Source organism: Micromonospora sp. RL09-050-HVF-A, assembly GCF_019374995.1.
Classification (GTDB): domain Bacteria; phylum Actinomycetota; class Actinomycetes; order Mycobacteriales; family Micromonosporaceae; genus Micromonospora; species Micromonospora antibiotica.
The window spans coordinates 6000007-6057677 of record NZ_JAGKQP010000002.1; the positions used below are offsets into that span (position 1 = coordinate 6000007).

General features: G+C 72.2%; 38 protein-coding genes and 3 pseudogenes (2 of these 41 only partly in view). 29 read left to right on the forward strand and 12 right to left on the reverse strand.

The window, feature by feature from the left end; genetic code table 11:
* The 5 genes and pseudogenes from J7462_RS26625 to J7462_RS26645 form a co-directional block, all read left to right on the forward strand.
* On the forward strand, nucleotides 1-688 hold the final stretch of the coding sequence (locus tag J7462_RS26625) for a bifunctional diguanylate cyclase/phosphodiesterase (RefSeq protein ID WP_219468024.1). It extends 1685 nt beyond the left edge of the window; the window shows 688 of its 2373 coding nt (coding positions 1686-2373); its start codon lies beyond the left edge, outside the window; the stop codon is at nucleotides 686-688.
* A gap of 189 nt (nucleotides 689-877) precedes the next feature.
* Nucleotides 878-1183: an Asp-tRNA(Asn)/Glu-tRNA(Gln) amidotransferase subunit GatC gene (gene gatC / locus J7462_RS26630; protein WP_088641698.1), complete on the forward strand. Its 306-nt coding sequence runs from the start codon at nucleotides 878-880 to the stop codon at nucleotides 1181-1183.
* A gap of 112 nt (nucleotides 1184-1295) precedes the next feature.
* A pseudogene (gene gatA / locus J7462_RS26635) lies at nucleotides 1296-2770 on the forward strand (Asp-tRNA(Asn)/Glu-tRNA(Gln) amidotransferase subunit GatA).
* Between the two features lie 13 nt (nucleotides 2771-2783).
* Nucleotides 2784-4283, forward strand: coding sequence for an Asp-tRNA(Asn)/Glu-tRNA(Gln) amidotransferase subunit GatB (gene gatB / locus J7462_RS26640; RefSeq protein WP_219468026.1), 1500 nt, complete (start codon nucleotides 2784-2786; stop codon nucleotides 4281-4283).
* A 154-nt stretch (nucleotides 4284-4437) separates the two neighbouring features.
* Complete coding sequence (locus J7462_RS26645; protein WP_219468029.1) at nucleotides 4438-6795, forward strand: transketolase C-terminal domain-containing protein; 2358 nt, start codon at nucleotides 4438-4440, stop codon at nucleotides 6793-6795.
* A 618-nt stretch (nucleotides 6796-7413) separates the two neighbouring features.
* Here the strand turns inward: J7462_RS26645 and J7462_RS26650 are convergent.
* From J7462_RS26650 to J7462_RS26660, 3 genes are all read right to left on the reverse strand, one after another.
* Nucleotides 7414-9048, reverse strand: a complete 1635-nt coding sequence (locus tag J7462_RS26650) for a metallophosphoesterase (RefSeq protein WP_219468032.1) — start codon at nucleotides 9046-9048, stop codon at nucleotides 7414-7416.
* Nucleotides 9049-9149: 101 nt separating this feature from the next.
* Nucleotides 9150-10313 carry a sorbosone dehydrogenase family protein gene (locus tag J7462_RS26655; protein ID WP_219468035.1) on the reverse strand — a complete coding sequence of 388 codons (1164 nt, stop codon included), beginning with the start codon at nucleotides 10311-10313 and terminating at the stop codon, nucleotides 9150-9152.
* Between the two features lie 70 nt (nucleotides 10314-10383).
* Nucleotides 10384-12189, reverse strand: coding sequence for a GAF domain-containing SpoIIE family protein phosphatase (locus tag J7462_RS26660; protein ID WP_219468038.1), 1806 nt, complete (start codon nucleotides 12187-12189; stop codon nucleotides 10384-10386).
* Nucleotides 12190-12354: 165 nt separating this feature from the next.
* On the opposite strand from J7462_RS26660, the gene J7462_RS26665 reads away from it, so the two are divergent.
* The gene (locus tag J7462_RS26665) at nucleotides 12355-13281 is read left to right on the forward strand and encodes a 2-hydroxyacid dehydrogenase (protein WP_219468040.1); all 927 of its coding nucleotides are present in this window, start codon (nucleotides 12355-12357) and stop codon (nucleotides 13279-13281) included.
* A gap of 136 nt (nucleotides 13282-13417) precedes the next feature.
* On the opposite strand, the gene J7462_RS26670 is transcribed toward J7462_RS26665, so the two are convergent.
* On the reverse strand, nucleotides 13418-13792 hold the full coding sequence (locus J7462_RS26670; protein WP_219468043.1) for a PH domain-containing protein: 375 nt from the start codon (nucleotides 13790-13792) through the stop codon (nucleotides 13418-13420).
* A gap of 178 nt (nucleotides 13793-13970) precedes the next feature.
* On the opposite strand from J7462_RS26670, the gene J7462_RS26675 reads away from it, so the two are divergent.
* Complete coding sequence (locus J7462_RS26675; RefSeq protein ID WP_308291042.1) at nucleotides 13971-16532, forward strand: EAL domain-containing protein; 2562 nt, start codon at nucleotides 13971-13973, stop codon at nucleotides 16530-16532.
* A 30-nt stretch (nucleotides 16533-16562) separates the two neighbouring features.
* On the opposite strand, the gene J7462_RS26680 is transcribed toward J7462_RS26675, so the two are convergent.
* Nucleotides 16563-17582, reverse strand: a complete 1020-nt coding sequence (locus J7462_RS26680; RefSeq protein ID WP_219468045.1) for a LacI family DNA-binding transcriptional regulator — start codon at nucleotides 17580-17582, stop codon at nucleotides 16563-16565.
* 386 nt (nucleotides 17583-17968) lie between these two features.
* Here J7462_RS26680 and J7462_RS26685 point away from each other — a divergent pair, with 386 nt between their 5' ends.
* The 8 genes and pseudogenes from J7462_RS26685 to J7462_RS26720 all read left to right on the forward strand — a co-directional run bounded on the left by J7462_RS26685 (nucleotide 17969) and on the right by J7462_RS26720 (nucleotide 29461).
* Nucleotides 17969-19249: an ABC transporter substrate-binding protein gene (locus J7462_RS26685; RefSeq protein WP_219468048.1), complete on the forward strand. Its 1281-nt coding sequence runs from the start codon at nucleotides 17969-17971 to the stop codon at nucleotides 19247-19249.
* Nucleotides 19250-19290: 41 nt separating this feature from the next.
* The gene (locus tag J7462_RS26690) at nucleotides 19291-20298 is read left to right on the forward strand and encodes a carbohydrate ABC transporter permease (RefSeq protein ID WP_374197550.1); all 1008 of its coding nucleotides are present in this window, start codon (nucleotides 19291-19293) and stop codon (nucleotides 20296-20298) included.
* Nucleotides 20299-20428: 130 nt separating this feature from the next.
* Nucleotides 20429-21289: a carbohydrate ABC transporter permease gene (locus J7462_RS26695; RefSeq protein WP_219470743.1), complete on the forward strand. Its 861-nt coding sequence runs from the start codon at nucleotides 20429-20431 to the stop codon at nucleotides 21287-21289.
* The gene (locus tag J7462_RS26700; RefSeq protein ID WP_219468051.1) at nucleotides 21286-23757 is read left to right on the forward strand and encodes a glycoside hydrolase family 2 protein; all 2472 of its coding nucleotides are present in this window, start codon (nucleotides 21286-21288) and stop codon (nucleotides 23755-23757) included. Before J7462_RS26695 ends, J7462_RS26700 begins: the two co-directional genes overlap by 4 nt.
* Nucleotides 23758-23951: 194 nt before the next feature.
* A complete protein-coding gene (locus tag J7462_RS26705) occupies nucleotides 23952-25994 on the forward strand; it encodes an FAD-dependent oxidoreductase (protein WP_219468054.1) in 2043 nt (680 codons plus the stop codon).
* 240 nt (nucleotides 25995-26234) lie between these two features.
* Nucleotides 26235-27164 (forward strand): acetyltransferase, encoded by a 930-nt coding sequence (locus J7462_RS26710; protein WP_219468057.1) that lies wholly within the window; start codon nucleotides 26235-26237, stop codon nucleotides 27162-27164.
* A 186-nt stretch (nucleotides 27165-27350) separates the two neighbouring features.
* Nucleotides 27351-27683: pseudogene (locus J7462_RS26715) on the forward strand (ArsR/SmtB family transcription factor); the annotation flags it as partial.
* Between the two features lie 113 nt (nucleotides 27684-27796).
* On the forward strand, nucleotides 27797-29461 hold the full coding sequence (locus J7462_RS26720) for a SulP family inorganic anion transporter (RefSeq protein WP_219468060.1): 1665 nt from the start codon (nucleotides 27797-27799) through the stop codon (nucleotides 29459-29461).
* A gap of 124 nt (nucleotides 29462-29585) precedes the next feature.
* On the opposite strand, the gene J7462_RS26725 is transcribed toward J7462_RS26720, so the two are convergent.
* A complete protein-coding gene (locus tag J7462_RS26725) occupies nucleotides 29586-30056 on the reverse strand; it encodes a DUF2690 domain-containing protein (RefSeq protein WP_219468063.1) in 471 nt (156 codons plus the stop codon).
* 140 nt (nucleotides 30057-30196) lie between these two features.
* On the opposite strand from J7462_RS26725, the gene J7462_RS33450 reads away from it, so the two are divergent.
* The 5 genes from J7462_RS33450 (at nucleotide 30197) to J7462_RS26750 (ending at nucleotide 38602) form a co-directional block, all read left to right on the forward strand.
* On the forward strand, nucleotides 30197-31258 hold the full coding sequence (locus J7462_RS33450; RefSeq protein ID WP_219468068.1) for a helix-turn-helix domain-containing protein: 1062 nt from the start codon (nucleotides 30197-30199) through the stop codon (nucleotides 31256-31258).
* Nucleotides 31259-31513: 255 nt separating this feature from the next.
* Nucleotides 31514-33016, forward strand: coding sequence for a class I SAM-dependent DNA methyltransferase (locus J7462_RS26735; RefSeq protein ID WP_255597913.1), 1503 nt, complete (start codon nucleotides 31514-31516; stop codon nucleotides 33014-33016).
* The gene (locus tag J7462_RS26740; protein WP_219468075.1) at nucleotides 33013-34506 is read left to right on the forward strand and encodes a class I SAM-dependent DNA methyltransferase; all 1494 of its coding nucleotides are present in this window, start codon (nucleotides 33013-33015) and stop codon (nucleotides 34504-34506) included. Before J7462_RS26735 ends, J7462_RS26740 begins: the two co-directional genes overlap by 4 nt.
* Nucleotides 34503-35675, forward strand: a complete 1173-nt coding sequence (locus J7462_RS26745) for a restriction endonuclease subunit S (RefSeq protein WP_219468078.1) — start codon at nucleotides 34503-34505, stop codon at nucleotides 35673-35675. The genes J7462_RS26740 and J7462_RS26745 overlap by 4 nt, the downstream gene beginning before the upstream one ends.
* Nucleotides 35676-35743: 68 nt before the next feature.
* The gene (locus tag J7462_RS26750; protein WP_308291044.1) at nucleotides 35744-38602 is read left to right on the forward strand and encodes a type I restriction endonuclease subunit R; all 2859 of its coding nucleotides are present in this window, start codon (nucleotides 35744-35746) and stop codon (nucleotides 38600-38602) included.
* A 177-nt stretch (nucleotides 38603-38779) separates the two neighbouring features.
* Here J7462_RS26750 and J7462_RS26755 read toward each other — a convergent pair whose 3' ends face one another.
* Both J7462_RS26755 and J7462_RS26760 read right to left on the reverse strand, forming a co-directional pair.
* Nucleotides 38780-38974, reverse strand: a complete 195-nt coding sequence (locus J7462_RS26755; RefSeq protein WP_219468084.1) for a DUF397 domain-containing protein — start codon at nucleotides 38972-38974, stop codon at nucleotides 38780-38782.
* Nucleotides 38967-39851 (reverse strand): helix-turn-helix transcriptional regulator, encoded by an 885-nt coding sequence (locus tag J7462_RS26760; protein ID WP_219468087.1) that lies wholly within the window; start codon nucleotides 39849-39851, stop codon nucleotides 38967-38969. Before J7462_RS26760 ends, J7462_RS26755 begins: the two co-directional genes overlap by 8 nt.
* Before the next feature lie 264 nt (nucleotides 39852-40115).
* On the opposite strand from J7462_RS26760, the gene J7462_RS26765 reads away from it, so the two are divergent.
* Both J7462_RS26765 and J7462_RS26770 read left to right on the forward strand, forming a co-directional pair.
* Nucleotides 40116-40367 (forward strand): hypothetical protein, encoded by a 252-nt coding sequence (locus J7462_RS26765; RefSeq protein WP_219468089.1) that lies wholly within the window; start codon nucleotides 40116-40118, stop codon nucleotides 40365-40367.
* Complete coding sequence (locus tag J7462_RS26770; protein WP_219468093.1) at nucleotides 40364-42295, forward strand: hypothetical protein; 1932 nt, start codon at nucleotides 40364-40366, stop codon at nucleotides 42293-42295. Before J7462_RS26765 ends, J7462_RS26770 begins: the two co-directional genes overlap by 4 nt.
* Nucleotides 42296-42487: 192 nt before the next feature.
* Here the strand turns inward: J7462_RS26770 and ilvD are convergent, their stop codons facing one another.
* A complete protein-coding gene (gene ilvD / locus J7462_RS26775) occupies nucleotides 42488-44335 on the reverse strand; it encodes a dihydroxy-acid dehydratase (RefSeq protein WP_219468095.1) in 1848 nt (615 codons plus the stop codon).
* Between the two features lie 110 nt (nucleotides 44336-44445).
* On the opposite strand from ilvD, the pseudogene J7462_RS26780 reads away from it, so the two are divergent.
* The 5 genes and pseudogenes from J7462_RS26780 to serA form a co-directional block, all read left to right on the forward strand.
* Nucleotides 44446-46725 (forward strand): annotated as a pseudogene (locus J7462_RS26780) (putative bifunctional diguanylate cyclase/phosphodiesterase); the annotation flags it as partial.
* A 370-nt stretch (nucleotides 46726-47095) separates the two neighbouring features.
* Nucleotides 47096-48982 carry an acetolactate synthase large subunit gene (locus J7462_RS26785; protein ID WP_219468102.1) on the forward strand — a complete coding sequence of 629 codons (1887 nt, stop codon included), beginning with the start codon at nucleotides 47096-47098 and terminating at the stop codon, nucleotides 48980-48982.
* A 66-nt stretch (nucleotides 48983-49048) separates the two neighbouring features.
* Nucleotides 49049-49564, forward strand: coding sequence for an acetolactate synthase small subunit (gene ilvN / locus J7462_RS26790; protein ID WP_208567278.1), 516 nt, complete (start codon nucleotides 49049-49051; stop codon nucleotides 49562-49564).
* A 70-nt stretch (nucleotides 49565-49634) separates the two neighbouring features.
* Nucleotides 49635-50648 (forward strand): ketol-acid reductoisomerase, encoded by a 1014-nt coding sequence (gene ilvC / locus J7462_RS26795; RefSeq protein ID WP_219468105.1) that lies wholly within the window; start codon nucleotides 49635-49637, stop codon nucleotides 50646-50648.
* A gap of 796 nt (nucleotides 50649-51444) precedes the next feature.
* On the forward strand, nucleotides 51445-53043 hold the full coding sequence (serA, locus tag J7462_RS26800) for a phosphoglycerate dehydrogenase (protein ID WP_208567276.1): 1599 nt from the start codon (nucleotides 51445-51447) through the stop codon (nucleotides 53041-53043).
* Nucleotides 53044-53170: 127 nt separating this feature from the next.
* On the opposite strand, the gene J7462_RS26805 is transcribed toward serA, so the two are convergent.
* Together J7462_RS26805 and J7462_RS26810 are read right to left on the reverse strand one after the other, a co-directional pair.
* Nucleotides 53171-53527 (reverse strand): hypothetical protein, encoded by a 357-nt coding sequence (locus J7462_RS26805; protein WP_219468109.1) that lies wholly within the window; start codon nucleotides 53525-53527, stop codon nucleotides 53171-53173.
* Nucleotides 53528-53883: 356 nt separating this feature from the next.
* Nucleotides 53884-54759 (reverse strand): FAD:protein FMN transferase, encoded by an 876-nt coding sequence (locus tag J7462_RS26810; RefSeq protein WP_219468113.1) that lies wholly within the window; start codon nucleotides 54757-54759, stop codon nucleotides 53884-53886.
* Nucleotides 54760-54979: 220 nt separating this feature from the next.
* Between J7462_RS26810 and J7462_RS26815 the strand changes: the two genes are divergently transcribed.
* Nucleotides 54980-56011 (forward strand): 3-isopropylmalate dehydrogenase, encoded by a 1032-nt coding sequence (locus J7462_RS26815; RefSeq protein ID WP_219468116.1) that lies wholly within the window; start codon nucleotides 54980-54982, stop codon nucleotides 56009-56011.
* Nucleotides 56012-56120: 109 nt separating this feature from the next.
* Nucleotides 56121-57218, forward strand: coding sequence for a branched-chain amino acid aminotransferase (locus J7462_RS26820; RefSeq protein ID WP_219468119.1), 1098 nt, complete (start codon nucleotides 56121-56123; stop codon nucleotides 57216-57218).
* Between the two features lie 20 nt (nucleotides 57219-57238).
* Here J7462_RS26820 and J7462_RS26825 read toward each other — a convergent pair whose 3' ends face one another.
* Nucleotides 57239-57671, reverse strand: the 3' portion of a protein-coding gene (locus J7462_RS26825) for a tyrosine-protein phosphatase (protein WP_219468122.1). The gene runs 323 nt beyond the window's last position; 433 of the gene's 756 nt are visible here — the last part of the coding sequence; the start codon falls outside the window, past its right edge; it ends in the stop codon at nucleotides 57239-57241.

Here is a 57671-nt window from a genome sequence, read left to right on the forward strand (position 1 = left end):
GCGCCGGGGGATGGTCGACCCGGAGGAGCTGATCCGGGTCGCCGAGCAGAGCGCCGTGATGCGCCTGCTCACCTACCGGGTGATCGACGACGTGGTGGCGCAGCTCGCGACGTGGTCGGCGGCCGGGATCACCCTGCGGGCGGCGGTCAACGTCAGCGTGCGGGACCTGCACACCGGGGAGATCGTCGACCGGATCGCCGACCGGCTCGCCGGTGCCGGGGTACGCCCGGAACGGCTGCAGCTGGAGATCACCGAGGGGGCGCTGATGGCCGACCCCCGACGGGTGCTGGCCACCATCACCCGGCTGCACCAGCTGGGGGTCGCCATCTCGCTGGACGACTTCGGCACCGGCTACTCGTCGTTGCAGCACCTGCGCCGGCTGCCGCTGTCCGAGGTGAAGGTGGACCGGTCGTTCGTGCTGGGGATGGCCGAGGACGCCGACGACGCGGCGATCGTCAAGTCGACGATCGAGCTGGCCGGTGCGCTCGGCCTGCGGGTGGTCGCCGAGGGGGTCGAGGACGAACGGACCTGGCGGCTGCTGCACGCGGCCGGTTGCGACGCCGCGCAGGGCTGGTTCTACGCCCGCCCGATGCCCGCCGACGAGTTGACCGCCTGGCTGGCCCGCTACCGCCCGCTGAGCCCCGTCCCCAGCCCGGACGCCGAGATCCCCCGCCGGCACGCCCGCTGACGGTCGCCGGCACATCCACGGGGGTGGGCGGGCGGCCCCCGGACCGGCCGGCGGCCCGGACGCAGGGGGAGTCGGAGGTGTCGGGGTGAGCGCAGGACAATAGACTCGCTCCGGTCACCGCGCGTCAATCCCGTCGACGGCGCGGCCGGCACACCGAGACGCAGCAGCACAGCCACGAAGGGGGCACCGATGGCCGCCATCTCCCGCGAGGAGGTCGCGCACCTCGCGCGACTGTCGCGGCTCGCCGTCACCGAGGAGGAGCTGGACACCTTCGCCGGCCAACTGGACGTGATCCTCCAGTCGGTCGCGCAGGTCGGCGAGGTCACGGCGGCGGACATCCCGCCGACCTCCCACTCGGTGCCGCTGACCAACGTGCTCCGCGACGACGTGGTGGTGCCCGGGTTGACCCCGCAGGAGGCGCTGTCGGGTGCCCCCGACGTCGCCGAGCAGCGGTTCCGCGTCCCGCGCATCCTGGACGAGGACGTGGCGTCGTGAGCGGGTGTGAACGTGACACCGGGTGTGATCCGGTGAGCGGGCGGGGCGAGCGAACCATCGAGCACAGTGCGCCGGGTGTCCGGGGCGCCGGTGAGCGGAGCGAGGCGACGGCATGACCGACCTGACCAGAATGACCGCGACCGACCTGGCCGGCCTGGTGGCCTCGGGGGAGACCTCCGCGGTCGAGGTGACCCGGGCCCACCTGGACCGGATCGCCGCCGTCGACGACCGGGTGCACGCGTTCCTGCACGTCGACACCGAGGGGGCGCTGGCCGCCGCCCGCGCGGTCGACGAGCGGCGGGCCGCCGGTGAGCAGCTCGGACCGCTGGCCGGGGTGCCGGTGGCGGTGAAGGACGTGCTCACCACGAAGGGCGTACCGACCACCGTCGGCTCCAAGATCCTGGAAGGCTGGCGTCCGCCGTACGACGCGACGATCGTGCAGCGGCTGCGCGCGGCCGGCACGGTGATGCTCGGCAAGACCAACATGGACGAGTTCGCGATGGGTTCCTCCACCGAATACTCGGCGTACGGCCCGACGCACAACCCGTGGGACACCGACCGGATCCCGGGCGGCTCCGGCGGGGCAGCGCCGCCGCGCTGGCCGCGTACGAGGCCCCGCTGGCCATCGGCTCCGACACGGGTGGCTCGATCCGCCAGCCCGGCGCGGTCACCGGCACCGTCGGCGCGAAGCCCACCTACGGCGGCACCTCCCGGTACGGCCTCGTCGCGTTCTCCTCCTCGCTGGACACCCCGGGCCCGTGTGCCCGTACGGTGCTCGACGCGGCCCTGCTGCACCAGGTCATCGGCGGGCACGACCCGCGCGACTCCACCTCCATCCCGCAGCCGGTGCCGGACGTGGTCGCCGCCGCGAAGCTCGGTGCGACGGGCGACCTGACCGGGGTGAAGCTCGGCATCGTCAAGGAGTTCACCGGTGAGGGCGCGGAGCCGGGCGTGATGGCCGCGTTCCGCGAGTCGGTGGACACCCTGGCCAAGCTGGGCGCCGAGATCGTCGAGGTGTCCTGCCCGCACTTCCGGTACGCGCTGCCGGCGTACTACCTGATCGCGCCGAGCGAGTGCTCCTCCAACCTGGCCCGGTTCGACGGGGTCCGGTTCGGGTTGCGGGTCGGTGACGACGGCAACCGGTCGCTGGAGGAGGTCATGTCGCTGACCCGGGAGGCCGGGTTCGGCGCCGAGGTCAAGCGGCGGATCATGGTCGGCACGTACGCGCTGTCGTCGGGCTACTACGACGCCTACTACGGGCAGGCGCAGAAGGTCCGTACCCTGATCACCCGGGACTTCACCTCGGCGTTCGAGCAGGTCGACGCGCTGATCTCGCCCACCACGCCGTTCGTGGCGTTTCCGATCGGGGCGCGTACCGCCGACCCGTACCAGATGTACCTGGCGGACCTGTTCACCATCCCGACGAACCTGTACGGCGGGCCGGGCATCTCGGTGCCGTGCGGCCTGTCCGAGGGGCTGCCCGTCGGTCTGCAGGTGATGGCCCCGACGATGGCCGACGACCGGATGTACCGGGTCGCCGCCGCGCTGGAGTCCGTGGTCGGCACGTTCACCCCACCGGCACTGTGAGGCTGGAGTTCAGATGACGACGACACTGCCCGCGTACGACGAGGTCGTTGCGCGTTACGAGCCGGTGATCGGCCTGGAGACCCACGTCGAGCTGGGCACGAACACCAAGATGTTCTGCGGTTGCCCGACCGACTTCGGTGGGGAGCCCAACACCCGGGTCTGCCCGGTGTGCCTGGGCCTGCCCGGTTCGTTGCCGGTGGCCAACAAGGCGGCCATCGAGGCGACCATCCGGATCGGCCTGGCGCTGAACTGCTCCATCGCGCAATGGTGCCGGTTCGCCCGGAAGAACTACTTCTACCCGGACATGCCGAAGGACTTCCAGATCAGCCAGTACGACGAGCCGCTGTGCTCCGACGGCTACCTGGACGTCGAGGTGAACGGCGAGCTGGTGCGGATCGGCATCGAGCGGGTGCACCTGGAGGAGGACACCGGCAAGACGCTGCACGTCGGTGGGGCCACCGGCCGCATCCACGGGGCGACCGAGTCGCTCGTCGACTACAACCGGGCCGGCATCCCGCTGGTGGAGATCGTCACCAAGCCGGTCCCCGGCACCGGTGCGCTCGCCCCCGAGGTCGCCAAGGCGTACGTGACGGAGCTGCGCGACGTGCTGCGTTCGCTGGGCGTCTCCGACGTGCGGATGGAGGAGGGGTCGCTGCGCTGCGACGTCAACACCTCCCTCAACCTGCCGGGCGAGGAGTGGGGCACCCGCACCGAGACCAAGAACGTCAACTCGTTGCGGTCGGTGGAGCGGGCGGTCCGCTCGGAGATCCTGCGGCAGGCGTCGGTGCTGGACGCGGGCGGCCGGATCACCCAGGAGACCCGGCACTTCCACGAGGACACCGGGGACACCACGCCGGGCCGGTCCAAGGAGACCGCCACCGACTACCGCTACTTCCCGGAGCCGGATCTGGTGCCGCTCGCCCCGGACACCGCCTGGGTGGCCGAGCTGAAGGCGGCCCTGCCGGAGCTGCCCCGGCTGCACCGTCGCCGGCTCCAGGAGCAGTGGGGCCTGTCCGACCTCGACATGCAGTCGGTGCTCAACGCCGGTGCGGTCGAGCTGATCGAGGCGACCGTGGCGGCCGGCACCACCCCGGCGGCGGCCCGCAAGTGGTGGCTGGGTGAGCTGTCCCGCCGGGCCAACGAGACGGGTGTGGAGCTGGCCGACATCGGGGCCACCCCGGCGCAGGTCGCCGAGCTGCAGGGCCTGGTCGACGCGGGCAAGCTCAACGACAAGCTGGCCCGGACGGTGCTGGAGGGCGTGGTCGACGGCGAGGGTTCGCCCACCGAGATCATGACCAACCGGGGTCTGGAGGTGGTCTCCGACACCGGCGCGCTCACCGCCGCCGTGGACGAGGCGATCGCCGCCAACCCGGCCATCGCCGACAAGATCCGCAGCGGCAAGGTCGCCGCCGCCGGTGCGCTGGTCGGCGCGGTGATGAAGGCCACCCGTGGCCAGGCCGACGCCAAGACCCTCCGTGACCTGATCCTGGAGCGCCTCGGCGTCCAGGGCTGACCCGAGCGGGCCGGAGCCGAGGCTTCCCGCCCGCGACCGGCGAGGGCCGCCGTCGTGACCCGACGGTGGCCCTCACCCCTTCCCCCGGGGTACGCGCGCGACCCGCGCGACCCCCCACCGAGGGCGTCAACGGCGACGCCCGGATGGAGTTGCCGTGAACGAGCACGACCTCGACGTCCTCGACGAGATCCAGCGGCGGGTGCTGTGGCTCGCCACCCGGATCGTGGACGCGGCCAACCACGACCGGGACACCGGCGACGGGGTGAAGGTCGGTGGGCACCAGGCGTCGAGCGCCTCCCTGGTCACCGCGATGACCGCGCTGTGGTTCGCCCACCTGGACGCCGAGGACCGGGTGGCGGTCAAGCCGCACGCCTCCCCGGTGTTCCACGCGATTCAATACCTGCTCGGCAACCTGGACCGGTCGTACCTGACGCAGCTGCGGGCGCGGGGCGGGTTGCAGTCGTACCCGTCGCGGACGAAGGACCCGGACGAGGTGGACTTCTCCACCGGTTCGGTCGGGTTGGGCGCGGCGGCCCCACTGTTCGCCGCGGTGACCCGCCGCTACGTCGACGCCCACTTCGGGGCCCGCCCGCACTCCCGGTTCGTCGCGTTGATCGGCGACGCCGAGCTGGACGAGGGCAACATCTGGGAGGCGGTCGCCGACCCGGCCACCACCGGCCTCGGCAACGTGATGTGGCTTGTCGACTTCAACCGGCAGTCGCTGGACCGGGTGGTGCCCGGCATCCGGATCGACCAGTGGCGGGGGCAGTTCGAGGCCGCCGGTTGGCACGTCGTCGAGGTCAAGTACGGCCGTCGGCTGGCGCAGGCGTACGCCCGGCCGGGTGGGGCGGCGCTGCGCGACTGGATCGACCGGATGCCCAACGAGCAGTACCAGTCGCTGTTCGGGTTGGCCGGGCCGGCGCTGCGGCAGCAGTTCCTGGACGGGGCGCCCGACGGTATCGCCGGGTTCATCGCCGATCTGACCGACGAGGAGCTGGCCCCGCTCGTCACCGACCTGGGCGGGCACGACCTGGCGGCGATGCTCGACGCGTACGCCCAGTGCGACGCGGTCACCGACCGGCCCAGCGTCGTCTTCGCGTACACCGTCAAGGGGTGGGGGTTGCCGCTCGCCGGTAATCCGCGCAACCATTCGGCGTTGCTGTCCACCGGGCAGGTCGACGTGTTGCGGGCGGCGCATGGCCTGACCACCGCGACCGAGTGGGACCGGCTCGACCCGGCGAGTCCGGCCGGCATCCGGGCCGGCGCGCGCCGTGAGGCGCTGGCCCGCGCGCCCCGCCACCGCTCGCTGGGGGTCACCGTCCCGGAGTCCACCGGGGTACGCACGCAGAAGCCGATCTCCACCCAGGAGGCGTTCGGGCGGGTGCTGGTGGAGCTGGCCCGGGACCCCCAGGTCGCGCCCTACCTGGTCACCACCGCGCCGGACGTGGCGACCTCCACCAACCTGGCCGGGTTCATCAACCGGACCGGGGTGTTTGCCCCGACGGAGCGGCGGTCCTGGTCGCAGGACCGGATGCTGCGCTGGACGGAGAGCCCCGCCGGGCAGCACATCGAACTGGGCATCTCCGAGATGAACCTGTTCCTGCTGCTGGGTCAGCTCGGCCTGTCCTGGGACCTGTCCGGGCAGCCGCTGCTGCCGGTCGGCACCGTCTACGACCCGTTCGTGCTGCGCGGGCTGGACGCGTTCCTCTACGGCACCTACTCGGGTTCCCGGTTCGTGGTGGCCGGCACCCCGTCGGGCGTCACGCTGGCCCCGGAGGGTGGCGCCCACCAGTCGACCATCACCGCCTCCGTCGGCCTGGAACTGCCCGGGGTCACCTTCTGCGAACCGGCGTACGCGACCAGCCTCGACTGGTTGCTCTGTGACGCGTTCGGGCAGATCGCGCAGGGCGCTGCGCCGGCCGCTACCGCCGCGCCGGCCGAGGACGGGGCGTACTACTTCCGGTTGAGCACCCGCCCGCTGGACCAGACACCGTTCGAGGCGGCCCGGGTCCGCCTCGGCGACGCGGTGCTGCGCCGGCAGGTGGTCGCCGGGGCGTACCGGCTGGTGGACGCGCACCAGGCGTACCCGCAGCTGGCCGACGCGCCGGTGGTGACCCTGGCCGCCTCGGGGGCGGTGCTGCCGGAGGTGCTGGCCGCCGCCGCCGAACTGGCCGACGAGGGCATCGCCGCGCACGTGGTCGACGTGACGAGCCTGGACCGCCTCTACCGGGCGTGGCAGCGCACCCTGCGCCAGGGCGTGCGTACGGCGACCGTGCCGAGCGTGCCGGGCGCGTTGCGGGCCGCCTTCGGGGACCGTACCCCCCTGGTGACCGTGCACGACGCGGCCTCGCACGCGATGGCCTGGCTCGGCTCGGCGCTGGGTGTGCCGGCGGTGCCGCTCGGGGTGGACGAGTTCGGCCAGTCCGGCAGCGTCCGCGAGCTGTACGAGCTGCACGACCTGCTCCCCGGCAGCATCGTCAACGCCGCCCTGGCCGCCCTGTCCCTACGCTGACGGGTCAGCGGGTGCCGCGATGGTGCCTCGCGTGGCCCGGGCCATCTCCGGTTCGGGAAACCCACCCCTCAGCGCGGCAGGCCACCTGTCTGATTACCTTCTGTAATTGTTGTGGTTGGTGCCGCACGAGGTCACTCTGAGTGTTCTTCCTGGCGGTCCTCGTGATGTGGGTCTGCATCCTTTGCTCTGCTGCCATAGAGGCGACACGGCTTTGAGCAGGGAGAATGCAGAACACTGCGACTGGGGACGATTGGCAGCTTCCTGACGGAAGGTAACTGTCGCGGTGAGGGCAGCAGAGCAAAGGATGCGGGTGTGCATAGGTGGGTGCGGCCTGGAGGTGACGCTTGGTGACATTGGTGGAGGTGGTGGGTGGGGCGTTCGCGCATCAGAGGCCCTGGCGGTGGGCGTGCAGCCATCGGCAATGCGCCGGCAGCGGCGGTGGCGTGGCGGCGGTCCACCCGCTGACGTCGGCTGGGCGCCGGTCGCCTGGCGGACGTCGGCTGTGCGCCGCCGCCTGCCCCGGCCGCCGGCCCGTGCCCCGGCTGCCGGCTCCTGCCCCAGCCGCCTGCCCCAGCCGCCTGCCTGACCACGGTGTGTCGGCGGTCTGCCTGTCGGGGGTCAGCTGGTCGGGGTGGGGGCCGGCGAGGTGGGGGTCGGGGCGCTCCCGGAGGGGGACGCCGACTCCGACGCGCCCCGGGTCGGGGTCGGGGTGACCGGGACGTCGGCGCCCTTCGCCGGATCGCGGATCACGTGACGTTCCAGGTTCACCTGGGCCTGCCCGGTGCCGCCGACCGTGATGTCGTCGTAGGCCTGGAGCAGCTTCTGCTGGTCGAAGTAGAGCACCGACATCGACAGCGGGGTCGGCTTCTCGCCCTCCAGCCCGCGTAGGCCGGCACCGCCGGTGGAGCCCTCCACCATCAGCTGGGTCGGCTGCTGGCCGTTCACCTGCGGCAACTTCGACATCTGGCGGGCGTGGGTGTGCCCGGCCAGCACCAGGGGGCAGGTGCCGGAGAGCGGCCCGGCCGACGCCGGATCGTGCACCAGGGCGATGTTCACCGGTCGCGGCGAGCTGCGGATCGTGCCGGCGAGCGTCTCGCCGGCCCCGATGACCTGGTCGGCGACCTGGGCGGTGAGGCCGCTGCCGGCCGGCGAGGTCTCCTTGTCCGGGGTGAACCGGGGGTCCCCGATGCCGGCGATGGTCAGCCCGGCGACGGTGGTGGTCGAGTTGTTCAACACCACCGCGTTGGGTTGCCGGGCCACCGCCGCCGCCGTCCTGGGTGAGTCGTGGTTGCCCCGGATGTAGACGTACGGCTTCTTGAGCAGGCCGATCGACCCGACGTACGACGCCTCGGGTTCGCTGCCCCAGTCGGTCAGGTCACCGGTATCGATCACCACGTCGATGCCGAACTGCTCGACCACGGTGCGGATCAACTGCCAGCCGGTCGGGTTGAGGTGCATGTCGGAGACGTGCAGCACCCGGGTGGTGCCCGGTGCCGGCTCGTACACCGGCAGGGCCGAGACCGTGGTGTAGAGCTGGCTGACGTTGCCGACCAACCGTTGCAACTGCTCGGCGTAACGGCTGTAGTCGTTGGCGATCCGCCGGGCGTCACCGACGATCGCCGGGGCGTTGACCAGCAGCCCCTCGTACCGTGGCTCCTCGATGGCCTGCGGGCGCAGGGTGCCCGCCGCGAGCCCGAGGCTGCCGACGGTGACCACCAGGGCCACCCCACCGGCCCAGGCGGTCCGCCGGGTGTCCCGGAAGACCAGAGCCGCCAGGATCAGGGTGACCAGCACCGCCGCGCCGAGGGTACGCAGACCGAGCCGCAGCACCCCGTTACGGACGTCCGTCACCGCCGACTGGCTGGCCCGGCTGATGCTGGCCGGGTCGTCGATCAACGCCTCGGTCTTACGCTGGTCCAGCGCCCCCAGGCCCACCGTCAGGTGGGTCGGACCCTGGTGGCTGTCGAGCTGTAGCGCCCCCAGCGGGGGGATGTCGACGGTGGTGCCGCCCCGCACGGCCGGCGCGAGGGTCAGGTCGGCGCGGAACGGGCCGATGTCGGTGCTGACCCGACCACCGGCGAACACCCCGATGACCGTTCCGGTCAGCGCGACCAGCAGCACCGCCAGCACCACGCCGGCCCGGCGCGTCCCCCTTGACCGGCCGGTGGGCCACCGGGGCGACCAGCGCCGCTCACGCCGGGCGGGGGTGTCGTCGTCCCCGGGCCCGCGCTGCTCGTTCTCCTGACCGTCCATGCTGAGATTCTGACCTGCCCACTGAAAGATCTTGGCAAACCTGGCGGACGGGCAGCCGATCCGCCCGGTACCTGCCCTGCTGTCCGACCGTCGGCGTGTCGTCAGCTCCGGCCGGCACCACCGTCGGCGAAGACCAACCGCAGCAGCCGGTCGTCCTCCGGCACCGGCTGGCCCCGCCCGTCGTGGTTGGAGGTGGAGACCCAGAGCGAACCGTCCGGGGCGGCGGCGACCGCCCGCAGCCGACCGTACTTCCCGGTGAGCAGTTCCCGGGGTGCGCCCAGCACGGTGCCCGTGTCGGTCAACTCCACCAGCCAGAGCCGCTCGCCGCGCAGGCAGGCGGCGGCCAACAGCCGGCCCGTCGCGGCCAGCCCCGAGCAGGACGCCTCGTCGGTGCCCCACTGCACGATCGGGTCGACGAACCTGCCGTCACCCGCCTGACCCTCCACCGTCGGCCAGCCGTAGTTGGCGCCCTTGTCGATCCGGTTGATCTCGTCCCAGGTGTTCTGTCCGAACTCGGTGGCGTACATCCGCTTGCCCGCGTCCCAGGCCAGTCCCTGCACGTTGCGGTGCCCCAGCGACCAGACCGGCGAGCCGGGGAACGGGTTGCCCGGGGCCGGCTTGCCGTCCGGGGTGATCCGCAGGATCTTGCCGGCCAGGGTGTCCCGGTCCTGCGCGGCGGCCCGGTCACCGGCGTCGCCGGTGCTGACGTAGAGCTGCCCGTCCGGGCCGAAGGCGAGCCCACCGCCGTTGTGGTTGCCGGCCTTCGGGATGCCGGTCAGGATCGGCGTGGGTGCGCCACCCAGCGTCAACCGGGCTACCCGGTTGTCCTGCTCGGTGGTGTAGTAGACGAACACCGACCGGTCCTGCGCGTACGCCGGGGAGACGGCGATGCCGAGCAGCCCCGCCTCGCCGGACGCGGCCACCCCTGGCACGGTCTGCGCCGGGGTGACGGTCAACCCCTGCGGCCCCGACTCCGGCCCGACCTTGAGGATCCGGCCGCTGTCCCGTTCGGTGACCAGCGCCGCCCCGTCGGGCAGGAACGCCATCCCCCACGGCACCCGCAACCCCTTGGCCAGCACCGTGGCCACCACCTGCTGCTCGGGGGTGTTCGCCGACGCCGACGGGGTCGGCAGGTTGGGTGGTTCACCGGCCGGATCGGGATCCGGCGGGCCTAGACTGCACCCGGTCAGCAGCAGCGCGACACCGGACGTCGCCAGGGCCGCGCGGACCCGGGCGGTGCGGGGGTACGGGAGACGGGCGCTCACCCGGCCCAGCCTAGCCCGCGAATCGGGGCCCGCCGGGCCACCGGGAACGGCCCACCGGTCGGCGACCGCCTCAGCGGGCCCGTACGGCCAGCAACGCCACGTCGTCCTCACGCCGCTCCTCCGAACCGAGCAGCAGGTCGCACAGGTCGGCGGCGGGTCGGACCCCGGCGGCGGTGACCCGTTCGCACAACTGCGCCATGCCCTCGTCGATCGGCTGGTCCCGCCGCTCCACCAGCCCGTCGGTGTAGAGCAGCAGGGTGTCCCCGGGGGCGAGGAGCACCCGTGCCCCGGTGCGGGGGACCGGCCGGGTCAACCCCAGCAGCGGTTCCCGCCGACCGTCGAGCAGCCGTACCGTGCCGTCGGCGGTGACCAGCAGCGGCGCGGGATGGCCGGCGTTGCACCAGGTGACCGCCACCCCGTCGGGGACCGGCCGCAGTCGGGCCAGCACCGCCGTGGCGGCGGTCGGGATGCGCAGCCCGGAGATGGTGGCGTCCAACCGCCGCATCAGCTCGTCGACCGGATCGGTGCGCCCGTACGCGTTGCCCCGGACGAGGTTGCGCAGCTGACCCATGGTCGCGGCGGCCTCGATGTCGTGGCCGGCGACGTCCCCGATCGCCGCGACCAGATCGCCGTCGGGCTGCACGAAGGCGTCGTACCAGTCGCCGCCCACCTCCACCCGGTCGGCGGCCGGCTGGTAGCGGGCCACCAGCTCGACCCACGGGCTCTGCGGCAACTGCGGGAGCATGCTGTGCTGCAGCACCTCGGCGACGTGCCGTTGCTCGCCGTAGATCCAGCCGTTGCCGACCGCCTGCCCCGCACGCCGGCCGATCTCCAGCGCGGTGCCGAGGTCGTCGTCGTCGAAGGCCCGCCGGTCGGGCCCGGCGACCAGGGTGACCGCGCCCATCGCCGTACCCCGGCCGGGGGCCGGCACCGGCACGGTCAGGTGTGAGGCGAAGCCCAGCCGCTCGGCGAGGGTCACCAGCTCCGGCTCGTCGCTGGCCTGCCGGACGTCGTCCAGGTCGGCGACGTGGCGCAGCACCGGCTGGCCGGTCCGCAGCACCGTCCGGGTGATCGAGGCCGGGCCGAGCCGGCGCAGCGCCAGCTCGCCGAACCGGGCGGCCTCGGCGGCGCGGGCCGGATCGCGGTGCACGGTGTTCACCCACCGGGGGGTGCCAGCCTGGTCGACCAGGGTCACCATGGCCCAGTCGGCCAGCAGCGGCACCACCGCGTCGGCCAGCCGCGCCACGGCCGTCTCGACGTCGAGCGTGCCGGCCAGGGTTTCGCTCAGCGAGGCGAGCAGGTTGAGCCGGTCGTGCGCGTGTTCGACCAGCCGGCGGGCCTGCTGGGCGGCGTCCAGGGCGATCCGCAGCCGCAGCTCCGAGGAGCAGGCCGCCGCCAGGTCGGCAAGCGTCCGCAGCTGCGCCTTCGTCCACGCCCGGGGTTTGCTGTCGATCGCGCACAGCGAGCCGAGCACCCTGCCGTCCAGGTCGGTCAACGGCATCCCGGCGTACGCGACGACACCCAGTTCCGGCACGGCCAGGTTGTCCCGGACCCGGGGGTAGAGCCGGGCGTCCGGCAGCACCAGTGGGATCTCGGTGTCGATCACGTGTTGGCAGAACGAGTGGCTCAACGGGGTCTGCCGGCGGGCGGCCCACGGGTCGGGCAGCCCGACCGCGCCGGGAAAGAACTGCCGGGTCTCGGTGACCAGGGAGACCAGCGCCACCGGCACGTCGAGCAGGTCGCTGACCAGCCGGGCGAACCGGTCGAACGCCTCGTCCGGCGCGGCGTCCAGCCCGGTGTCGGTCAGTGACCGCAGTCGGGCCGGGTCGGCCAGCGCGGCGATCCCGACGGCTGGCCGTTCGCTGCGCTCGGTCATCGACCACCTGTCTGCCTGGATGGGGGACGCCGATCGACGTCCGACCCCCGGTTATACCCGCCCCGACCGTCGCGCGCCCGGGGAGGTGGGCGACATCGCCCGGTGCGGCGTCGGTGGGCCGGCCCCTCGGAACAGCCTGCCGACGGAGGGCTATCGTCGGCACGCGTGAAGGTATGGATTCCGCATCCTGTCGGTGTCGAGCTGCTCGGGGCGGTGCCGGCCGGTGTCACCGTACAGCCGTGGACCGATCCGGAGAATCCGCCCGGCGACCCGACCGGCGTCCGGTTCTGGGTGCCGCCGTTCCTGGCCGGGGTGGACACCACGGCGATGCTGGGCCGGCTGCCGGAGCTGGCGGTGGTGCAGCTGCTCTCCGCCGGGGCGGACGCCTGGTCCGGCCGGGTGCCCCCCGGGGTGACCCTGTGCGACGCCCGGGGGGTGCACGACGCCGGTACCGCCGAGTGGGTGGTCACGGCGATCCTGGCCCAGCTGCGGGGCTTCCCGGAGCTGGCCCGCGCCCAGTCGCGGCGGGAGTGGGCGTACGACCGGGTCGCGCCGACCGACGAGCTGACCGGCAAGCGGGTGCTGATCGTGGGGGCCGGTTCGATCGGTGCGGCGGTCCGGGCCCGGCTGGCCCCGTTCGACGTCACCTTCACCCTGGTCGCCCGGACCGCACGGCCGGCGGAGGGGGTGCACCCGGTGACCGAACTGCCCCGGCTGCTGCCCGAGGCCGACGTGGTGGTGCTGCTGGTGCCGTTGACCGAGGCCACCCGGGGGCTGGTCGACGCGGGTTTCCTGGCCGCCATGCCGGACGGGGCGCTGCTGGTCAACGCCGCCAGGGGCCCGGTGGCGGACACGTCGGCGCTGGTCGCGGAGCTGACCTCCGGCCGGTTGCGGGCGGCGTTGGACGTGACCGACCCGGAGCCGCTGCCCGCTGACCATCCGCTCTGGGAGTTGCCGAACGTGCTGCTCACCCCGCACGTCGCCGGCTCGGTACGGGGGCTGCTGCCCCGTGCGTACCGGCTGGTGGGGGAGCAGTTGCGGCGGTTCGTCGCCGGGGAACCGCTGGTCAACACGGTGGTCGACGGCTACTGACGCCGTCGGTCGCGACGGACCGGTGGTGGTCGCGGACCGGTGGTGGTCGCGGCGGACCGGTGGTGGTCGCGGGCCGGTGGTGGTCGCGGCCCGGTCGGGACCGGCCGGGCCGGCCGGCCCGGCGTGGACCCCGGGGTCAGTGGGCCTCGGGCAGGGACTGGCCGGTGATCGAGATCAGGCGGGGCAGGTCGACGCCCCGGACCGCCGGCAGGGGCAGGTGCTGCCCGTCGGCGAGCCGGACGACGGCCCGGCCGCGCGGGTCGGCGGCCAGCTCGACGACCTGCTCCCAGGGGATGCGTCGCCTCCCGGCCAGCGCCCGCAGGCGCAGCTCACGCGGGTCGGCGTCGGTGCCGGAACGCCAGGCCCAGATCGCGACGGTCAACGGGACCAGCAGCACCGGCAGCAGGTACCACCGGGCGGCGGCCAGGGGCAGCGCGCCGATGGTGGCGATGACGGCCGCGACCAGGATGGCCTGGTTGTGCCGGAAACGGATGGTGTCGGCGCGACTCACCCCCCGATGATCCCACCCCTGACCGGGATGGTTCCGGCCGGGCGGTCGACCAGCCGGGGACGACCGCGGCTGGTGACGCGGATCACGGTCGGCGGGCATAACCCGTGTGGTGGCGAATCGTTGAACCGCTAACCCCCGTCATACCGCCCCGTGTTTCCCCCTCACGAAGGCGACCGCCGTGACCGTCGCTCACCTCCTCCGTCGCTTCCCGTCCGCGCCGACCACGCTGTCGGTGCTGGTCGCGCTCCTGGCCGGTGCCAGCCTGGCCGGTCTCCTCCGGCCACTGGCGGCGACCACCATGGCCGGCGCGGTCGGTTGTGCCCTGGCCACCGTCCGGCTGTTCCGGTCGGCCGCCACCTCCCGGCGGTCCCGCCGGGCCGCCGCCCCGCTCAACGTCGCGGTGACGGTGGCCGGGCTGACCGTGGCGGTGTTGCCACTGGTGCCGACGTCCTGGCGGGCCGGGGTCGTGGCGACCGGGTTCGGCGCGGTCACCCTGGCCGGTGCGATCGGGCTGCTCCTGCTGCCCGGCCATGTCCGGTTGAGCTCCCGGGCCCGGCTGCGCCGTGGGGTGGACGTGCTCGGGTCCGGCACCGCCCTGCTCTTCGCCGGCTGGGTGCTGGTCCCGCCCGGCCCGGTGCCACCGGTGGTCCGGGTGGTCACCGTGGTCGGCGCGGTCGGACTGGCCGGGCTGCTGGTGAGCGCGCTGGCCGACCGCCGTCGTCGCCCGGGGGCGGCCCGCTGCCGGGTCGGGGTGGCGGCCGTCCTGCTCGGGCTGGCCGTCCTGGTGGGGCTGTTCGCCTACCGGGCGTCGGAGGTGTCGCTGCTGACGGTGGTGCCGCTGCTGGTCGGTGGGGCGTTGCTGACCGCGGCGGGGATGGCCCGGGTCGCGGCGGGCGACCCGGCCGACCCGGCGGGTCCGCCGCCGGCCTGGCCCCGGGTGACGGCACCGGCGGTGGTGGCCACCGTGGCGGCGGGCGGGCATCTGGCGTTCGCCGGCGGGTTCACCCCGACCGCTGTCCTGCTGGGGCTGGCGGTGATCCCGTCGCTGGTGGCCCGGGAGTTGATCTCCGTGACCGACAACCGCCGGTGGGCCGGGCGGCTGGCCGCCCGGGAGGCGTACTTCCGGACGTTGGTCTCCGGGGGCCGTGACCTGGTGGTGGTCCTCGACGACGGGCTGCGGGTGCAGTGGCTCTCGGCGGCCGGTGAGCGCTGGTTCGGGCTGCGCCAGGACGACGTGTGCGGGCTGCCGCTGGCCGGGTTGCTGCACCCCGACGACGCGCCGGGGGTCCTGGCCCGACTGGCCGCCCGGTCCGACGGCGGTGCGCCGCCGCTGCTGGTGGCCCGGATGCGTACCGGCGACGGCGGCTGGCGGGAGATCGAGTCGACGGTGAGCGACCAGCGTGCGGTGCCGGAGGGGGCCGCGGTGGTGCTGCACGTCCGCGACGTCGGGGACCGTCGCCGACTGGAGCGGGAGCTGCGGCGGGTCGCGGCCACCGACCCGCTCACCGGGTTGGCCGACCGGCAGGAGCTGCTGCGTGTGCTCGGCGCGCGGGGTGGCCCACCCGGTGCCCTGCTGCTGGTCGACGTGCACGTGCCCGTCCCGACGCAGGGTGGTCCGGCGCCGGTGGGCAGCGACGCCCTCCTGGTCACCACCGCCCGCCGGCTGCGCGACGTGGTCGGCCCCCGGGACCTGGTCGCCCGGTTGTCCGCGGAGGAGTTCGCGGTGGTCACCGACGCCGGGTCGGTGCCGGCGTACGCGTTGGGCGAACGGCTGCTGGCCGCATTGACCGAACCGTGCCTGGCACCGACCGGGATGGCCCGGTTGCGGGTCGGCGTGGGCCTGACCGAGCTGACCGGGGCGGCACCGCAGGACGTGCTGCGCCAGGCCGACCTGGCCCGTCGCCGGGCCGTGCAGCTGGGGCGCAACCGGATCGAGTGGTACGACGCCTGCCTGGAGGAACAGCTGGTCCGTCGGCTGGACCTGGAGCGGGAACTGCCCGGTGCGGCGGCCCGGGGTGAGCTGGACCTGGTCTACCAGCCGGTGTTGGCGTTGGCTGATCGGCGGCCGGCCGGCATCGAGGCGTTGCTGCGGTGGCGCAGCCCGGTGCTCGGCACGGTGCTGCCGGCCGAGTTGCTGCCGGTCGCCGAGGATCTGGGTCTGCTCGGTGAGTTGGGGCGGTGGGTGCTGGACCGGGCCTGTCGGCAGCTCGCCGACTGGTCGACCGGGGGGCGGGAGCTGTGGTTGGCGGTCAACCTGACGTTGGCCGAGCTGTTGGCCCCGGATCTGGTGCCCCGGGTGGAGGCGGTCCTGGCCGGGCACGGCTTGCCGGCGGAACGGCTGGTGCTGGAGATCGCCGAGTCGAGGCTGGGCGCGGACCTGCCGACGGTGGTGGCCCGGTTGGCCGGGCTCCGGTCGATGGGGGTGCGTGTCGCGTTGGACAGTTTCCGGGCGGAGCACGCCTCCCTGGCGCAGCTGCGTCGGCTGCCGATCGACCTGCTCAAGGTGCAGCCCCGGCCGGCCGGGCCGGATGCGGAGACCCGCCCGCTGATCGACGTGGTGGTGGGCCTGGGGGAGCGGTTGGGGGTGACCGTGGTGATGGCGGACCTGGAGTCGGAGCCGGAGGTCGACCGGGCGACCCGGGCCGGCTGCCGGTACGGCCAGGGCTTCGCGTTGGCCCGTCCGGCCACCGCCGAGCGGGTCGAGGCGTACTTCGAGGAGTTCCCCACGTCCTCCCGGTGACCTGCGCCGGTACGAGTTGACTTAACCGGTTCACCTGACCTGGGGCGGTGCGGTGCTGCCGCGCGGGGTCAGGTGCGCCGTCTCGTCCTGGAGCCCGCCCACCGACTCCCCGGCGATGACGGCGAGCAGTTGGCGGGCCGCGTGCGCGCCGTAGGCGGGAATGTCCCGGCCGAGCGCGGTCAGCGGCGGGTGCACCAGTTGGCACAGGGGCGAGTCGTCCCAGGCCACGATGGACAGATCGGCGGGTACGCCGAGGCCCATCTCCTGCGCCACGGAGAGCCCGGCGATCGCCATCACGTCGTTGTCGTAGATCACCGCGGTCGGGCGTCGGGCGGAGCTGAGTAGCCGCCGGGTGGCGCGGGCGCCCTCCTCGCCGGTGTAGTCGGACCACACGGTCGCCGCGTCGGTGAGGCCGAGCCGGCCGCACACCTCGGCGAAGGCGTCGGTGCGGATCTCGGTGTGCAGCAGCGAGGGCAGCCCACCGACCCGGGCGATCCGTCGGTGGCCGAGGGCGACCAGGTATTCCACCGCCTCGGCCAGCGCCGCCGCGTCGTCGGCCCAGACGTGGGCCAGGGTGCCGGTGTGCCCCGGCCCGCCGATCACCACGGCGGGTAGTTGCAACTCCTCCAGGGCGGGCACCCGGATGTCGTTGGTCCGCAGGTCGCAGACGAGGACGCCGTCGACGCGCCGCTCGGCCCACCAGCGTCGGTAGACCGCGATCTCCGCCTCCTGGTCGGCGACCACCTGGAGGGTCAGGGCGTACGACCGGGCGGAGAGTTCGGCCTCGACACCGCTGATCAGCTCCATGAAGAACGGTTCGATGCCGAGTATCCGGGCCGGTCGGCACAGGGCCAGGCCGACCGCGTCGGCGGTGGCGCCGGAGAGTGCACGGGCGGCGCTGCTGGGGCTGAAGCCGATCTCGGCGGCGATCGCCAGGATGCGTTGCCGGGTGGCCTCCGAGACCCCCGGTTGCCCGTTGAGCGCGTACGACACCGCGCCCTTGGACACTCCGGCGCGTCGGGCGACGTCGGCGATGGTCGGCCGCTTCACCGGTGTGTCTCCTCCACTTCTCACGGCCTGGGTGGGCCGTCGACGGGGGCCGGAATCACCGGCGGTGCCCACGCTACCGGTGCCTGGTCCGGTCGACGCTCCCGGCCGGGGTGCTCCGCCATTACCGCTGAGCGGGATTCGCTTGCCCGGTTAAGCGTACGCGGCGGGAGGTGCGTGGTGGCGGTATACCAGCGCGCCGAGCAGGGCGGAGAGGCACTCCGGCCCTGCCCTCGCGGTTCGATGGGCACGCCCAGGTTGCCGGTTCGAGGCGCTGTTGACCGGCCGTTGACACCGTGTGGGGTGGCCCGTACGGTGGCCTCACTTATCCGGTTCAGTCAACGCCTGTCGATGTCATGGGCGTCCCCGATGTGTGCGCGGAGGATGAGATGAGACGGTCCTGGACCCACTGGGCGCGCGCGGCGGCGGTCGGCGTCGTCAGCCTGACGATGATCGCCGCGTGCAGCGGCCGGAGCGCCACCGACTCGGGCGGCGGAGGCGGCCAGGTCACCCTGAAGATCAATTTCTGGGGCGACTTCGGTCTCCAGGACCTCAAGACCCGCTACGAGGCCGACCACCCCAACGTCAAGATCCAACTCAACTCGGGCGAGTACAACGCCCAGCACGAGGATCTCCAGAAGAAGCTCGTCGCCGGTTCCGGCGCGGCCGACATCGCCGCCATCGACGAAGGCTTCATGGTCCAGTTCCGTAGCCAGTCCGACAAGTTCGTCAACCTGCTCGACAAGGGCGCCGGCTCCTACGAGAGCAAGTACCTGCCGTGGAAGTGGAAGCAGTCGTTGTCGGCAGACGGCAAGACCCAGATCGGCCTCGGCACCGACGTCGGCGGCCTGGCCATGTGCTACCGCACCGACCTGTTCGCCGCCGCCGGGCTGCCCACCGGGCGGGACCAGGTCTCCGCCCTCTGGCCCACCTGGGACAGGTTCATCCAGGTCGGCCAGGACTACACCGGCCGGACGAAGAAGAAGTTCCTCGACTCCGGCACCAACCTGTTCAACCCGATCCTGGGGCAGCAGCCCGTCGGCTTCTACGACGAACAGGAACAGCTCCGGATGGAGCAGGGTCCCAAGGTCGCCTTCGACTACACGATCACGGCGGTCCAGGCCGGACTGTCGGCCAACCTGGCCAGCTTCCAGGCCGACTGGGACAAGGGCTTCACCGCCGGCTCGTTCGCCGTCCTCGCCTGCCCGGCGTGGATGCTCGGCCACATCAAGGACACCGCGCCCGGCACCCAGGGCAAGTGGGACATTGCCGCAGTGCCCGGTGGCGGCGGCAACTGGGGTGGCTCGTTCCTCACCATCCCCAAGCAGGGCAGGCACGTCGACGAGGCGTACCAGCTGCTGGAGTGGCTGGTCCAGCCGGAGCAGCAGATCGAGATCTTCAAGAAGGTCGGCAACCTGCCCTCGCAACCCGCGCTCTACGCCGACCCGGCGATCGCCGAGTTCAAGAACCCGTTCTTCAACGACGCGCCGGTCGGGCAGATCTTCCCCAGGATGGCGCAGGGGCTGACCCCGCAGTACCTGGGCAGGAAGAACGGCCCGACCCGGGTGGCCGTGGAGAACGTCATCAACCGCGTGCAGAACAAGACCCTGAAGCCGGATGCCGCCTGGGCCGAGGCGGTCAAGGAGGCCGAGAAGGCCGGCAGGTCCTGACCGTCCGCAGCCCCGTCCCGTCCCGGCCCCGGAGGTGTCCCGTGCCCACCACCCGAGCCGCGCCGCCGTCGAGTCACCGCCCCGGGTCGGCATCCGCCGCCGGGACGGGTCGCCCGTCCGGCTGGCGCGACCGGCTGTACCGCTTCGACATGCGCTACCTGCCGTACCTGATGATCGCGCCGTTCTTCCTGCTCTTCGGGGTGTTCGGGCTGTTCCCGTTGCTGTTCAACGGGGTCGTCGCGCTGCGCAACTACCGGCTCGACGACCCGACCCTGCCCTACTGGGCCGGCGTCGCGAACTTCACCCGGCTGCTCGGCGACGAGGACTTCTGGAACGCGCTCTACAACACCTTCGGCATCTTCCTGCTCTCCTCGGTGCCCCAGTTGCTGCTGGCGCTGGTGGTCGCGTCGCTGCTCAACCGCAAACTGCGGGCGCAGACCTGGTGGCGGGTCGGGGTGCTGCTGCCGTACGTCACCCCGATCGTCGCCTCGACGATGGTGTTCAGCGCGTTCTTCTCCCGCAGTTTCGGGATGGCGAACTGGCTGCTCGCCGAGGTGGGCATCGGCGCCACGGGGGACGCGGCGATCGACTGGCGGGCCGACAAGCCGCACGCCTGGATCGCCATCGCCACCATGGTCAACTGGAAGTGGATCGGCTACAACGCCCTGCTCTACCTGGCCGCCATGCAGTCCATCCCGCGTGACGTCTACGAGGCGTCGGCGATCGACGGGGCCGGCCCGTGGCGGCAGCTGTGGCGGATCACCGTACCGATGATCCAACCGGTGATCGTCTTCACGGTGGTGTTGTCCACCATCGGCGGGCTGCAACTGTTCACCGAGCCGATGCTGTTCGACCTGAACGCGCAGGCCGCCACCGGCGGACCGAACGGCGAGTGGCAGACCATCGCCCAGCTCATCTACAAGGTCGGCTGGAAGGACCTCAACCTCGGCTACGCCGCCGCGATGTCCTGGGCGCTCTTCCTGATCATCCTGCTGGTGACCGGCCTCAACACCCTGCTGACCAACCGCCTGTCGGGCGGTCGCCGGTGAGCGCGAGGAACGCAGCGCAGCGGAGTCCCGCAGTCGCGAACGGAAGGGGACACCGGTGAGCGCGAGGAACGCAGCGCAGCGGAGTCCCGCAGTCGCGAGCGGAAGGGGATCGGTGAGCGCGAGGAACGCAGTGCGCCGGCCCGCGCTGTCGGGGCGCGCGCCGCAGGACACCCCGGCCGGTCTCGGCACGTACCTGCTGCTGTCGTTGACCTTTCTGTTCGCCGCGTTCCCGCTGTACTGGATGTTCGTCATCGCCACCAGCGACGACGAGGCGCTGGCGAAGCTGCCCCCGGCGGTCGTCCCCGGCAACCGGTTCCTGGCCAACCTGGAGGAGGTCTTCTCGCTCCAGGACGTCTACTTCGCCGCCTCCCTGGTCAACAGCGTCATCGTGTCGACCGTGGTGACCGCCTCGGTGCTGTTCTTCTGCTCGCTGGCCGGGTTCGCCTTCGCCAAGCTGCGGTTCCGGGGCAGCGACACGCTGATGCTCCTGGTGGTGCTCACCCTCACCGTCCCCAACCAGCTCGGCATCGTCGCGCTCTACATCGTGATGGGCCGGCTCGGCTGGAACGGCACCCTGCTGGCGGTGATCGCGCCCGGTCTGGTCACCGCGTTCGGGGTGTTCTACATGCGGCAGTTCATCGTCAACGGCGTCCCGGACGAGCTGGTCGAGTCGGCCCGGGTCGACGGGGCTACCACCATGCGGATCTACCGCAGCATCGTGCTGCCGGCGATCCGCCCGGCCCTGGCCGTGCTGGGCCTGCTCACCTTCGTGGCGACCTGGAACGACTTCCAGTGGCCACTGATCACGCTCAGCGGCACCGACTACCCGACCTCGATGGTGGCCGTCTCCGATCTGGCGAGTGGCAACTACGTCATCTACCGTCGGGTGCTCGCGGGGGCGTTCATCGCCACGGTGCCGCTGCTGGTGATGCTCTTCGTCGGCGGCCGGCAGATCGTCCGGGGAATCATGGAAGGCGCGGTGAAATCGTGAACCGTCTGGCGTTGCACGAGGGTTGGCAGTTGCGCGCGGTGTCCGGGCCGCAGGTGCCCGACGCCGTCGCCGGGCGGTCGATACCCGCCACCGTGCCGGGGTGTGTGCACACCGACCTGCTCGCCGCCGGCCTGATCGACGACCCCTACCTCGACGACAACGAGACGGCGTCGGCCTGGATCGGCCGCACCGACTGGGAGTACGCGGCCACGTTCGTGCACCGGCCCGGCGACGACGACCGGGTCGATCTGGTCTGCGCCGGGTTGGACACGGTCGCCACGATCACCCTCAACGGCGTCGAGGTCGGCCGCACCGCGAACATGCACCGGTCGTACCGGTTCGACGTGGCCTCGGCGTTGCGGCCGGGGGAGAACACCCTCGCTGTCCGGTTCGACTCGGCGTACCGCTATGCCGGGGAGCAGCAGGAACGGCTCGGTGACCGGCCCAACGCCTACCCGGAGCCGTTCGCGTTCATCCGCAAGATGGCCTGCAACTTCGGCTGGGACTGGGGGCCGACGCTGGTGACCGCCGGGATCTGGCAGGAGATCGGGTTGCACGCCTGGTCCACCGCCCGGCTCGGCACCGTCCGTCCACTGGTGACGGTCGTCGACGGCTGGGGCCGGGTCGAGCTGCACGTCGAGGTCGAGCGGGTGGCCGACGTGCCACTGACCGTCCGCGCCGAGGTCGCCGGGGTGACCGGCGAGGCGACCGTCGCGGCCGGGCGGCGTACGGCCGCGCTGACCCTCACCGTCGCCGACCCCGAACTGTGGTGGCCCCGGGGGTACGGCGCACAGCCGCTGCACCCGCTGGTGGTGACCCTGGCGTCGCCCGACGGCACCCCGTTGGACACCTGGTCACAGCGGATCGGGTTCCGTTCGGTACGCCTGGACACCACCCCCGACGCCCACGGCACCCCGTTCACCCTGCACGTCAACGACGTGCCGGTGCTGGTGCGGGGGGTCAACTGGATCCCCGACGACGCGTTTCCCACCCGGGTCACCCGGGACCGGCTGGCGCACCGGTTCACCCAGGCCGCCGACGCCAACGTCAACCTGCTGCGGGTCTGGGGCGGCGGGCGTTACGAGTCGGGCGACTTCTATTCCCTCGCCGACGAGCGGGGCCTGCTGGTGCAGCAGGATTTCCTGTTCGCCTGCGCGGCGTACCCGGAGGAGGAGCCGTTCGGCACGGAGGTCGAGGCGGAGGCGCGGGAGCAGGTGACCCGGCTGGCCGGGCACCCGTCGCTGGTGCTGTGGACCGGCAACAACGAGAACATCTGGGGCTGGCACGACTGGGATTGGCAGGAGCCGCTGGCCGGGCGCACCTGGGGGCGGGGCTTCTATCTCGACCTGCTGCCCCGGGTGGTGGGCGAGCTGGACCCGACCCGCCCGTACTGGCCGGGCAGCCCGTGGTCGGGTGTCGAGGACATCCACCCCAACGACCCGGCGCACGGCACCACCCACATCTGGGACGTCTGGAACACCGACGACTACACGAAGTACCGCGAGTACGTCCCCCGGTTCGTCGCCGAGTTCGGCTACCAGGCGCCCCCGGCGTACGCGACGCTGCGCCGGGCGTTGTCCGACGAGCCGCTGGCGCACGACTCGCCGGGGATGGCCCACCACCAGAAGGCGGCCGACGGGGACGCCAAGCTGCGACGGGGTCTCGACGCGCACCTGCCCGCTCCGGCCGACTTCGACGACTGGCACTACCTGACCCAGCTCAACCAGGCGCGGGCCATCCAGCTGGGGGTGGAGCACTTCCGGTCGCACCGGGACGTCTGCTCCGGCACCATCGTCTGGCAGCTCAACGACTGCTGGCCGGTCACCTCGTGGTCGGCGGTCGACGGTGACGGTCGCCGCAAACCCCTGTGGTACGCGCTGCGCCGGGCGTACGCCGACCGGTTGCTCACCGTCCAGCCCCGCGACGGTGGGCTGGCCCTGATCGCGGTGAACGAGACCGGCACCCCGTGGCGGGCCCCGGTGACGGTGACCCGGTCGACGTTGACCGGCGAGCCGAGGGCGAAGACGTCGTACCCGCTCGACGTGCCGGCGTACGCGGCGGTGGCGGTGCCGTTGCCGGCGGACCTGGCGGTGGCGGAGGAGGAGCGCCGGGAACTGCTGATCGCCGAGGCCGGTGCCAGCGCCGAGCGGGCGTTGTGGTTCTTCGCCGAGGACCGGGACGCGCAGTGGCCGGCGGCCCGTTTCGACGCGACGGTGGAGCCGGTCGTCGGCGGGCAGCGGGTCCGGGTCACCGCGCGGACCGTGCTGCGTGACCTGACGCTCTTCCCGGACCGGCTCGACCCGGCCGCCGAGGTCGACGCGGCGCTGGTCACCCTGCTGCCGGGGGAGTCGGTGACGTTCACGGTGACCTGCGGTGCGCCGCTGGACCCGGCGGCGTTGACCGCCCGGCCGGTGCTGCGCTGCGTCAACGACCTGCTCGACGACGCGGCCCCGGCCCCGGAGGGCTGACGGGACGGCCCGGGGTGCCCGTGCCACGGGTCCGGCCCGGCCACCCCGACCCAGGCCGGTCGGCAGCCCGAGCCCTCCTTCCCGTCGGGTGTGGGGCAGGAGGGGCCCTTGACAGCTCTGACCTGATCAGCGAGGGTCGATGCGTTCCGGGTGCGGCGGCGCGCTCCTCCCCTCGTCTGCGAAGGGCAGCCGTGATGTCGCCTGCGTTCACCCGCCGTCAGCTGATCCGCCTCGGCGGGGCCACCCTCGTCGTCGTCGCCGGCACCGGTCCCGGGCTTCCCGCCCTGGCCGCCGGCACTGGCTTCGGCCTGCCGGCCCTGGCCGCCGGCACCGTCACCGCCGACCTGGTGGTCTACGGGGCCACCTCGGCCGGCATCGTCGCCGCCGTGCAGGCACACCGGTTGGGGCGCACCGCCGTGATCGTCGAACCGGGCAGCCACGTCGGCGGGCTCACCACCGGTGGGCTCGGCTACACCGACAGCGGCACCAGCGCCGCCATCGGCGGTCTCGCCGGGGAGTTCTACCGCCGGGTGTACGCCAGGTACCAGGGTGTCCCGGTCACCCCCGATTCGCCGATGCGGCTGGTCTTCGAGCCGCACGTGGCCGCCGGGGTCTTCGACGAGCTGCTCACCGAGCACGGGGTGCCGGTCTACCTGAACGCGCGGCTGACCACCGTGCAGCGCAGTGGGGACCGGATCACCGGCCTGGTCACCGACAACGGGCAGCTCTTCACCGGCCCGATGTTCGTCGACGCGACCTACGAGGGTGACCTGATGGCCGCCGCCGGGGTGGCGTACACGGTCGGGCGGGAGGCCAACACCGCGTACGGCGAGACGATCAACGGGGTGCAACTGCGCGGGGCACACCAGTTCACCCTGCCGGTCGACCCGTACGTGGTGCCGGGCAGCCCGGCCAGCGGGCTGCTCCCCGGCATCTCCGCCGCCCCGGTCGCGGGCAACGGCACCGGTGACGACCGGATCCAGGCGTACAACTTCCGGATGTGCCTGACCCAGGCCGCCGGTCGGGTCCCGTTCCCGCAGCCGGCCGGCTACGACCCGGCCGACTACGAACTGCTGCTGCGGTACGTGCAGGCCGGGTATACCGGGCCGTTCTTCACCACGCAGAGCGTCGGTGGCGGGAAGACCGACTCGAACAACACCGGGGCGTTCTCCACCGACTTCATCGGCGTGAACTACGCCTACCCGACGGCGACCCGGGCGCAGCGGGACAGCATGGTCGCCGACCACCTGACGTACCAGCAGGGGCTGATGTGGTTCCTGGCCAACGACCCCCGGCTGCCGGCGTCGGTCCGGGCGGGGGTGGCCCGCTGGGGCCTGGCCGCCGACGAGTTCACCGCCACCGGCGGGTGGCCCCCGCAGCTCTACGTCCGCGAGGCCCGCCGGATGGTGTCGGCGTACGTGATGACCGAGCGGGACTGCCGGGGCAGCGTGCGGGCCGCCGACTCGGTCGGGTTGGCCAGCTACACCATGGACTCGCACAACTGCCAGCGGGTGGTGGTCGACGGGTTGGTGAAGAACGAGGGCGACGTGCAGGTCGGGGTGCCCGGCCCGTACCCGATCAGCTACCGGTCGATCGTGCCGACCACCGGGCAGTGCGCCAACCTCCTCGTCCCGGTCTGCCTGTCGGCCAGCCACATCGCCTACGGCTCGATCCGGATGGAACCGGTCTTCATGATCCTCGCCCAGTCCGCGGCGACGGCGGCGCTGCTGGCGGTGGATGCCGGGGTGCCGGTGCAGCAGGTCGACGTCGCCGCCCTCCAGGCCCGGTTGCGCCGGGACGGGCAGATCCTGAGCTGGCCGCCCACCGCCGACGGCGAGATCGTGGTGGACAACCGGGCAGCCGGAGTCACCCGGGCCGGGGTCTGGGTGAGCAGCACCGCCATCGGCGGTTACTGGGGGTCGGACTACGAGCACGACGGCAACACCGGCAAGGGTGTCAACCGGCTGCGGTTCACCCCTGCCCTGCCGACGGCCGGGAGTTGGGCGGTCCAGTTGCGCTGGACGGCGGACCCGAACCGGGCCGGCAACGTCCCGGTCGACGTGGTGCACGGCGGTGGGGTGACCACCCGGGTGGTCGACCAGCGCGCGTCGGGCGGGCAGTGGGTGTCGCTGGGGACGTACCAGTTTCCGGCGGGGACGGCCGGCAGCGTGCTGATCCGCACCGAGGGCACCGACGGGTACGTCGTCGCCGACGCGGTCCGCTTCCTGCCGGCCTGACCCGTGCTCATTTCTCGAAGACGGCGAGGGCGTTGAGCCCCGGCCCGGACTTCAGGGTGCCGACGATCCGCAGCCCGTGCTGGTTGCCACGGCGGATCATGGAGTACGCGTAGAGTACGTTTTCGCGGCACGCCGTCGAGCCGGAAGGAGGTCAGAACAATGTCCGATGTTCTGCGCCCCCTCCGCGTCCCGGCGTCCACGCGGATCTGACCGGGGCGTTCGCTTTCCGGAGGATTCCCCATGACCGACCTGGTCATCCGCCCGCTCGTCGCGGGCGAGGAAGATCTGTTCGAGTCCATGCCCGACCCGCTGCCCCAACTGCGCAAGGTCGGTTACGCCGACGGTGTCGCCGGGGGTGGCTACCGGCCCGAGCGCACCTGGATCGCCCTGCGGGACGGCCGGGTGGTGGGCCGGGCCGCGTGGCTCCTGCCGCCCGGAGCTGTCGGTGCGCCCTGGCTGGACCGCTTCGACCTGGCCGCCGGGCCGGAGGTGGGTGCGGCACTGCTGCGCGCGGCCCACGAGGCGCTCGGTGGTCCGCACCGGTACTACGCCGGCCTGCCGGCGCACTGGCGGCGTCGACCGGAGGTGTTGGCCGTGGTCCGGGCACCGCTGGCGGCGGCCCGGCTCGCCGGGCTGGTCGAGCGGGGTGAGCGACTCCGGTGCTCGTGGGCGGGCACCCCGCTTCCGGCACCCTCCGGCCGTCGCGCCTTCCGCCCGGCCACCGACACCGGCGAGATCGACGCCCTGGTCGCCCGGATAGCCGACCCGGACGTGCTGACCGGCCGCGAGATCGCCCAGGCGGTGGCCGGGGTGGACCTGGCCAGGGATCCCCGGGCCTGGCTGGCCGGCCCGGCCACGACCTGGCGGGTCGCCCTGGCCGCCGGGGAGCCGGTGGGGTTGGCCGGGGCGGCCGGGGACGCCTGTTTCCCGATGCTCGGCTACGTCGGCGTGCTCGACCCGTCGGCGCGCGGCGACCTGCTGGCCGACTCGGTCGCGGCGTTGGCGGCCGACGGCGCCCGGGAGGTGGTGGCCGACGTGGACGCCCACCGGGTGGCGGTGGTCGCCGAGCTGGAACGTACCGGTTTCCGGCAGTTGCGCTCCCGGTTGATCTTCGCGCCGGCCGGCGGTGCGCTGTCGGCGTCGACCAGCGATCCGGGGCGGCCACGCTGACCACTGCGGCCGTGCTTGGTCGGCAGGGCGTCGACTGATCGTTGCGGTGTGCCCCCGGCAGGTACGCCGGGGGCGCGCCGCGCGATCCGGGCCCCGAAGCGGGAGTCACGAACCACGCGACAGGTGAATTGAAGAATTGTGCAAGTGCTAAAGTCTTCACGTCGTCGAACGGGAAGAAGGTCGCCGGTGTCGGTGCCGCTGTACCAGGCCAAGGCGGAGCTGTTCCGCACCCTCGGTCACCCCGTACGCATCCGGGTGCTCGAACTCCTCCAGGACGGGCCGAAGCCGGTCCGCGACCTGCTCGCCGTCATCGAGGTCGAGCCGTCCAACCTGTCCCAGCAGCTCGCCGTGCTGCGCCGGGCCGGCATGGTCACCTCCTACCGGGACGGCCCGCTGGTCATGTACTCGCTGAGCACCCCCGACGTGGCCGACCTGCTGGCCGCCGGCCGACGCATCCTCGGCACCGTCCTCACCGACCGCGACGCCCTCCTCGACGAACTCCGCGCCGGCACCGCCGACCCGGTCGCCGGCAGCACCGCAGCCGTACCCGCCGCCGGACCGTCCGATCCCGTCGTGGCCGGCGACGGGCCCCGTACCCCCGCCACGAACGGCCCACCGACCCGGCCCGGCCGGTGAGCGTCGCCGCCGTCGCCGACCGGGTCCTCGGCCTGCTGCCCGACCGCGCCGACTGGCAGGCGGTACGCCGGGCACCCCGCCGGGACCTGGTCGCCGGGCTGACCGTGGCCGTGGTGGCCCTGCCGCTCGCCCTCGCCTTCGGCGTCACCTCCGGGCTGGGGGCGCAGGCCGGGTTGGTCACCGCCGTCGTCGCCGGGGCGGTGGCGGCCGTGTTCGGCGGCTCCCACCTCCAGGTCTCCGGCCCCACCGGGGCGATGACCGTGGTGCTGGTGCCGGTGGTGCAGCAGTTCGGCCCGACCGGGGTGCTGATGGTCGGCGCACTGGCCGGGCTGCTGCTGATCGCCCTCGCCCTGGCCCGCCTCGGGCGGTACGTCCGCTACCTGCCCACCCCCGTCATCGAGGGCTTCACCGCCGGCATCGCCGTGGTCATCGCCCTGCAACAACTCCCCGCCGCGCTCGGGGTGACCGACGCGCACGGCGACCGGGTCTGGGCCGTCGCCGCCGACGCGGTCGCCCGGTTCGTCGTGCACCCCCGGCCGGTGGCGTTGGCCGTCGCGCTCGGGGTGGCGGCGCTGATGCTGCTCGGCGCACGCTGGCGGCCCGGCGTACCCTTCTCGCTGCTCGGGGTGGCCGCCGCCACGGTGCTCGCCGAGACCGCCCCGGTCGAGCTGGTCCGGATCGGTGCGCTGCCGCAGGGGTTGCCCGCGCCGTCGCTGGGCTTCCTCGACCCCGGCGCGGTCGGCGTGCTGCTGCCGTCGGCGCTGGCGGTGGCCGCGCTCGCCGCGCTGGAGAGCCTGCTGTCGGCCACCGTCGCCGACGGGATGACCGTCGGGCAACGGCACGACCCGGACCGGGAACTGTTCGGTCAGGGCCTGGCCAACCTCGCCTCGCCGCTGTTCGGCGGCATCCCGGCCACCGCCGCGATCGCCCGCACGGCGGTCAACGTCCGCGCCGGGGCGTCGTCGAAACTGGCCGCGTTCACCCACGCGGTGGCGCTCGCCGCGATCGTCCTGGCCGCCGCCCCGTTGGTCGGCCGGATTCCGCTCGCCGCGCTGGCCGGGGTGCTGCTCGCCACCACGGTACGCATGGTCGAGGCCGGGTCGCTGTGGGCGTTGGCCCGCGCCACCCGGGGCGACGCCCTGGTGCTGGTGCTCACCTTCGTCGTCACGGTCGCCTGGGACCTGGTCACCGCCGTCGCCGTCGGGGTGGCCGTGGCGGTGGTGATCGCGCTGCGCGCGGTGGCCCGCAGCGCCCGGCTGGAACAGGTCCCGCTCGACCGGGGGGAGCACAGCGCCGAGGAGCACGCCCTGCTGGCCGAGCACATCGTGGCCTACCGGCTGGACGGGCCGCTGTTCTTCGCCGCCGCGCACACCTTCCTGCTGGAGCTGTCCGAGGTGGCCGACGTCCGGGTGGTCATCCTGCGGATGTCGCGGGTGTCGGCGCTGGACGCCACCGGCGCGCACGTGCTCGGCGACGCCGTCCGGCGACTGCGGGGCCGGGGGATCACCGTGCTGCTCTCCGGGATCACCCCCGACCACGACCAGGTGTTGGCGACCCTCGGGGTGGCCGACGAGCTGCGCCGCGACGGGCTGGTCTTCGCCGACACCCCGGCGGCCATCGCCCACGCCCGGGACCTGCTGCGGGGCACCGTCACCACCTGACGGTGGTCGGCCGGCGCACGCGGCGGTGGGCGACCACCGTCACCCACCGCCGCCCGGTGGGCGGCGCGCACCTCGCCGCCCCGGCCGGCCCGCAGCCTCCCCGGTCAGGCCGGAGCCGTAGCGGTCAGGCGCAGAGCGGCGTGCTGGTGTACGTGGTGCCGTTGTAGACGACCTCGCCGACCGCGCAGATCGTCGAGTTCTGGCCGTCAAGCTGGTCGCCGTAGTACTGGGCACCGGTGCCGCCGTACCACGGCGTCGACTTGCGCGGGCTGTCCCGGTAGGCGGTGACCTGGACCCGGTTCGGGGTCACCCGGTTACTGATCTTGCCCCAGTTGGTGCCGCAGGTGGCGCTGTACCGCAACTCCACCACGGCCAGCGTGGTCGCGCCCTTCATGATGTACGCCGGCTGGCTGGTCGCGTTGCGGGCGTCGGCCGAGCACTGGGTGTTGATCGGGTCGGTGCCGTCGCAGCCGGTGGTGGGGCAGCCGGCGCTCGCCGGGCTCGCCACGAGCAGGCTCGCGGCGACCAGGGCGCTGGCGGCCAGGGTGGCCAACGTCCGGTGGACAGCCCTCGACGTTCGGGGTGCGGTGGTCATCGTTCCTCCGATGTGGATGGTCGACTTTCGGACCGGGTTGGGTCGACTCCCATCTCTACCTTCCGTCGACAGTCGTCTCTACGCTGTGTGGCGTTGGACAATCAATAGCCGGCGCTGGTCAATCAACCCGAGGAGTCACGGTGGCCCGGACGGAGCGCCCGCTCGATCCCGACGCCGACCCGGTGCAGGCGTTCGCCGCCGAGCTGCGCAGCCTGCGCGACCGGGCCGGCCGGCCGACGTACCAGGCGATGGCCCGCCGGGCCCACCGGTCGTCCAGCTCGCTGTCCGAGGCGGCCGGCGGCCGGAAGCTACCCACCCTGGACACCACCCTGGCGTACGTCCGGGCGCTCGGCGGCGACGAGACGGCCTGGGCCCGGCGCTGGCACCGGGTCGCCGCGAGCACCCCCGATCCGGCGGCCGACGACCGCGCACCCGGCACCGCCGAGTCCCCGCCCGCTGCCGATTCCCTGCCCGCCGTCGAGCCCTCGCCCGTCGCTGGTTCCCCGCCTACCGTCGAGCCTCGGCCCGCCGTCGGGTCCTCGCCTGCTACTGAGCCCCCGCCTGCTGCCGAGTCCTCGCCCGGCGGCCGACCGGCGCTTGCGGCGCCGGCCGGTCGGTCCGATCGTCGGCTGCTGCTCCCCGCTGCCGGGGCGGGCCTGCTCATGGTGCTCGCCGTCGGCCTGGCCTCGATCGGCTGGCGCTCCGTCGACCAACCGCCGGTCACCTCGGCCACGTCCGGCCCACCCGCCGGGGTGCCCGACCCGACACCCACCGGGTCCGCTTCCGCCCTGCGGGTGCACGACGGGGCGGACCCCAAGGACGCCGGGTGTGCCGCCGACCCCGCCGTCACCACCGTCGACAGCGCTGCGGTGCTGATCGACGAGCGGGTGATCGGCCTGGTGGAGCTGAGATACTCACCGGTCTGCGGGGCGAGCTGGCCCCGGTTCATGCCGGCCCCGGCGGGCACCCCGACCGTGCCCCGGCCGGCCCGGGTGGTGCTCGCCGTCACCGACGGGGACACCCCGGCCCGCAGCCACGACTTCACCATCGACTACGCCGGCATCTCCGCCTACGGCAACCTGCTCACCAGCACCCGGACCTGCGTCTGGGCCGAAGTGCGGATCACCGGCGCGGGCTGGACGTCACCGCCGGCCCGGACCGGCTGCTACCGGGGCGCCACCCAGGTCCGCCCGATCCCCTGAACCCGCCCCGGCAGCCGTCCCGGTCATTCCCCCGGCTGGCCGATGATGGGAACGCGGGAGCCGCCTGACAGAACGCAGAACTCGCTCGGGCGGGAACTCTCGCTGTGCATAGTTGCGACTACGGTGGGACCGGCGCGAGCGCCAGCACGCGGCCCGTGAGGAGACACCACCGAGTATGACCGTGAACGGGTACCTGTCATGATCGACCGATTCGCGCGACCCCCCGCGTCCGCCCGGGACACACTGGCCGTCCCGTTGAGCCTGTCTGAGCTGGAGCAATATCTGGCCAGGGCTGCTGATCTGCTGCGCGGCAGCATCGACCAGGCGGACTTCAAGGCGTACATCTTCCCGCTGGTGTTCTTCAAGCGGATCAGCGACGCCTACACCGAGGAGTATGAGCGGGCGCTCGCGGAGTCGGACGGTGACCACGAGTACGCGTCGTTCGCCGAGAACCACCGTTTCGGCATTCCGGAGGGCAGCCTGTGGGAGGACGTGCGTGCCCGCACCCAGAATGTGGGGCAGGCCCTGGTGACCGCCTTCCGGGCGATCGAGAAGGCCAACCCGGACGTGCTGTACGGCATCTTCGGCAGCGCTGCCTGGACGAACAAGGACAAGCTGCCCGACGCCAAGCTGCGTGACCTCATCGAGCACTTCTCGACCAGGACGTTGAGCAATGCGGTCGTCGCACCGGATGTGTTCGGGCAGGCGTACGAATATCTCATCAAGCGGTTCGCGGACCAGTCCAACAAGAAGGCCGGTGAGTACTACACCCCGCGCCCGGTGGTGAAGCTGCTCGTCGACATCCTGGATCCGCAGGAGGGTGAGACGGTCTACGACCCGGCGTGCGGCACGGGCGGCATGCTCATCGAGGTCATCGAGCACGTGAAGCGCCAGGGCGGTCGGCCGCAGACCCTCTGGGGCAGGCTGTTCGGCCAGGAGAAGGTGCTCGCCACCTCCGGCCTCGCCAAGATGAACCTGCTCCTGCACGGCGTCGAGGACTTCAAGATCGCCCAGGAGGACACCCTCCGGTCGCCGGCCTTCTACGACGGCTCGCGCCTCGCCCAGTTCGACTGTGTCATCGCCAACCCGCCGTTCTCCCTCAAGAACTGGGGCGACGTGGCCTGGGGCACCGACCCGTGGGGCCGCAACCGCCTGGGGGGAGTACCGCCCAAGGGTTACGCCGACTGGGCCTGGGTCCAGCACATGATCGACTCGGCATCGCCCGGGACCGGTCGGGTCGCCGTCGTGCTGCCGCAGGGCGCGTTGTTCCGCCAGGGTGCCGAGGGGCGCATCCGTGAGTTCGTCTTGAAGGCGGACCTGGTCGAGGCCGTGATCGGTCTCGCACCGAATCTCTTCTATGGCACCGGCCTCGCCGCCTGCGTGCTCATCCTGCGCCGCCGCAAGGCCGACGAGCGCAAAGGCCGGGTGCTGTTCGTCAACGGCGAGACGCTGTTCAAGCGCGGCCGTAACCAGAACGCCCTCGAACCCGAGCACGCCGACGCCCTGCTGCGCGCCTGCCGGGAGTTCGCCGAGGCGCCCGGCCTGGCGGCGGTCGCCACGCTCGACGACATCCGGGCACACGGCTTCAACCTCAACATCCCGCTGTACGTCGCCCCCGCCGACGGGGGCGACCAGCCGACCCTGGAGCAGGCCCTGACCGACCTCGAAGCGGCCCACGCCGCTGCCCGGGAGACCCGCGCCGCGTTGGAAGCCGAACTCGCCCGGTGGGGCCTCGCCCCGGCGGAGGTGACGGCGTGAACGCCCGCATCACCCAGCGCGAACTGGAGTCGTACCTGTGGGGCGCAGCCGTCGTGCTGCGCGGCCTCATCGATGCCGGCGACTACAAGCAGTACATCTTCCCGCTGGTCTTCCTCAAGCGGCTCTCCGACGTCTACGACGAGGAGCATGCAGCCGCGCTGAAGGTCTACGGTGACGACGAGTTGGCCGACCTGCCGGAGAACCACCGTTTCGCCATCCCCGACGGTGCCCACTGGCAGGACGTCCGCAAGGTCGCGAGCGACGTGGGCGCGGCGATCCTCACCGCCATGCGGGCGATCGAGTCGGCCAACCCGGACACCCTGGCCGGTGTCTTCGGCGACGGCGACTGGGGCAACAAGAATCTGCTCCCCGACGCGACCATCAAGCAGCTCGTCGAGCACTTCTCCACCAAGACGCTCACGGTGGCCAACCTGCCCGAGGACGAACTCGGTCAGGGGTACGAGTACCTCATCAAGAAGTTCGCCGACGACTCCGGCCACACCGCGCAGGAGTTCTACACCAACCGCACCCTCGTCCACCTGATGACGATGATGCTCAGGCCCGAGCCGGGGGAGTCGGTCTACGACCCGACCTGCGGCACCGGTGGCATGCTCATCTCCACCGCCGCCGAGCTGCGCCGCCAGGGCAAGGAGTGGCGCAACCTGCGCCTGTACGGGCAGGAACTCAACTACGGCACGTCGGCCATCGCCCGGATGAACCTGTTCCTGCACGGCATCGCCGACGGCCACGTCGCGCACGGCGACACGCTCACCAAGCCCGCCTTCCTCGATCGCGGTGGTCAGCTGAGAACCTTTGACGTGGTGTTGGCCAACCCGCCGTACTCCATCAAGGCGTGGAACCGCACCGCGTTCACCAACGACCCGTACGGCCGAAACATGTGGGGCGTCCCGCCGCAGGGCCGCGCCGACTATGCCTTCTTCCAGCACATCGCCGCCAGCCTCGACCAGAGGACCGGCCGCGCCGCGATCCTCTTCCCGCACGGCGTGCTGTTCCGCCGGGAAGAGGCGGCTCTGCGCGAGAAGTTGGTGCGGTCCGACCTGCTGGAAGCCGTCATCGGACTCGGGGCCGGGCTGTTCTACAACTCGCCCATGGAGGCCGTGGTGGTCACGCTGCGCGCCAGTAAGTCCGCCGAGCAACGCGGCAAAGTTCTCTTCATCAACGCGGTCAACGAGGTCGCCCGCGAGCAGGCACAGTCGTTCCTGCGTGAGCATCACCAGAAGAGGATCCTGGCGGCATACGAGGCGTTCGCCGATGATGACGGATTCGCTGCCGTCGCTACCCTCGACGAGATCGCCAATCAGCAGTACAGTCTAGCGATTCCGCTCCATGTAGCAGCTGACGCTGCCGCTGATGAGGCTGGTCAGATGAGCGTTCCCGCAGCGGCAACCCTGTGGCTAGCTGCGGCTACCGATGCCGACATCGCGATTGACGGTGTGCTCGCCTTCGTGCGAAAGGAGCTGTCTCGGTGACGCTCAGCCTTGACAAGAGTAGTTGGGGGCGTGTCGCCTTGGGGGACGTTGCGGCACCTTCGAGGGAAAAGGTGGATCCTGGCTCGGGCGTCGTTGATCGGTACGTTGCTGGCGAGCACATGGATACGGACGACCTGAAGATCCACCGTTGGGGTCAAGTGGGCGACGGATACCTCGGGCCTGCCTTCCATCGGCGGTTCCATCCGGGTCAGGTGCTCTATGGTTCCCGTAGGGCTTACCTGCGCAAAGTGGCGGTCGCTGATTTTAGCGGCATTACCGCCAACACGACATTTGTCGTTGAGACTAGGGACTCCGGCCAGCTTTTGCAGAGTTTTCTGCCCTTCGTGATGAAATCGGATGCGTTTCATGCTTTCGCTGTTCGTGAGTCGAAGGGGTCTGTGAATCCATACCTCAACTGGTCTGACATTGCGCGTTACGATTTCGAACTTCCGCCGCTTGACGAGCAGGGGCGTCTCGCCGAACTCCTCTGGAGTGTTGAGCGTGACCGCCGTGCGGCGACTCGTGTGGTCTCGACTGTTGGCCGAGTCGCAGAAGAAGTAGTTGATGCACTTCTCGCAGAGCCAGTCTTCCCTCAGCGTCGCATCTCTGAAGTCCTTGGGATATGTCAGTATGGACTATCCGTGCGGGCTGCCGAAAATGGCACCTATCCCATGCTCCGCATGACGAATCTGGATGCGGGTGTGGTGGTGGGTCGTGATCTCAAGTACTGCGAGCTTGGTGATGCCGAACTCGCCGCCTATCGCGTTGCCAAGGGTGACGTGCTATTCAATCGGACGAACAGCTTTGAGCACGTTGGGCGGTCGGGTCTTTTTGGGTTGGATGGCGATTTCGTTTTCGCATCGTATTTGGTGAGACTTCGGCCCGATCCAAGTGTTCTGGATTCGAGATTCCTCAACTATTTCATTAATTCGAGGCTCGGCCAGAAGCGCATTCGGATGCATATTTCAAAAGGTGTTCAGCAGGCGAATATCAGCGCGAGCAAGCTCAAGTTGGTCACCCTGCCGCTGCCCAATCTGGCGGAACAGCGCAAGATTGTCGATCGAATCGAGACCCTCAGTGAGCAGCGGGATGCGGCGGTGAGGCATGTCTCTGCCGCTGGCGCGCTTTATGCGACTCTCAGCCGGGCGATCTTCGGAGGTGAGCGGTGACCTTCACCGAGGCAAATACGGTGCGGGACTTGGTGCGGGATGTTGTCGCCTGCACCGCCGTTCAGTTCGTGGCTGGCAAGGATCTGCCGCGTCGGGTGGACGAGGTGTTGCTGGAGGGGCCGGTCACGGAGGCGCTGCGGCGGTTGAACCCGGCGATCGAGGCCGACCCCCGACGGGCGGACGAGGTCATCCATCACCTGCGGGCGATCATCCTGGCTGCCCGGCGTACGCCGAATCCGGTGGTGGCGAACGAGGAGTTCGCCGCGTGGCTGACCGGGCAGAAGTCGATGCCGTTCGGCCCGGCCGGGGAGCATGTCACGGTCCGGCTCGTCGACTTCGACAACCCGGAGCCGAGCGCCAACCAGTGGATGATCTCCACGGAGGTGACGTACAAGGTCGGGCGGGTGGAGCGCCGTTTCGACCTGGTGCTGTGGTGCAACGGCTTCCCGTTGGTCGTGGGTGAGGCGAAGTCCCCGGTCCGGCCGGCGTACACGTGGATCGACGCGGCGGCGCAGATCAACGAGGACTACGAGGTCAACGTCCCAGCCTTCTTCGTGCCGAACGTGTTCAACTTCGCCACCGAGGGCAAGGGCTTCCGCTACGGCTCGGTCGGCATGACGGTCGACCTGTGGGGCCCGTGGCGCGAGGAGACCGCCGATGACGCCCCGACGCCGAGCGGCCTGGCGGCGGTGCGCGCGGCCGTCGCGGGCGTGCTGTCACCAGCGGCGGTGCTGGACTTCCTGCGCTTCTTCACGGTCTTTGCCACGGACAAGAAGCATCGCAAGATCAAGATCATTGCCCGCTTCCAGCAGTTCCAGGCGACGAACCTCATCGTGGCGCGGGTGCTGACCGGCGAGATCAAGCAGGGCCTGATCTGGCACTTCCAGGGTTCGGGCAAGTCGCTGCTCATGGTGTTCACCGCGCAGAAGCTGCGTGCCACGGCCGGGCTGACGAACCCCACGGTGATCATCGTGGTCGACCGGATCGACCTGGACACCCAGATCACCGGCACGTTCAACGCCTCGGACGTGCCGAACCTGGTCTCCACCGACAGTCGCCGTGAGCTGCAAGCCCTCCTCGGTACGGGCGCGCGCAAGGTCATCATCACCACGGTGCACAAGTTCGGCGAGGCACCCGGGGTGCTGGACGACCGCGACAACATCATCGTCATGGTCGACGAGGCCCACCGTTCCCAGGAGGGCGACTATGGCCGCAAGATGCGCGAGGCCCTGCCGAACGCGTTCCTGTTCGGTCTGACCGGCACTCCCATCAACAGGCGCGACCGCAACACTTTCATGTGGTTTGGGTCCACTTTGGACGACGGTGGCTACCTGTCGCGGTACTCGTTCCAGGATTCGATCCGGGACGGGGCGACGCTGCCGCTGCACTTCGAGCCGCGCCTGTCGGAGATCCACCTCGACGCGGCGGCGATCGACGCCGCGTTCGCCGAGCTGGCCGAGCAGCATGGGCTGACCGAGGCCGACAAGAGCACGCTGTCACGGCGGGCCGCCTCGTTGGAGTCGCTGATCAAGGCCGACGGGCGGGTTCGCCGGATTGCCGCCGACATCGCCGGGCACTTCCGGGCGAAGGTCGAGCCGCAGGGCTTCAAGGCTCAGGTGGTGGTCTACGACAAGCCGACCTGCGTCGCCTACAAGGCGGAACTCGACAAGCTCCTCGGCCCCGACGCCTGCACCGTCGTCATGAGCCACAGCGCGCGGGACCCGAAGGGATGGAAGGAATACACCCCCGACCGGGTCGAGTTGGAGCGGATCACCGCCCGGTTCAACGACCCGGCCGACCCGCTGAAGATCAGCATCGTGACTGCCAAGCTGCTCACCGGGTTCGACGCGCCGATCCTCTACGCGCAGTACGTCGACAAGCCGCTCAAGGAGCACAACCTGCTCCAGGCGATCACCCGCACCAACCGGGTCTACCCGCCGGCCAAGACACACGGTCTGATCGTCGACTACCTGGGCATCTTCGACGACGTCGCCAAGGCGTTCGCCTTCGACGAGAAGAGCGTCCAGCAGGTCATCAGCAACATCGACGTGCTGCGCGGTCAGCTCGGCCCGGCCATCCAGGCCGCGCTGGCCTTCTTTCCCGGCGTCGACCGGACCGTGGGCGGCTACGAGGGGCTCATCGCCGCGCAGACCGCGATCAGCGGCGACGCGGCCCGCGACGCCTTCGGCCAGGCATTCAGCGTCGTCGCCCAACTCTGGGAGACCCTCAGCCCCGACCCGGTCCTCTCGACCCACCAGGCCGACTACCGGTGGCTCACCGACGTCTACGAGTCGGTGCGGCCGGCGGACGTCGCCGGCCGGCTGGTATGGCACACCCTCGGCGCGAAAACCCTGGAACTCATCAACGCGCACGTCACCGTGGAGGTGCCCCGCACCGACCTCGACACGATCGTCCTGGACGCCCAGGTGATCGAGGACCTGATGTCGGGCCGGCCAACGGACGTCGACCCCATCGAGGTCGAAAAGTGGATTACCGCCCGCATCGCCAGGCACCTGGGTAATCCTGTCTTCATCGAACTCGGCAAGCGGCTCACGGCACTGCGGGAGAAGTACGCGCACTCCCAGCAGGCCAGCCTGGAGTTTCTCAAGGAGCTGTTCCTCCTGGCCAAGGACACCGTGGCCGCAGAGAAGGAAGCCGCCGAGGTCCCCCGCGAGGAGCAGGGCAAGGCGGCCCTGACGGAGCTGTTCCAGTCCCTCAGGGGCAACGGAACCCCGATCATCGCCGAACGGATCGTCGCCGAGGTCGACGAGGTCGTGCGGGCGGTGCGCTTCACGGGCTGGCAGGACACCCGCGACGGCGACCGCCTGGTCCAGCAGGCCCTCCGCAAGACGCTCTACATCAAATTCAAGATCCGTGACCCCGACGTGTACGAGCGGGCCCTCGGCTACATCCGCGAGTACTACTGACGGCGGTTCACGGGTGTGCGGGCACCCTGGCAGTCACCTTGACTCGCGCACGGGCCGTTGCTGCCGGTCTCGGGATCGCTCGTGGCTGATTGATCGACTCGTTGGCGGCGACATAGCGGTGTCCTGATTGTGGGATACCGCTACATCGCCGCCATGGAGTGGATCAACCGGCCGGGGTCACACGTTTCGCTTGGTGGTGTGGGTGAAAGAAGTCCAGGCGGCTGGGGTGAAGGTGAGCACCGGCCCCGCCGGGTCCTTGCTGTCGCGTACGGCGACGATGCCGGGCAGGTTGTCGGCGACCTCGACGCACTCGCCGCCGTTTCCTGCGCTGCGGGTGCTCTTGCGCCAGCGCGCACCGCTCAGATCAACCATGGTGGACCTCCCCGATGATCTTGTTGATCAGTTGCCTCGATTGTTCCTCATCGAGGGTAAGAGTTAGCAGGCTCGACCAGACCTTCTCATAGGCGGCGAACTCACCTGGTCGGTCGAGGTAGAGAGCGCCGGTGATGGCCTCGCTGTAGACCACCGATGGATCTGGGGTGCTCCGGTTTCCGAGCGGGAAGTCGAGCAGGACGAACTCGCCAGCAACCGTGCCGTGGTGGGGGCCGGCGATCAGGGGCATGACGCGGATCGAGACGTTGGGTTGCTCGCTGAGCTGAAGCAGCCGCCGGAGTTGGTCCGCCATCGTGGCCGAGCTGTCGACCGGGCGGAGCAGGACCGACTCGCAGAGCACGACCTCGACCTGCGGGGCCTTCGGCAGACGGCGGGTGAGCAGCGATTGCCGCTGCGACCGCAGCTCGACCGCCAGCTCCCGATCTTCCTGGCTCATCTCCGGCTGGTCGATCCGATAGATGCCCAGCGCATAGTCCCGGCTTTGCAGAATGCCCGGCACGAGACTGTTCTTGTAGAAGCGTAGCCTCGACGCGGCGGATTCGAGGCCGACGTACAGCTCGAACCAGTCGGGAATGGCGTCGCCGTACGCGTGCCACCAGCCTTTCGCCCTCGTCTCGCCGGCCAGTGCGATCAGCGCCCGGGTCAGCTCGTTCTTCGCCCGGTACAGCTCGCACATGGCCCGGACGTCGACGCTGCGTGCCGAGCCGAGCCCGCTCTCGATGCGCCACACCTTCTGCCGGCTGCACTCCAGCGCCTCGGCGGCGGCGTCCAGCGTGATCCCGGCCTCGGTGCGCAGGTCACGCAGGGCCCTGCCGAGTCGGCGACGGGGGACCGTCGATCCCATGTCCTCGGCCATCCGGCCTCCTTTCCCCGTTGCGTTTTGCAACATCCCGACGTCCCGATATGGAACACCGAATGTTGCCGACGATTAGCGGAACAGTGTGTAGGGACATTCATTGAGATGGCGCCTCCGACCTTACAAGATGACGTTGTCCAAGGCGATGGTCGTGGAATTTCCACGGTTTACTAATTGCCGCATCGAATGGTCGTCGAGGAGGTGCGCCGTGTGCGCGATTCCCCATCAGGTCCGCCCCGCCGGCACCCACCCGGCGACCCGCCGGTGAGCGGGCGCTGGGTGGCGCACCTGCCGTTCACCGCCGCCGACCTGCCCGCCGCCCACCGGTTCGCGGCGGCGCTGGCCCGGTCGGTGACGTTCCTGTCGCAGGTGGACGCCGGTGAGGCGACCGTCTCGGCCGAGGACGAACAGGGCGTACGCCATCGGGTCTTCTGCGACCTGCCGCTGCCCGGCGGGCCGCGCTGCGTGCGCCGCGTCGACCACGACGGGCCCTGCACGGCCCGGCCGCCCCGGTGACCGGCGCACCTACCGTCGCCTGCCCGGACTGCGACGGCACCATCCCGGCCGGCTGCCACCGGTGCGCGCGGCGGGGCCTACGGCGGGCCCAACTCGTGCTGACCGTGGCCAACCTCGACACCGGCGCGGTCGCATCCCGCGAGGTGCTGCCGGGCACCCTCGAACCCCGTCCGCAGCCGGCGGGTGGCTGGGTGGTCGACCTGACTCCCCGGGTACGCGAACTGGCCGCCGAAGCCGGCGTCGCCGTCACCGTGGACCCGGTGGTCGTACCGGTGCCGACGGGCTGGCGGCCCGACCTGCCGGCGGCCGAGCGGCAGGAGCTTGCGGCGCGGGCCCTCGCCGGGGCGGCCCGGCCGGGGTGGCGGGTGTGGGTGGGCCGGTCGACTGCCCCGCCCCCGGTCGACCCGGCACAGCGGCTGGTCCGGCTCTGCGCGCTGGCCGACCTGCTCCTGCTCGACCTGGTCGTGGAGGCCCGCCGGTACGGCGACACCCTGCGCTGGGCCGTCCGCTACGAGATGCCCGGCTCCCCGGTGCCCGGCCTGCCACCGGAGCCGGGCTACGCCGACCTGACGGCGGCCCTGGCCGGCACCGACGTGGCCGACGCGCTGACCGGCCTCGGCGAGCGCGGCCGGAACGCCCCCGCGTGGCAGCTCCGCCCCGACCCGCTGCGGGCGTCGGCCCCGGCGGCGACCATCAGCGTGGCGCGGGTCGCCCGACGGGTGCGCGCCGACTGCGCCGGCCGGGTGGGCGGCGGCCGGCCGCCCGGCGCGCAGGCCGTGTGGCGGGACGGCCGCTGGTGGCACACCGCCCTGCGCCCCGACGCCCCGGCGCACGACGACCCGGTCGGCAGGCCCACCGGCCTGCGCCGCGACCGGCCGCAGCAGCCCGACGGCCCGGGCCGTGGCACGACGCCCCGGCCCGACGGCGTGAGCAGCGACCGGACGCGTCGGCCCGACGGCGCGCACCGTGGTGGGACGCCGCTGCACCGGGCCGCCGAACCACCGGACCCGCCCTGGCTCGGCGAGCCGGTGCCGTCACGGCCCTGCCCGACCTGCCGCCCCGCCCGCCGCCCGGTGGCATCGGTGCTGCCCTGCGCCACCTGCGCCGGCACCGGCCGGGTGCACCGGGCCGCCCTGATCACCCTGACCGACCTACGGCGCCGGGTGGTCCACCTCGCGTGGCGGGCCGGCACACCGGAACCCGTGTCGACGGCCAGCGTGAGACCGGGCGGCCGGTCGGTGGTCCGGCTCCCCGACCGCTACCGGCTGGGTGCCTGGGCGACCGTGTTCGGCGTACGCCCGGAGGATCTCGCCGAGGCCGACGGCGGCCACGCCCTCCCACCGGACGTGCGCGACGGCTACGTCGCCCTGCCCTGGGCCGGCGCGGACCCGGTGGGGGAGCAGGTGGCCGCCGTCGGCCCGGCGCTGCCCGCCGCGCGACTGCTGGTCACCGCCGTACGCCCCGAAGCGCCGCCGCTGGCCGAACTGCTCCGGCTCGCCTACGGTCTGGACCTGGCCCTGCTCGTGAACGTGCTGGACCTGCGACGGCACCCGGTCGCGCCGCTGCGGGCGCACGGGGTGCTCTGGTCGGTCGACCTGCGCCCACCGGCCACCCCGGTACGCCCCGACGACCTGCCCGACCGGCCCGGTCTCGCGGCGGCCGTGGCGCACTGCCTGGAATGTCTCGACGTCACCCTCCCGCAGACCGTGCCGGCCGACCCCCGGACGCCGGTCCCGGTGCCCCGGTCGATGCCCCGTCCGCTGCCGCCCGACCCGGTGCCGGGGCTGCGGCGGCTGGCCGCCCGGCATCACGGCCGCCCGCTCAGCGTCCGCTTCACCCGGGCCGGCCGCACCGTCCATGGTCATGACGACGACGGCCCCTGCCTGATCGCCGAGGACGACGACCTGCGCGTTCCCCGATTGACGTGACCTGCCGGGGAACATATGTTCGACGCGTGCCGGAGGGAGTCGGAGCCGACCGGGCCACCGCCGCGCCGCCGCGTGCCCGGCAGGCCGTGCGCGACCGGCGGTTGATCCACTCATCGGTGGCGATGTAGCGGTGTCCCGGTCGTCGGATACCGCTACATCGCTGACGTGGAGACGATCAAGCCGCCCGGCCGGTCACTCCGGGACGCGGCGGTACGCGCCGTCGCTGGCCGAGGTCGCCATCGAGGCGTACGCGCGCAGGGCGGCGGACACCGGGCGTTGCCGGTCGAGCGTGGTGTAGGGCCGGTCCCGCTTCTCCTGCGCCACCCGGCGGGCCTCCAGCACGTCGTCGGGCACGTTCAGCGCGATCGACCGGGCCGGGATGTCGATGACGATCTCGTCGCCGGGCTCGACAAGCGCGATCAGCCCACCGGAGGCGGCCTCGGGGGAGGCGTGCCCGATGGACAGCCCGGAGGTGCCGCCGGAGAACCGGCCGTCGGTGAGCAGCGCACACGACCGGCCCAGCCCGCGCCCCTTGAGGAACGAGGTGGGGTAGAGCATCTCCTGCATGCCGGGCCCGCCCTTCGGGCCCTCGTAGCGGATCACCACGACGTCCCCGGCGACGATCTCCTTGGCGAGGATCGCCGCGACCGCGTCGTCCTGCGACTCGTAGACCTTGGCCGGGCCCCGGAAGGTCAGGCACTCGTCGGGCACCCCGGCGGTCTTGACCACGCAACCGTCGGGCGCGAGATTGCCGTGCAGGATGGCCAGCCCACCGTCGGCGCTGTAGGCGTGCGCCCGGTCCCGCACGCACCCCTGCGCGGCGTCGGTGTCCAGGGTGGACCAGCGGTTGGTGGTGGAGAACGGCTCGACGGTGCGCACCCCGCCGGGCGCGGCGTGGAACAGCTCGACCGCCTCCGGGGTGGGGGAGCCGCTCCGGACGTCCCAGTCGGTGAGCCACTGGGCCAGCGAGGGGGAGTGCACGGCGTGCACGTCGCGGTGCAGCAGGCCGGCGCGGTCCAGCTCACCGAGGATGGCCGGGATGCCGCCCGCCCGGTGCACGTCCTCCATGTGGTAGTTCGGCGAGTTCGGGGCGACCTTGGCCAGGCAGGGCACCCGGCGGGAGACGGCGTCGATGTCGGCGACGGTGAAGTCGAGTTCGGCCTCACGGGCGGCGGCGAGCAGGTGCAGGATCGTGTTGGTCGATCCGCCCATCGCCACGTCGAGGGCGACCGCGTTGTCGAACGCCTTGCGGTTGGCGACGTTGCGGGGCAGCACGGAGGCGTCGTCGTGGTCGTACCACCGCTTGGCGATGTCGACGACGGTGCGGCCGGCCTCGACGAAGAGCGACCGGCGCGCGGCGTGGGTGGCCAGCGTCGAGCCGTTGCCGGGCAGGGCCAGGCCGATCGCCTCGGTGAGGCAGTTCATCGAGTTGGCGGTGAACATGCCGGAGCAGGAGCCGCAGGTCGGGCAGGCGGAGCGCTCGATCTCGCCGAGCTGGTCGTCGGTGACGGCCTCGTTGGAGGAGGCGATCATGGCGTCGATCAGGTCGATCTTGGAGTGCACCACGCCCTCGATCGCGACCGTCTTGCCGGCTTCCATCGGGCCGCCGGAGACGAAGACCGTCGGGATGTTGAGCCGCAGCGCGGCCAGCAGCATCCCCGGGGTGATCTTGTCGCAGTTGGAGATGCAGACCAGGGCGTCGGCGCAGTGCGCGTTGACCATGTATTCGACCGCGTCGGCGATCAGCTCCCGGCTGGGCAGCGAGTAGAGCATCCCGCCGTGGCCCATGGCGATGCCGTCGTCCACGGCGATGGTGTTGAACTCGCGCCCCACCCCGCCGGCCTCGGCCACCGCGTCCGCGACCAGGCCACCCATGTCCTTGAGGTGTACGTGGCCGGGGACGAACTGGGTGAAACTGTTCGCGATGGCGACGATCGGCTTACCGAAGTCGTCGTCGGTCATCCCGGTGGCCCGCCAGAGGGCCCGGGCGCCGGCCATCGTCCGACCGTGGGTGGAGGTCCTCGACCGCAGCTCAGGCATGGGTACCAGTCTTGCACCGTCCGGCGGGCGGCAACCACCGCGCGCGCCGTGTCCCAACAGTTGCACACCCGGTACCCCGTGGCCGACGCCGATCCGGCACAGTTGTGGTCGTGCGTTTACCCCCGGGCATGGTCGCCGTGGCGGTGTTGAGTGGCCTGCTGGCCGCCGCCGCCACCGCACTGCTGGCCGATTCGGCCCGGCGTCGCGGCGGGCCGCACCGCCAGGCCCACCTGCTGTTCGCCCTGGCCGCCGCCGTCGCCCTGGCCACCCTGGTCGCCGGCGGCGTCGCGCTGCTCGGCGCGACCGAGCACGGGGCGCACCAGCGCGGGCGGCACCCGGGCTGGGCGTCGGTGATCGCCGGCGGCACCGCGCTGACCGGGCTGGCGTTCTGCGCCGGGCTGCTCCGGCTGCCCGGCGCGATGGTGGCCCGGGCCGCCGCCGCCCGGCTGCTGCTCGACGGGCTGGTCGTGGCCACCTCGATCTGGTTCGTCGGCTGGGTGCTCCTGTCGGAGCCGACCCGCCTGCTCGGGCCGGCAACGCCGAGCGCCTGCCCGGCGATCCTGCTCGCCTCGGTGACCGCGGCGATCACCGCCGGCCTCACCGGCATGGTGGTGGCCCGCGCCGACGGCCCCCGGACCCGCCTGGCCGTGCTCGGCACCGGCATCACCGCGACCGCCACCGGTGGTCTCGTGGTGGCCGCCGGGGTCTGCCAGGGCGGCTCGGCGATGGCGGTGACCGGGATGGCGCTGCTCGCCGTGGGCCTGCTCGCCGGGGCGTTCGCCGTGCACCGGGTCGACGCCCCCGGCCAGGTCGACATCGACCTGATCCGCCGCGACGGGGAGTACGCCTTCATCCCGATGGTCGCGATGGCCGGCTCGGCGATGTACCACCTGATGCAGGGGGGCCGGTTCGACGCGCTGGGCATCGTCGCCGGCAGCCTGGAGGGGTTCGCGCTGGTCACCCGGCAGTACCTCACCCTCAACGACGTGCGCCGCTATGCCGGCCGGCTGGCCGAACGGGAGGCGCATTTTCGTGAACTGGCCCACACCGACCCGCTGACCACCCTCGCCAACCGGCGTGGCCTGCTGCGGGAGATGCAGCGCTGCGCCGCCGAGGGGGGCGACTGCGTGCTGCTCGGGCTCGACCTGGACGGTTTCAAGAACGTCAACGACATGCGCGGCCACGACGTCGGCGACATGGTGCTCGCCGAGGTGGGGCGGCGGCTGCGGAGCAACCTGCGCCCCGGTGACCTGGCCGCCCGGCTCGGTGGGGACGAGTTCGCGGTGCTGATGCGGGGCCGCCCGGCCGACGCGGACGTGGTGGCCGAGCGGTTGCTGGGGGTCCTCGGCCGGCCGTACGACCAGGCGGGCGGGGCGGTCTTCCTCTCGGTCAGCATCGGGGTGGCCGGCCAGGGCGGCGACCCGGACGTGGTCGGCCTGCTGCGCCACGCCGACCTGGCCCTGCGCTACGCCAAGCAACGCGGCAAGAACCGCATCGAGCGCTACGACGGCAGCTACGACCGGCTGCTGACCCGGCGAACCCGGCTGGAGCACGAGATGCGCGGCGCGATCGAGCGCGACGAGTTGCGGCTGGCCTTCCAGCCGGTGGCCTCGCTGCCCTCGGTCCGGCCGGTGGGCGCCGAGGCCCTGCTGCGCTGGCACCACCCCGAGCTGGGCAACATCCGGCCGGACGAGTTCATCCCGCTGGCCGAGGAGTGCGGGATGATCGCCAAGCTGGGAGCCTGGGTGCTGCACCAGGCGTGCTGGCAGCTGTCCCGGTGGCTCGCCGACGGCCACGACGTCTGGGTCTCGGTCAACGTCTCCCCGCGCGAGCTGCACGCCCCGGAGTACGTGGTGCAGGTCGCCGAGGCGCTGCGCGCCCACCACGTACCGCCGCAGCGACTGGTGCTGGAGGTCACCGAGCACGCCGTCGCCACCGACCTCGACGAGCTGATCCGTCGGCTGACCGCGCTGCGGCTGACCGGGGTACGCATCGCGCTGGACGACTTCGGGGCGGGCTACTCGTCGCTGGGGCAGCTACGCCGGTTGCCGATCGACATCCTCAAGATCGACCACAGTCTGGTCGCCGAACACGAGCCGGTCCGTCCGGTGGGGCGGGACGGGCCGGCCTTCGCCCCGATGGTCGACATCGTCATGCGGCTGGGGCACCAGCTGGGCATGGAGGTGATCGCCGAGGGGGTCACCACCCCGACGGAGCTGGCCGCGGTGGTCGCCGCCGGGTGCCGGTTCGGCCAGGGGGCGCTCTTCGGCTGGGGGGTGCCGGCCGAGCACCTGGAGGCGATGCTGGAGGCGGCCACCTCGCCGGGGCCCGCCCCGCGTCGGCCCCGTCGGCCCCGCCGCCCGCCCCGCGTCGACCCACCCCCTCGCCGCTGCTGCCCCGGCTGCGATCCCACCCACCGGCGACGCCGCCGGTGCCCGCACCACGCCCCGCGTACGAGGAGTCCGCGCAGGCCGGGCCGGTTGACGAGACCCCCACCGGGGACGGCGTCCCCCGTTCGTGAACCAACATGTGGGATCAGTTGACTCATCGCGTGAGATGCGTCAGGCTTGGCCCATGTCGTCGAACCGGTCGCTGCGAGTACTTACCTGAGCGCACTCTCCTGCTGTCGAGAGTGCGCTGGCCCCGTGCATCTGCACGAGGGCCGTTTTTATTGCCGTCGGAACCACCGGGGCGCGTAGTCGCCCCTGTCGCACCTGCCGTAGCAGCTCCACCCAACTCCAGCCGAAGGCCTGAACCGCCATGACGAGACCCACGCCAGAGACCCTCGCCCACTCCGCCCGGCGGGCCCGCACCGTCACCGAGCCGGCCGGCGACGCCGACCCCACCACCACGCCGCGAGGCACCGCCGCCGCGGCCACCCCGGCCGTACGGCCGTCCGGGCCGGTCCCGGTCTCCGGCGCCGGTTCACTGGTGCGGTCGCTGGAGGCCCTCGGCGTCGACGTCGTCTTCGGCATCCCCGGCGGCGCGATCCTGCCCGCCTACGACCCGCTCTACGACTCGTCGGTGCGGCACATCCTGGTCCGGCACGAGCAGGGCGCCGGGCACGCCGCCACCGGCTACGCGCAGGCCACCGGCCGGGTCGGCGTCTGCATCGCCACCTCCGGGCCGGGCGCGACGAACCTGGTCACCCCGATCGCCGACGCCTACATGGACTCCGTCCCGATCGTCGCGATCACCGGCCAGGTGGCCCGGCCGTCGATCGGCACCGACGCCTTCCAGGAGGCGGACATCCAGGGCATCACCCTGCCGATCACCAAGCACAACTTCCTGGTGCAGACCGCCGAGGAGATCCCGCAGGTCCTCGCCGAGGCGTTCCACCTGGCCGCCACCGGGCGTCCGGGGCCGGTGCTGGTGGACATCCCCAAGGACGTCCTCCAGGCGGCGACGACCTTCTCCTGGCCGCCGACGCTGGACCTGCCCGGTTACCGGCCGACCCTGCACCCGCACGGCAAGCAGATCCGCGAGGCGGCCCGGCTGATGAGCGGCGCCCGCCGGCCGGTGCTCTACGTCGGCGGCGGGGTGCTCAAGGCCGGCGCGACCGAGGCGCTGCGCCAGCTCGCCGAGCTGACCGGCATCCCGGTGGTGACCACGCTGATGGCGTTGGGCGCGTTCCCCGACTCGCACCGCCAGCACCTGGGGATGCCCGGCATGCACGGCACCGTCGCCGCGGTCTACGGCCTGCAGAAGGCCGACCTGATCGTGGCGCTGGGGGCCCGGTTCGACGACCGGGTGACCGGCCAGCTGGACTCGTTCGCCCCGGACGCGACGGTGGTGCACGCCGACATCGACCCGGCCGAGATCGGCAAGAACCGGCACGCCGACGTCCCGATCGTGGGCGACGCCAAGCACGTCATCGAGGAGCTGATCGCGGCGGTGACGACCGACCAGAAGGCCGGTCGCCGCACCGACCTCGGTGACTGGTGGCACCAGCTCGACGACCTGCGCGAGCGTTACCCGCTGGGCTACGACGAGCCCGCCGACGGCACCCTGTCCCCGCAGTACGTGATCAAGCGGCTGGGCGAGATCGCCGGTCCGGACGCGATCTACGTGGCGGGGGTCGGCCAGCACCAGATGTGGGCCAGCCAGTTCATCTCGTACGAGAAGCCGGGCACCTGGCTCAACTCCGGCGGCCTCGGCACCATGGGGTACGCCGTCCCGGCGGCGATGGGCGCCAAGGTCGGCCGGCCGGACACGGTGGTCTGGGCGGTGGACGGCGACGGCTGCTTCCAGATGACCAACCAGGAGCTGGCCACCTGTGCCCTGGAGGGCATCCCGGTCAAGATCGCCGTGATCAACAACGGCAACCTGGGCATGGTCCGGCAGTGGCAGACCCTGTTCTACGAGGGGCGCTACTCCAACACCGAGCTGGGCACCCACAAGCACCGCATCCCGGATTTCGTCAAGCTGGCCGAGGCGCTCGGCTGCATCGGCCTACGCTGCGAGAACGCCGCCGACGTCGACAAGACGATCGAGGCGGCGATGGCGATCACCGACGCCCCGGTGGTCATCGACTTCACGGTCGGCAAGGACGCGATGGTCTGGCCGATGGTCGCCGCCGGCACCAGCAACGACGAGATCATGTTCGCCCGGGGTGTCCGCCCGGCGTTCGACGAGGACGACATCTGAGATGAGTGCCCGAATCCCCGGGACCGTGCGGTGGCACGGCCCGACCGAGCGAAGCGAGACGGCGGCATGACCCTGCACACCCTGTCCGTGCTGGTGGAGAACAAGCCCGGTGTCCTGGCCCGGGTCTCCGGCCTGTTCTCCCGGCGCGGGTTCAACATCGACAGCCTGGCCGTCGGTGAGACCGAGAACCCCGACGTCTCCCGGATCACCATCGTGGTCAACGCCGACTCGTCGCCGCTGGAGCAGGTCACCAAGCAGCTCAACAAGCTGGTCAACGTACTCAAGATCGTCGAGTTGGACCCGCAGGTCTCGGTGGCCCGGGAACTGCTGCTGGTCAAGGTGCGCGCGGACCGCGCCGCCCGCGCGCAGGTGCTGGAGACGGTTGCCCTGTTCCGGGCCCGGGTGGTCGACGTGGCACCGGACACCCTCACCGTCGAGGCCACCGGCACCCCCGACAAGCTCGACGCGCTGCTGCGCGACCTGGAGCCGTTCGGGATCAAGGAGATGGTCCAGTCGGGCACGGTGGCGATCGGGCGCGGCTCGCGGTCGATCACCGCCGGCCCCTCGTTGCGCGCGGCCTGACCGCGCGCCCACCCGCCACCGCACACAGTCCACGACGGTCCGACGAGACCGCCGTACGAAAGGGAAGTCAATGAGCGTTGAGGTGTACTACGACGACGACGCCGACCTGGGCCTGATCCAGGGCCGCAAGGTCGCCGTGATCGGGTACGGCAGCCAGGGCCACGCCCACGCGTTGTCGCTGCGCGACTCCGGTGTCGACGTGGTGATCGGCCTGCCGGCGGGCTCCAAGAGCCGGCCCAAGGCCGAGGAGCAGGGCCTGCGGGTGCTCACCCCGGCCGAGGCGTCGGCCGAGGCCGACGTGATCATGATTCTGGCGCCGGACACCGCCCAGCGGTCCATCTACGCCGAGTCGATCGCCCCCAACCTCGCCCCCGGCAAGGCCGTCTTCTTCGGTCACGGCTTCAACATCCGCTACGGCCTGATCACCCCGCCGGCCGACGTGGACGTGGCGATGGTCGCCCCGAAGGGCCCCGGCCACCTGGTCCGCCGCCAGTACGTCGACGGCAAGGGCGTGCCCTGCCTGGTCGCCGTCGAGCAGGACGCCAGCGGCAACGCCTTCCCGCTCGCCCTGGCGTACGCCAAGGGCATCGGCGGCACCCGGGCCGGCGCCATCAAGACCACCTTCACCGAGGAGACCGAGACCGACCTCTTCGGCGAGCAGGCGGTCCTCTGCGGCGGCGCGGCGGCCCTGGTGCAGACCGGTTTCGAGGTGCTCACCGAGGCCGGCTACGCCCCCGAGGTGGCCTACTTCGAGTGCCTGCACGAGCTGAAGCTCATCGTCGACCTCATGTACGAGGGCGGCATCGCCAGGATGCGCTACAGCATCTCCGACACCGCCGAGTACGGCGACCTCTCCCGGGGCCCGCGTGTGGTCGACTCCCGGGTCAAGGAGGAGATGCGCAAGATCCTCGGCGAGATCCAGTCCGGCGAGTTCGCCCGCGAGTGGGTGGCCGAGGACGAGGCGGGCCGGCCGAACTTCGCCAAGTGGCGGGCCGAGGGCGCGGCGCACCCGATCGAGGAGACCGGGCAGAAGCTGCGTTCGATGATGAGCTGGGTGGACCGCCCGCTCACCGAGACCGCCTGACCCGCACCCGCCCCGCACCGGGGATCGTCCGGTCTCCGGGTGGTCCCCGGGCGGTCTCCGGGTGGTCCCGGGTGTCGCTGGCCGTCTCTGGCCGTCCCCGGCGGGCCGGCCGGCTGGGGTCGTCCCGGTCGCCGATCCGGCCGGTGCGGCCAGGGCCTCCAGCGGCGCTGAGCGGCCGGTGGGCTGAGGTGCCGTGGCTGAGGCTCCGACGGTGCGGGGTTTCCGGTGGGCTGAGCCTTCGACGGCGTCGAACTTGCGGTGGGGCCGCTGGGGGCCGTCGACTCCGCCGGGTGTGTCGCAGGCTGGCTATGTTGTCGAGTGAAGCGTTATGACTGGGTGGCATATTTATGCCGCCCAGTCATAACGCTTTCTGGGTAAACAGAGTCGAGTGGCCGCCGCCGCCACCGCCGCCGCCACCACCACTGTCGTTGCTGCCGCCGCGACCGTCGTTGCCACCCCGCCACCGACGCGTACCGCCCGGGTGACGTCGCCCGCGCCGCCGTGCGCCGTGTGTAGTGCCGGGTTCACCTGGCGGGATGGGGTGAGCGACGCCTCATCGGGCCGAATCGGGCGGCATTACGCGCTCCGGGCCGGATGAACGGGGGATGACAGGCGTGCGACAACGCTGTGTGAGGGCCCTCACCCCGCAGACCGGGACATGCCGACCGGGGTGCCCCCTACGATCCTTGGTGAGGTGCGTGACCGGCACCTGACGGCCATGGCACGGATCGGCGCAGGGCGCATCGCGGCGCCCGGTCGCCCCGGCCGACCTAAAATACGACGTCTACGAGGACCGATGAATCCTGTCGTACTGATCGCCGAAGAACTCGCCCCCGCCGCCATCGAGGTGCTCGCGCACGACTTCGACGTGCGCCACGTCGACGGCACCGACCGCCCGGCCCTGCTCTCCGCGCTGGCCGAGGCCGACGCGGTGATCGTGCGCAGTGCCACGCAGATCGACGCCGAGGCGATCTCCGCCGCGCCGCGCCTGAAGGTGGTCGCCCGGGCCGGCGTCGGGCTGGACAACGTCGAGGTTCCGGCCGCCACCGCGCGGGGCGTCATGGTCGTCAACGCTCCCACCTCCAACATCGTCTCCGCCGCCGAGCAGGCCGTCGCGTTGCTGCTCGCCGTCGCACGTAACACCGCGAGCGCCAGCGCCGCGCTCAAGGCCGGCGAGTGGAAGCGGTCGAAGTACACCGGCGTCGAGTTGCAGGGCAAGACCGTCGGCGTGGTCGGCCTCGGCCGCATCGGCGTGCTCTTCGCGTCCCGCATCGCCGCCTTCGGCACCCGGCTGATCGCGTACGACCCCTACATCCAGCCGGCCCGCGCCGCCCAGCTCGGCGTCCGCCTGGTGGGGCTGGAGGAGCTGCTGCGGGAGGCCGACTTCATCTCGATCCACCTGCCCAAGACCCCGGAGACGGTCGGCCTGATCGGCGAGAAGGAGCTGGCGATCGTCAAGCCGGGCGTCCGGATCGTCAACGCCGCCCGGGGCGGGCTGGTCGACGAGCAGGCGCTGGCCGACGCGATCGCCGAGGGCCGGGTCGCCGGCGCCGGCGTCGACGTGTACGCCAAGGAGCCGTGCACCTCGTCCCCGCTGTTCGCCTTCGACAACGTGGTGGCCACCCCGCACCTGGGCGCGTCCACCCACGAGGCGCAGGACAAGGCCGGCCTGGCCGTGGCCAAGAGCGTCAAGCTGGCGCTGCAGGGCGAGTTCGTGCCGGACGCGGTGAACGTGCAGGCCGGTGGCGTCGTCGCCGAGGACGTCCGGCCGCTGCTGCCGCTGGCCGAGAAGCTGGGCCGGGCGTTCACCGCCGTGGCCGGCGGGGTGGCCGCCAGCGTCACCGTCGAGGTGCGCGGCGAGATCGTCAACCACGACGTGTCGGTGCTCAAGCTCGCCGCCACCAAGGGGCTGTTCAGCTCGGTCGTCGAGGAGCAGGTCACCTACGTCAACGCGCCGCACCTGGCCGCCGAGCGGGGCGTCGAGGTGGCCCTGGTCACCCAGGCCGAGACGGCGGACCACCCGAACCTGGTCACCATCCGGGGTGCGCTGCCCGACGGCCGTACGGTCAGCGTCTCCGGCACGGTCGCCCACGCCGGTGCCCGGGACGTCCTCAAGCTGACCGAGGTCGACGGGTTCGACGTGGAGATCGGCGCCGAGGGCATCCTGCTCTTCCTGCGCTACGCCGACCGGCCGGGCGTGGTCGGCACCGTCGGCACGCTGCTCGGTGAGGCCGGCATCAACATCGCCGCGATGCAGGTGGCCCGCCGGGAGGCCGGCGGTGAGACCCTGATGACCCTCACCGTCGACCAGGCGCTCGGCGCGGACCTGCTCACCTCCGCGGCCGACTCGATCGGCGCGACCGCCGCCAGCGCGGCGGACCTGCGCGACGAGTAGTCGCACCCGCACGCAGGCGCAGGGCCCGGCCATCCGGCCGGGCCCTGCGCCGTCCACACCCGACGGACTGCCGCGCGGGACCGAGCCGGTGCGGGTGCGCCGGGTCGCGGCAGGAGCGGGCGTCGGGTCAGCGGGTGACGCGGGAGGGTGGCGGGTAGACCGAGCCGTCCTGCGGGTCGAAGAGCATCAGGTCGTACTCGCCGGCCAACCGCTCGATGTCGAGCAGCACCTGGTCGTCGCAGGTCGGGACGAGGTGCAACGCCACATGGTCGGACGCCGCGTGCAACGGCGAGACCTCCCACGGGGTGCCCTGGTGGGCGGGCCGGTCGGGGTAGGACGCGGTGAGGGCCCGGTAGAAGCCCACCACCCGGGGGTCCGGATACCGCTCGCCGTGCTGCCCTTCGCGGCACCGCCGCACCGCCGCCCGGACGTCCTCGGGCGTGGCCCCGTCGTGGAGGGCCCACACGCTCAGATCGAAACTCACGGCGGACAGCGTGCCATCACGCGCTCCTGCGGGCGACACTGACCCGCCGTGATTCCCGCAGGTGGTTCGAGTGTCCGGAGGACACGGTCCGCTGTGGAGACTCTTGCGTCGAGTTGCGTCGATTCGCTAGCGTATCGGAGCGGTCACCGGCAGCGTCGGACGTCGACCCGTCTTCGGGTGACGAGGCCGAACGTCCGGCCGGCCGGCCTGCACCCCTCGAATGCGCGAGCCACGCGCACTCGTCGCTGACCGGCCCCCACGGTCGTTGCCGAGACCGTGGGGGCCGATCGCCGGCCCGTCGACCGCGCCACCCCATGGACCCCCTCCACAGGTCGGCCGACGCGCCGCGGCACCGCTCAGCGGCGCCGGTGGGCGAAGAGAGCCTGATATGCCGAGTCGGTGCGGAACCACGCCAGCCCCACCGGCCCGGCCGCGTACAACGCGGTCGCGTAGGCGTCGGCGACGGCGAGGTCCGGCCCGACGACGGTCGCGGCGACCAACTGCCGGGCCGACTCACCGGTGTGCGGGTCGACGACGTGCCCCTGCCGGCCGGTCACCCCGGAGGTGCCCACCGCGCCGGCCGTCATCTCCAGCACCAGCGGGGCCCGTCGACCGTCGGTCGGGTGGTGCACCGCCACCCGCCACGGGCCGCCGTGCGCGGCGTGGCCGCGTACCGTCAGGTCGGCGCCGGAGAGCACCGCGTAGTCGGTGATGCCGGCGGCGCGCAACCGGGCCGCGGCCCGCTCCACCGCCCAACCGTTGAGCAGGCCGCCGGGGTCGAAGCCGCCGGGCACGGCCCAGGCGTCGAACCAGCCGTCGGTGGCGGCCCGCATGGCCGCACAGCGGTCCACCAGGTCGGTCAGCGGCGGGTACGACTCGGGGCTGATCTCGCCGCGCCGCAGCCGGGAGACCAGGCTCTCCGGCCGGTTCGGCCCGTAGGTGAGGTCGATGGCCCGTAGCTCGGCGACGGCGTCGCGCAGCGCGTCACCGACCACCCGCCGGCCCAGGTCCTCGGGGGCGTTGAGCAGGAGCGAGTATTCGGCGGTGCCGGTCCGGACGGCGTGCTGCACGGCGATCCGGCCGCCGGACGCTTCACCGGCCCGGTCGAGGCGGTGGCTGCGGGTGCCCAGGCGCAGGTCGGGGCGGCGGCGGGAGAATGTCGCCTGGTCCACCCAGCGGGTGCGCGGTTGCTCGTCCAGTCGGCCTGGCCCCCGCTGCTGCTCGGTCCGCATCACACTGCTCCTTCACCGACGGTGCCGCGGCGTCGCGACCGGTCCGTCCCGGGCCCCACGACCCGTCCTGCACCGACCCTAGGCAGTGGAGATGACCGCACCATGAATGCTGGCTGGGAGCCTGCTGAGCATTTCGCCCTCCCAGATAATGGAAGGCTCGTACCGGGAACCGGGACGGGGACGTACCGTTCACCCCAGCGGACGAGGTGAGGAGCGGCAGGTGGCACGGATCGCGGTGGTGGCCGGGGACGGGATCGGACCCGAGGTGGTCGCGCAGGCCCTCAAGGTCCTCGACGCCGTGCTCCCCGGGGTCGAGGCGACGCAGTACGACCTCGGCGCGGCGCGCTACCACCGCACGGGCGAGGTGCTGCCCGACTCGGTGCTGACCGAGTTGGCCGGCCACGACGCCATCCTGCTCGGCGCGGTGGGCGACCCCACCGTGCCGCCGGGCGTGCTGGAGCGCGGCCTGCTGCTGAAGCTCCGCTTCGCCTTCGACCAGTACGTCAACCTGCGCCCGTCCCGGCTCTGGCCCGGCGTGCCCGGCCCGCTGGTCAACGTCAAGCCGGGTGAGGTCGACCTGGTCGTCGTCCGGGAGGGCACCGAGGGCCTCTACGCCGGTGCCGGCGGCAGCCTGCACCGGGACACCCCGGCCGAGGTGGCCACGGAGGAGAGCCTGAACACCCGACACGGGGTGGAACGGGTCATCCGGGACGCCTTCGCCCGCGCCGCCCGCCGGGAGCGGCGCAAGGTCACCCTGGTGCACAAGACCAACGTGCTGACCCACGCCGGCTCGCTGTGGGCGCGGGCGTTCGCGGCCGTCGCCGCCGAGCACCCCGACGTCGCCACCGAGTACCAGCACGTCGACGCGGCCGCCATGTTCCTGGTCACCCAGCCCCAGCGCTACGACGTGGTGGTCACCGACAACCTGTTCGGCGACATCCTCACCGATATCGCCGCCGCGGTCACCGGGGGGATCGGCCTGGCGGCCAGTGGCTGCATCAACCCCACCGGGGCGTACCCGTCGATGTTCGAGCCGGTGCACGGCTCGGCGCCGGACATCGCCGGCAAGGGGGTCGCCGACCCGGTGGCCGCCGTGCTCTCCGCCGCGCTCCTGCTCGACCAGTTGGGTCACGCCGACGCCGCCGCCCGGGTGACCGACGCGGTCGCCGCCGAGCTGGTCGCCCGGACCCCGGGTGTGGCGTTGCGGACCGACGAGGTGGGGGACCGGCTCGCCGCGCACGCGGTGGCCTGATCCCGCCGGTAGCGGCCCTATCCACTGAACGACCGTTCGGGGTAGGTTTCTGGACAGCAGCTCGGTGCGTGGTTCCCGCGTGCCGTCAACCCGCAGGGAGGTCAGCGCGATGAGCGGTGGTGACATGCTCGATTTCGAGATCCGTCCGAATCCCGCGCCGGTATCCGCCGCCGAACGGGCCGCCCTGCTGGTCGACCCCGGCTTCGGCCGGGTCTTCACCGACCACATGGTCACCATCCGGTACGCCGACGGCAAGGGCTGGTACGACCCCCGGGTCGAGGCCCGCGCGCCGATCCCGATGGACCCGGCCACCGCCGTCCTGCACTACGCGCAGGAGATCTTCGAGGGGCTGAAGGCCTACCGGACGGCTGACGGCTCGATCACCATGTTCCGCCCGGAGGCCAACGCGGCCCGGTTCATCGCCTCCGCCCGACGGCTGGCCATGCCGGAGCTGCCGGCGGAGTTGTTCGTCGAGTCACTGCGCAAGCTGGTCGAGATCGACCGGGACTGGATCCCCGAGGGCGCCGACACCAGCCTCTACCTGCGGCCGTTCATGTTCGCCAGCGAGGCCTTCCTCGGTGTCCGCCCGGCCAACGAATACCTCTACTGCGTCATCGCCTCGCCGGCCGGCGGGTACTTCGCCGGTGGGGTCAAGCCGGTCACCCTCTGGGTCTCCCCGGACTACACCCGGGCGGCCCCCGGCGGCACCGGCGCGGCCAAGTGCGGCGGCAACTACGCCGCGTCGCTGTCCGCCCAGGCGGAGGCGATCGAGGCCGGGTGCGACCAGGTGGTCTTCCTGGACGCGGTGGAGCGCCGCTACGTCGAGGAACTCGGCGGCATGAACGTCTTCTTCGTCTATGACGACAACACCCTGGTCACCCCGCCGTTGACCGGCACGATCCTGCCGGGCATCACCCGGGACGCGCTGCTCGACCTGGCCGCCGCGTCCGGGCACCGGGTCGTCGAACGCCGGGTGAGCTTCGACGAGTGGCAGGCCGACGCCGAGAGCGGCCGGCTGAGTGAGGTCTTCGCCTGCGGCACCGCCGCGGTGATCACCCCGGTCGCCCGGGTGCGGCACCCCGGCGGCGAGTTCGTGATCGGCGGCGGTGAGCCGGGCCGGTCCACCTCGGCGCTGCGGGAGCAGTTGGTGGCGGTCCAGCGCGGCGACGCCCCCGACCCGCACGGCTGGGTGACGCACCTGAGCTGACCGGCGGCCCCCCGAGGGGGTCACTGCGGCGTGGGCGGCTCCAGCAGGTGGTCGCGCAGGGCGGCGAGCTGGGCGTCGGTGACGCCGGCGTGGCGCAGGTAGTCCTCGACCGAGCCGTGCCGTCGGCGCAGCTCGACGAGGAAGAGCGACATCGCTTCGGCGGGGGAGCCCAGGAAGGGCGCGGGCGGTGCTTCGGCCTCCGGCATGGACGCCGCCAGCCAGGCGCTGAACCGCTGGGACGCCTCGCTGCTCAGCGCGTAGTCCTCGGCGATGCGGTCGTCGTCGACGCCGAGCACCGCCAGGGTCAACGCGCAGACGATGCCGGTGCGGTCCTTGCCCGCCACACAGTGCACCAGGACGGGGGCGTTGGCGCTGTCGGCGATCAGGCCGACGGCTTCGGCCAGCCCGGCGGTGCCGGTCTCGGCGAGGTCGGCGTAGCGGTCGGCGAGGTAG

Excerpts from the sequence above, each read along its gene's own strand:
- gatC (WP_088641698.1), top strand. The coding sequence starts at position 878 with ATGGCCGCCATCTCCCGCGAGGAGGTCGCGCACCTCGCGCGACTGTCG.
- gatB (WP_219468026.1), top strand. The coding sequence starts at position 2,784 with ATGACGACGACACTGCCCGCGTACGACGAGGTCGTTGCGCGTTACGAG.
- J7462_RS26650 (WP_219468032.1), bottom strand. The coding sequence starts at position 9,048 with ATGGACGGTCAGGAGAACGAGCAGCGCGGGCCCGGGGACGACGACACC.
- J7462_RS26660 (WP_219468038.1), bottom strand. The coding sequence starts at position 12,189 with ATGACCGAGCGCAGCGAACGGCCAGCCGTCGGGATCGCCGCGCTGGCC.
- J7462_RS26685 (WP_219468048.1), top strand. The coding sequence starts at position 17,969 with ATGAGACGGTCCTGGACCCACTGGGCGCGCGCGGCGGCGGTCGGCGTC.
- J7462_RS26705 (WP_219468054.1), top strand. The coding sequence starts at position 23,952 with ATGTCGCCTGCGTTCACCCGCCGTCAGCTGATCCGCCTCGGCGGGGCC.
- J7462_RS26710 (WP_219468057.1), top strand. The coding sequence starts at position 26,235 with ATGACCGACCTGGTCATCCGCCCGCTCGTCGCGGGCGAGGAAGATCTG.
- J7462_RS26725 (WP_219468063.1), bottom strand. The coding sequence starts at position 30,056 with ATGACCACCGCACCCCGAACGTCGAGGGCTGTCCACCGGACGTTGGCC.
- J7462_RS26755 (WP_219468084.1), bottom strand. The coding sequence starts at position 38,974 with ATGGTTGATCTGAGCGGTGCGCGCTGGCGCAAGAGCACCCGCAGCGCA.
- J7462_RS26760 (WP_219468087.1), bottom strand. The coding sequence starts at position 39,851 with ATGGCCGAGGACATGGGATCGACGGTCCCCCGTCGCCGACTCGGCAGG.
- ilvD (WP_219468095.1), bottom strand. The coding sequence starts at position 44,335 with ATGCCTGAGCTGCGGTCGAGGACCTCCACCCACGGTCGGACGATGGCC.
- J7462_RS26785 (WP_219468102.1), top strand. The coding sequence starts at position 47,096 with ATGACGAGACCCACGCCAGAGACCCTCGCCCACTCCGCCCGGCGGGCC.
- ilvN (WP_208567278.1), top strand. The coding sequence starts at position 49,049 with ATGACCCTGCACACCCTGTCCGTGCTGGTGGAGAACAAGCCCGGTGTC.
- ilvC (WP_219468105.1), top strand. The coding sequence starts at position 49,635 with ATGAGCGTTGAGGTGTACTACGACGACGACGCCGACCTGGGCCTGATC.
- serA (WP_208567276.1), top strand. The coding sequence starts at position 51,445 with ATGAATCCTGTCGTACTGATCGCCGAAGAACTCGCCCCCGCCGCCATC.
- J7462_RS26810 (WP_219468113.1), bottom strand. The coding sequence starts at position 54,759 with ATGCGGACCGAGCAGCAGCGGGGGCCAGGCCGACTGGACGAGCAACCG.
- J7462_RS26820 (WP_219468119.1), top strand. The coding sequence starts at position 56,121 with ATGAGCGGTGGTGACATGCTCGATTTCGAGATCCGTCCGAATCCCGCG.